Below are 57671 nucleotides of genomic sequence, written 5' to 3' on the forward strand. Positions count from 1 at the left end.
ACCACCTTCGCTTACAAGGAGTTCCTCGACCGCCTCGCCATAGGAGACACCTGGGGCTTCCGGCTCACCGCCAACCCCGTCCACGACATCCACAAACCAGGAGACCCTGAAGGGGCCCGCACCAAACGGACGGCACACGTCACCCCACGCCACCAGATCGGCTGGCTCCTCAAACGGCAGGAACAGGCCGGTTTTGAAATCGTGTGCACGCCCCCCGAACGCCAGCTGACCCAGCGGGGCCACGAACACCAAGTCATCGTGCACAATCGGATGCCCCTGCAGTTCCGCAAGAGGGATGCAGCCGGTTCCTCCCGGCACAACGTCCGCTTCACCCGAGTCACCTTCGACGGTCGCCTGCGCATCACCGACGCCGACGCCTTCCGCCGTACTCTCACCCACGGACTCGGCAAAGCCAAGGCATACGGCTGCGGCCTCATGACTCTGGCTCCCGCGCGGGCATCATGAGTACCGTCGGTCAACGCAGCGCCTCCTCGCCACAGGAACTCACCCGAGTCGGCGACCGGATCTCCTTCATCTACCTGGAACGCTGCACGATTCACCGCGAGGACAACGCCATCACAGCCACGGACTCGGACGGAGTTACCCACATCCCCTCCGCCACGATCGGGACCCTGCTCCTTGGCCCCGGCACCCGCGTGACCCACCAAGCCATGTCCGTGCTCGGGGAATGCGGAGCCGGCGTGGTATGGGTCGGCGAACAAGGCGTGCGCTACTACGCAGGCGGCCGGGCCCTCACCCGTTCATCTCGCCTCGTCGAAGCGCAGGCCACAGCCTGGGCAAACCGCCGCACCCGGCTCGAGGTAGCACGCGCCATGTACCGCCTGCGTTTCCCCGAGGACGACCCCTCGACCCACACCCGCCAGGAACTGCTCAACATGGAGGGGCGCCGGGTCAAGGAGTGCTACCGTCACGAATCCGCCCGTACCAAAGTCCCCTGGCGTCGACGTGAGTACCATCAAGGCAACTTCGCCGCTGGCGACCCTGCCAACCAAGCCGTTACCGCGGCCGCCCAGTGCATGTACGGCATCGCCCACGCCGTAGTGACCGCACTCGGTTGCTCACCAGGGCTCGGCTTCGTGCACTCCGGACACGAACGATCCTTCGTCCTGGACATCGCCGACCTCTACAAAACAGACATCGGCATCCCTGCCGCATTCGACGCAGCAGCTCAAGGCCAAGAAGACGTAGCATCCCGCACCCGTCGAGCGCTCAGAGATCGCATCAACGAAACAGGCCTCCTCAACCGGTGTGTACGAGACATCAAAAGCCTCCTCCTTGCCCCCGACGGCACCCAGGCACCAGACAACACCACAGATCAGGTAACACTCCAATCCGACCGTGACCAACTCGTAGCGAGTGGTCGCAACTACGGCACCCCAGATTCCGGAAACGCCCATGGGAGGAACCGATCTGGTGACAGTTATCGTCCTCGCCAACTGCCCCGTAGGACTACGCGGCTTCCTCACCCGCTGGCTCCTGGAAGTCTCCCCCGGCGTCTTCCTGGGCTCTCCCTCCGCCCGCGTACGGGACATCTTGTGGGAAGAAGTCCGCCAGTACAGAGGCAAAGGCCGGGCCCTACTGGCCTACCAGACCCACAACGAACAAGGCTTCACCTTCGCCACCCACGAGCACGCCTGGCAACCCACCAATCACGAGGGCCTCACCCTCCTGTATCGACCGACAGTTCAGACCTCCGCGCCTAGCAGCCGACCCGCTGACCAGCCACGCCAAGGCTGGAGCAAAGCAGCCAAAAGGCGACGTTTTGGGAATCGGTGACACGAACGGACTGAGTACGGTCCTGCGGCAACGAGACGACCTGCCAGAGAAATGTCCGTTTCCGTGAGAGTAAGTAAAATCCACTCAGTCACGACGTGAAACAGCAGATCACGACGTGTGGTCCCCGCGCCCGCGGGGGTGGTCCCTCAACGACCCGGCCCAGCGCCGTCGGGGTACCGTGGTCCCCGCGCCCGCGGGGGTGGTCCCGACTTCGCGCTATCCGTCTCCGTCACCAACTGGTGGTCCCCGCGCCCGCAGGGGTGGTCCCCAACCCGCGCAGAACGGCACGTGGGGCCGGACGTGGTCCCCACGCCCGCGGGGGTGGTCCCGACCTGATCGACCTCACGATCCGTACGGACGAGTGGTCCCCGCGCCCGCGGGGGTGGTCCCATCCGACCACAGATCCAGCAACGCCAGCGAATGTGGTCCCCGCGCCCGCGGGGGTGGTCCGCCTCACACCGGATGTGAGCGTCGCCGACATGGTGGTCCCCGCGCTAGCGGGGGTAGTCCCACACACAGCCCCACCACCGCGCCGAAACCGTGCTGGTCTCCACACCCGCAGCGATGGGACAGCTCCCAGCGGGCATCCGTCACGCATTCTGTACTGTCGTGGTTACCAGGCCCGTACTGGTGGCCCCTGGGATGCCTCAATTTGAGGGATGACCAAAGGGACGCCCACTCGTGCGGCGGTCCCGGCCTCAAAGTCGTGGGTACGCTTCAGGGCGAGTAGTCCCCGTGAGTGCGGGGGTGGCCCCTGGGATGCTGCAGGCGCCGAGGAGCTGAACAAATGGTCCCCGCGCCCGCGGGGATAGGTGACCCCGTCACCTGCGCTCAGTGTGTGACGCGGTTGCGTCCTCGGAAGTGGTGTACGGGTTCCGCCTGATCCAGGCGTTTGTCTGGGCGTCGGAGTGTATGCCTGCATAGAGAGACGGCCATCGGCTGACCCTGCCGCGACACGACTGCTCCCCGCGCCCGCGGGGATGGTCCCCACATAAAGTCCGCGGGTCTGCTGAACAAGGTCTGCTCCCCGCACCCGCGGGGATGGTCCCACCAACTCGTCCGGCAACAAGTCCGGGAAGCGCTGCTCCCCACACCCGCGGCAGGGCGCCACGCAGAAGGATGGCGATCCTCACCTGCGGAATTTCGTCGGCAGGCTGGTGATCAAGGGCAGTTTCGTACCCGTGTCGTGGGGCGGGGTGGGCCGATGAATGGTAAGGGGTCGACACGCGTCGGTGGCCGGGCGGGGGCTTCTTTCGAGCGGGCGGTCACTCTTCGGGCGGTGACGGGGATCATGGCGGCGGTGGTGGGGCTGACGTTCTTGTTCGGCTTCGGCAATGTGTGGACTCTGGCGCTGCGGTTGGGCGTGCCGCCCTGGGTGGCGCCTCTGGTGGCTCCGGCAGTGGATCTTTCTGTTTTGGGGCTGCTGCTGGGTACGCGGTATCTCGCGCTGCAGGGTGCGGGTCGGGAGCAGCTCCGGCCGGCGCGCCGGCTGTTGGTCTTCTCCAGCCTGATGACCTTGGCTTTGAACGTGACGGACCCCTGCTGGCGGGTCAGAATGGCAAGGCCGCTTTCGATGCGGTCGGGCCGTTGCTGTTGATCGGTTGGGCAGAGGTAGGTCCGGGGCTTTTGCAGGCCATCAATGGTGCCGGGGGGCGGACGTCACGTGAGTCCGAGAGGGTAGATGTCCCGGAGTGTCCCGAAGGTCATGTTGCGGTGATGGCCGAGCAGGAGAGTGCCGATGGCGACCAGCGGTATGGCCAGGTCCTGGCGGAAGATGGTCAACTCGGGGCTGATGGGGACGGTCTTCTGGAGCGTGCGGTGGCAGAAGATGCGTGGCATTGGCAGACGTATCAGCGGCCAATCTCAGCTGAGACGCTACGGAAGCGACTACACGTTGGGGCGGCCAGGTCCCGGATGTTGGTGTCCATGGTGCGCTCGGCAAGGATCGGTAACGTGACGATGGAGGCGTCGTCTGCCCAAAGTGATTCTTCAACTCCGCAGCTGGGTCACCAAGCTGCCAGTGTGGGCGAGGAGGGGTCGAGGTAGAAGGGCCCCTGTGGTGCCCTGCGGCGGGGCCTCCGTAGGTGTTGCGGCGGCGTTGCTACTTCGTGTCGTTTCACGCCAAGGCGGGGGAGCGACTCATGTTCTTGCGAAATGATTTGGACGGTGTCGAAGCCGAAGAATTTGCGGGGTGGATCTCGAAATACATATGCCCGGAATGCCGGGCTTCGTGAGGGACCTGCTGCCAGATAGACATGCAGGTCACGGAGTCTGCTCCCCGCGCCCGCGGGGATGGTCCCCCTCCGGCTTTGTCCCAGAGGTTGAAGAAGAGCTGCTCCCCGCACCCGCGGGGATGGTCCCTCGGCGCCCAGCTCGCCGCGTGAGGGCAGCCGCTGCTCCCCGCACCTGCGGGGATGGTCCCGACCGTGCATGGGTGGCCGGTGGCGTACTGGCCTGCTCCCTGCACCCGTGGGGATGGTCCCAAGCCCCGACCACCTTCCGGGTTAGGGGGATGCTGCTCCCCGCGCCCGCGGGGATGGTCCCCCGCCGGGCCGATGTTCAAGATCAGCGTGGTCTGCTCCCCGCACCTGCGGGGATGGTCCCATCCACGACCACACAGCGATGATCAAGGCCGCCTGCTCCCCGCACTCGCGGGGATGGTCCCATCCACGACCACACAGCGATGATCAAGGCCGCCTGCTCCCCGCACTCGCGGGGATGGTCCCATGGAGAACACGGCCATGACCGGCACGAATCCCTGCTCCCCGCACCCGCGAGGATGGTCCCCTTCGTGAACGACAACAGTAGGCCAGCACACCTGCTCCCCGCACCCGCAGGGATGGTCCCAACCGATGGCCGCCCCTGGACGGCGGCCACAGCTGCTCCCCGCATCCGTGGGGATGGTCCCGCAGGCTTGATGCCGTTCGCCCACAGCCATGTGCTGCTCCCCGTACCCGCGGGGATGGTCCCGTCCCGGCGGTGCGCAGCCCGCCCCACAGCATCTGCTCCCCGGGCTTGCGGGGATGATCCCGGTCCGCCGTAGTACAGCGGGTCGGAGGTGTCCTGCTCCCCCGCATCTGCGGGGATGGTCCCACGTCAGAGTCTGGCTGGTCGACAAGGAAGGCATGCTCCCCGCATCCGTGGGGATGGTCCCGCCGTGAGGAGGACGCCCGACTTGGCGTCGGTCTGCTCCCCGCACCCGCTGGGATGGTCCCTCCGTTCGCGTGGCCGACGCCATCGTCCGCAACTGCTCCCCGCACCTGAGGGGATGGTCCCGGCGCGGCAGGCGTCCGGTCCGGTCCGAACAGCTGCTCCCCGCGCCCGCGGGGATAGTCCCGAGTACGTCGAGTACACCCCGAAGAAGGCAACTGCTCCCCGCACCCGCGGGGATGGTCCAAGACCACCAAGGACTTTGCGGGCGGGCTGGACTGCTACCGCACCCCCGGGGGGGCCAAGTGATCGCTCTGGAGAAGGTGGCCGCGTCGGCCTGCTTCCCGGGTCTGGGGTGGTGTCGAAAGGGGAGGCACATGGCCTTGAAGGCTTGCTGCTCCCCGCGTCTGCGGGGTCGTCCCGGGCCCGCCTCTGTCGGATTGGATCCCGTTGGCGCGGGCTCCATATAGCGCACGACGGATGCGGCGCCTGGGAATTACTCCGCTGGTCGCAGGGCCAGCCGCCTCTCAGGTTGGCGCCAGCCTGCGGGTAAGCGTTGTACCGAGGGCGGGCGCGGGCCTCACCCGAGCTCACCCCCGGTGGTCCCCGCGCTCGCGGGGCCAACCCGCTGTGAAGACGTAGGAACGGAACATCCCCGACCCGCGATGGTGCGCTGGCGAGTAAGACTGGGGCAGGTGGATTCTGGCATTCATCATGCGGAGCCGTGGGCTGGTGTGCAAGGCTGACGCCACGTGCAAGACGAAGGAAATTGGGAGGGGAGCCCAATTTTGTTCAGTTTGCTGGATGAGCCGTGGCTGTCTGCGAGGACTGTCGGCACAATTGCAGGGGGAGGGGTGCAGGGCGGGCTTGGTCCGGTCGAGAAGGCTGGCGTTCGGCGTCTCCTTCTGAGCGCAGATCAGTTCCAGGACATCGTGGTCGACCTGCCCACGCAGAAGCCCGCGATCTTCCGCCAGTTGCTGTTGCCGATCGTCGTTGACGCTCTCGGTCCGCCTGCGGATGCCGCCGAGTGGTTGGATATGTTCCGTGCGGGGGCCTTCTCGCCTCAGCAGCGTGCAGCCTTGACCGCTTACCTGGATAAACACCGCCAGTCCTTCGATCTGCTCGATGCCGTCGATCCCTTCGCTCAGGTGGCGGGGTTGCACACGGCGAAGGGTGAGACCAAGGGATCAAGCCTGCTGGTCGCCACAGCCGCTACGGGTAATAACGTGCCGTTGTTCTCCTCCCGCACTGAGGGCGATCCGCTGCCGCTCACCCCGGCGCAGGCAGCCCGCTGGCTGGTCCATACGCACTGCTGGGACACGGCCGCCATCAAAACAGGTGTCGTCGGTGACCCGCAGGTCAAGACAGGCAAGACGACCGGTAACCCAGTCGGGCCCCTGGGGCAGCTGGGCGTCGTCATGCCGGTGGGGCGCACCATCTTTGAAACTCTCCTGTTGAACATCCCCTTCGGTCAGGCTCCGCTTTCGGATGACCTGCCGCAATGGCGGCGGCGCGCCGTCGAGGGCAGGGTCGAGGACACGCTGTCGTGTGCCACGCCTGCTTGGCAGATCCGCCCGTCCCGTGGGCTGCTGGATGTGTGGACGTGGCAGGCACGGCGTATCCGGCTTGTCCCTGAGGAAACTCAGGCGGGAGTGCGGGTCCAGCGAGTCATTGTCGCAGCTGGTGACCGGCTCGATACCGCGCCCGATCACGAACCGCACACCTCGTGGATTGTCGAGAGCGCAAAAGCCCGGAAGAAGCAGGCTGGAAAGCCTGGGGCGGCATCCGCTGTACGCCCTCGTCGGCATCAGCCAGGCAGGGCGGCCTGGCGTGGTCTGGAGGCCCTGCTGGCCGTCAGCTATGTCAGCGAACAGCGAGAGGCGACGGACACTCAGGCTGGTTTCCATACCAGCGTCCTGCTTGATCAGCTCAGTGTGGTGCGGGAAGGATTGCCTCTGGGGTATCCGCTGCGGCTGGAGCTGACCGGCATGGTCTACGGCATTCAATCATCGGTTATTGAAGATGTGTTCTTCGATGAGATCCCGCTGCCACTGGCCGCGTTAAACCCGGACGGCATCATCTTCGGCTGTGTGCTGGAGGCTGTGGCGCAGGCAGAGAAGCTTGCCGGTGCGGTGAACAATCTCTCCTCCGACCTGCGGCGGGCCGCTGGCAGTGAGCCGATCCCCTGGGACAAGGGACAGCGCCCGGGTGAGACCCTGCTGCACGCTCTCGATCCGTTGGTGCGCCGCCTGCTGGTCGGGCTGCGTGAGGTCGGTGAGGATTTCGACCGGTCCGAGCAAGGGCTCGAGGCGTGGGAGGAGAAAGCCGGGCGGGAGACATGGAAGGTAGCCGAGCAGGTCTTCTCCGCCACGGCTCCCAGTCTCTTCAGCGGCCGGATCGTGGCCAAAGACGGCAAGGAGCGCGCGTATCGGCTCAGCACTGCCGAGCGCGGATTCCGAGACCGGATGGACGCGATCCTCACCCGCCGGGCTGCTCGACGTAAGGCGGCCTGAGCGCTGGCTGCGGCAGATCGGCGTAGGACACCACCACCATCGAGATCTCCGTAGGAAGGGTGCACGCTGTGCCCACCACCCCTGACCCCACCAGCACCTCGACGACCTCCATTACCCGCTATTGGGCCCAGTACGTCCGAACCGACGGAACCTGGCGCATGGATCCCAGGAGCAAGGCACCAATGGAGCCCCCTGGGGAAGACCTGGCCGCCTTGCGGTCGGGGCTAGGCCACACCGCGGCTACCGTCCCCGCGCTCTGGCCCTTCTACACCAGTCCTACCGACGGACAGGTCACCCCGGAACTCGAGGCCGAGCACGCGGCACTGTCGCTCTACGGCCTCCATCAGCAAAGCCAGCGTCGCCCCATGCACAAGCCCAGAGCGAGTGTGGGGGAGGCCCTGCGCGCCTTGCGCCGCAGCGACCGCTTCAGCGAGGAGGCCGTTGACCGCCGGGTCGCGGCCGCGGTGAACGCCACTTCCGTGCCCACCCTGGTGTACCGGCTGCGCGGACTGGTCACACAACTGCGTACCATCGGTCAGCCATTGGACTACGACCGACTGCTGCGTGACATCAAGGACTGGCATTACCCCGAATCGCGCCGGCGTGTCCGCCGCAGCTGGGGACTCGCGTACCACACATGGGGCTCGCGGCCTGACACGGAAGCTCCCGTGAACGCCTCCTAGAGCTCACCGGCAGACCTCTGGGTGCTCGCCTGCTCACGCCGACGTCACACCGCCACCATCCTGGGCGACCTCGCCGTGATCGAAGCGTGCAAAGGCCGCACCCGCTGCACTTCACCGACCGCTTCACCGGAGGACCTCATGGCACTTCCCCTGCCTCGTACGTACGTCGATGTCCATATCCTGCAGACCGTGCCCCCGGCCAACCTCAACCGCGACGACCAGGGCAATCCCAAAGAGGCGTACTACGGCGGCGTCCGCCGATCCCGGGTCTCCTCCCAAGCGTGGAAGCGTGCCACCCGCGTCCACTTCACCGAGCGGGTACCCGAGCAGGACCTGGCCACCCGCACCCGGCGTATCAACGGGGCCCTCGCCGACAAGATTGCCGATCGGACCGGCCTGGACACCGAGGCATCGGCCCGCCTGGCGGGCGCACTGCTGGCACCGCTGAAGATCAGTGCCGGCAAGAAGGAGGGCGACACCGCCTATCTGTTCTTCTACGGCCATCGCCAGCTCGACGACGTGGCCGCGCTCATCCACGACCGGGCTGCCGAACTCGCCGCCCTCGACGACACGGAGCTGGCCGCCGAGATCAAGCAGCTGCCGGTCCAGGAAAAATTCAGCACCAGCCACCCCATGGACGTCGCCTTGTTCGGCCGCATGGTCGCCGACATCCCGGCCTTGAACGTCGACGCGGCCACACAGGTGGCTCATGCGCTGTCCACCCATGCTGTCGAGCTGGAATTCGACTACTTCACAGCGGTCGACGACGAGACGAAGAAGGGGGAGGAGACCGGTGCGGGCATGATCGGGACCATCGGCTTCAACTCAGCCACCCTCTACCGCTACGCGTCAGTCGGCTTGCACCAGCTCTCGCGCAACCTCACGGATCAGGAGGCGGCCGTTACCGCGGTCGAGGAGTTCGTCACTTCCTTCGCCCGCTCCATGCCCACCGGCTACGGCAATTCCTTCGCCCACCGGACTCTGCCCAGCCTGGTCGCGGTCGTGGTGCGCGACGACCAGCCGGTGAATCTCGTCTCCGCCTTCGAAGAGCCGGTCGCGACCTCCTCCGGTATCGCAGCGGCCTCCGCCCGCCGCCTCGCACGCGAGTACGCAACGGCCACCCGGGCCTGGGGAGACGCGCCGGCTTTCACTTCCCTGTGCCACACCTTCACCGACAGCGGACAGACCACGGAGCTGCTCTCGGACACCTTCGGTGAGGCCGTCACCTTCCCCCAGCTCCTGGCCGGTCTGCGCACCTACCTCACCGACGCCGTCAAGCAGGCCGCCTGATGACACCACCTTCCACCAGCTCACAAGGAGTGCAAAGCAATAGCCAGGCGGTGTTGCTGCTCCGGCTGGCCGGGCCGCTCCAGGCGTGGGGCTCACGCAGTGCCTTCAATCGGCGTGAGACTAACGCAGAACCCACTAAATCCGGCGTAATTGGTCTGTTGGCAGCGGCAGCCGGACGTGCCCGCGAGGAACCTCTCGACGAGTTGCTTCCACTGCGCCTGGGCATCCGCGTCGACCAGCCCGGGACGCTGCTGCGTGATTACCACACTGTCAGCGACTACCGGGGCCGGGCGCTGCCCCAGGCCGGCGTCTCGGCCAAGGGCCTCCAGAGGCCGACCTCACCGCCCAAACATACCCATGTGACAACCCGCTACTACCTCCAGGACGCGGTCTTCCTGGCCGCCGTCGGTGGTTCTCGCGAGCTGATGAAGACGCTGGACCACGCCGTCCGTGCCCCCGCGTTCCCACTCGCACTCGGGCGCCGCTCCTGCCCGCCCACCCAGCCGGTATCCCTCGGGCTCCGTGAGGGAAGCCTCGAGGATGTGCTGGGGGACGAGCCGTGGCAGGCATCTCGGCGAGCCCGCGAACAGTACGCCGCTCAGTGCGGTCGCGAGCGTGACCTCGACCGTCCCCTGTATCCAGCGCGCATTGACCGCTCGGTCACCATCGAGGACCCCGAGGGCGACGATGTCCTCCATGACTCCCCAGTGTCCTTCGACCCCTACGCCCGCAGCTTCACCAGCCGGCGCGTGCGCCACGGCTGGCTTAGCATCCCCACCGGCTTTCCACAGCCCGACACCAACGTCACCGACGGCCAGGACGAGGCCGCCGGACATGACCCCTTCGCCCTGCTGGGCTGGTGACCGCCATGACCTACCTCTCCCGGATCCGTATCAATCCACTCCGCGCCGAGAGCCGCGTACTGCTGGCCAATCCCCGCGCGATGCACGCCGCCGTCGTGGGCGGCATCCCCGGAAGCCCGGACAGAGAGCGCCTTCTGTGGCGACTTGACGCTGACAATCCCCACCGGCCATACCTGTTCGTCCTCACCCGGTCCAAGCCCGACTGGACCCACATCGTTGAGAAGGCCGGATGGCCCGACGCCGAGGGGGAACACGCAGCCGTCCGCGACTACACCGCCCTCCTCGACCAGATCGCCACAGGACGGGAGTTCGCGTTCCGTCTGACCGCCAACCCGGTGCAGAACACTCAGAATCCGACTAGGCCCACGTCTGCCCAGGCAGCTCGCATTGCTGACGACTCAGAGGGTAAGCGCAGGCGGGGCTTCAGGATGGCCCATCGCACCGCAGCCGCACAGCTCGACTGGTTTCTCACCCGCGCTGAACGGTGGGGTTTCGAGATTCCCGTATCCCGCACCGATGCTCCTGCCCCCGGTCTGGCCCAAGCGACGGCCGACAGCGACTCCGGGGTTGAGAAGAGGGCCTGGGATCCGAACCCGGCGCGTGAGGTACGTATCACTGCCCACCGTCGCCACTCATTCACGAAGAACGGCAAAGGCCCCCGTGTCACCTTCCACAGCGTCACCTTCGAAGGCCGCCTGCGTGTCACCAACCCTGCCGCGTTCACCACCCGGCTCCTGGAAGGAATCGGCCCAGCCAAGGCCTATGGCTGCGGTCTACTCACCCTCGCCCCACTCCGAGGTCAGAAGGGCTGATGAGCTGACAATGGGGGAAAGGGTGGCCTTCAGGTGCTTCTTTGTAACGCCACGTTAAATACGCCGCGTTCCCTTCCACCGCCCCTCAGGCAACGGGGCCGTCGTCCATGAGCCCGAGAACGGTGTCGAAGCGTAGCCGCCGTCCGGAAAGGACAGAGGTTCCATCGGCCTCGAGAACCAAAGCGCGGCTACGGCCCAGCCAAGGGTGCTTGTCCCAGCCAGGCGGGACATGGAGGGCTTCGGCCACCCCGCGGCGGCAACTCGCGGGGAGTCTCACCGTGCCTGCGAGAACGTCGTTGACCCATTCTTCATCCGGGAGGGCGCCGCCCTCCGCCAGAACATTTCCTGAAAAAGTCCGGTATCTCCTGCCATCCCGCCTCAGGAGGACGGCCTCCACGCCCGGATCCCCGTCCCGTACCAAGGCGGTCAGGCCGCTGTCGCCACTGCTGGGAGGAACGGTCAGGTAATGGAGACCGGCCAGCGTCGGCCCTTCTTTGTCACCGCGTCTTGTCAGAAGGTGATGTGAGGCATTCTGTGCTCGTTTACGCTGTTCATCTTCCCAATGCCATCGGGCTGACTGTGCTGCGTCCCGCCACGGTGGCGGAGTCACATCCTCGCTGCCGTATCCGGCCGCCACGAGCGCGGGAATGTCCTTCGGGACGCTCCACGCGCCCTGTCGTCCGGCAGCCCTGAACACCAAAGCCGCCGTGCGCAGCAGCAGATGGCGGTCGTAGAGGGATTCGGTACACGCAAGGAACCGTGGGATGCCACGGCCCCCCGCAGGCGGGTCGATGTCGTCTGCACCAGGGGTGGTGCCCCCGGAGGCGTATCCCGTGACGATCACGCGTGGCGAGGCAAGCCGAGCAGGGCGGAGCAGTTTGTCACCGCGGTGCAGACGGCCGATTCTCTGCAGCAGCAGGTCGATCGGGGCCATGTCTGTGATCAGAAGGTCCACGTCGACATCAAATGCCTGTTCAGCCACCTGGGTGGCGACCACGACGAATCGAGTGGGCCGCTCCCGTCCCGGGCCATCTTGTTGCGGGGCTAGCTGGTGCAGGCAGTGCGCCGTGCGATCGGCGCGTATTCCGAGGGGGAGCTGCTCGTGCAGCAGTACCACTTCGTCACCGAAGCGCTCACGCAACGCGGTGCAGAGTGTCTGGGCCCGCGCCACGCTGTTGCGGATGACCAGGGCGCATCCGCCGTGTGTCAGTTCCTCCTCGAGCCGATCGGCGACAGCAGAGTCGGCGGCGTCCTGTGCCATCCGACGCAGAGCAGGATCGGCATGTGGTTGCGGGACCGGCTCCGGCATGAGTTCGACCGTGAGGGGTAGGTCCGCACGTCGGCTCACACAGGATGGTGCGGTGGAACGGTGTCCGGTGCCTTCCGGCGCTCTCCAGGCCGCAGTGATGGAAGGGTAGCCCCAAGGGTGGCTGAGATCGTCAGCCGTGTACTCCTCACGTCCTGCGGCCCCCGCGAGATAGGCGTCCACCAGAGCCTGACGCTGCGCGGCCGGCAGCGTCGCGGACAGCAGTACCACAGGTACGCCTGCCTGGCCGAACCAGCGCAAGCCCTCCAGCAGGAACTGCGAAGAGTAGACGTCGGTGGCGTGGACCTCGTCGAGCACGACGACTTTGCCCATCAGCCCTGCCATACGGAGCATCACGAACTTGGTGCGGGTCGTGGCGTACAGCAGCTGGTCAAGAGGCGCGACGACGAAGGGGCACAGAAGCCCGCGCCCGTACCCGAAGAACCACTCGGCAGGTACCTGCGATCCCGATGGTTCAGCGTGTGCCTGCCCACTGCCTCCGGGTACGCACCGACCGCCCTCCGCGGGCTCTCCGCATTCGCCGACTGCGCCGAGCCGAGCCTCGGGTGGTTCGCTCAGCAGCGCGCTCCAGTCCTTGTTGAGGATACGTTTTCCGTGCAGCAGGGAGACGCGCGCGGCCAAGTTCGAGTCAATGCGGCTCACCCACTGTCTGACCTGCCCGAACATGGGATCATGAGTCGCCCATTCCGGCATACCGACAAACACGCCGTCCGCGCCGAATTTCGCAGCCAGAACTTCCGCCGCCATCAGCCCGGCCCAGGTCTTGCCGTCTCCCATAGGAGCCTCGACGATCAATAGCCCCGGAGCCTCCATCTGCCGTGCCGTCTCCACGGCCAGCACCTGCGATGGACGCGGCTCGCACCCGAACCGCCGCACGAAAGCGTCGGATTCGGGCTCGGGCAATTCCCCCCAGCCACCCCGCAGGCCGATCTTGGCCCATGCTTTGCTGGCACGATCCCGCGCGCGGGCGAAGCTCACCTCACCCAGAGAGTCGACACCGGGGAACTGCTTGGAACCGCTGGCGATCCAGTCCGCCATCACGACAAACCCGCTCAGGTGCAACTGGGCAGCCCGCGTCGGCACCAGCACAGGCGCGAGGGCCGCAAACGAGCCCAGCTCCAGCTCCTCGGTCAGGCGCTGAACGAGGGCCCGCTGCACTGTCGCCCAGCGCCCGTCGCCCTCCAGCTGGCCACGCGCTCTGGGGTCCGGCCTCAGGGCACTCGCGACGGGAAAGAAGCCATGATGGCCTGCCACAATCGGCCATACCCAAGCGATCTGCTCGTCCGGCCATTCAGCATCCCTGAGCAGCCATTGCAGCAGGTGTCCTCCGGCACGCCCGTGATGCCAATCGAACCGCTGGGCGGTCGGCTCATGCCAACGCAGCCCAGCCGCCCGTACCGCCGCAGCCTCGGCCTGCCACCTCCTCTGGAAGGCTGGAGTGGCCTTCCCGCAGTCGTGCACTCCGCAGAGCCACACGAACAACCCCCGCCCCCTGCCCGTACCTCCGGCGATCTCGTCAAGCAGTCGCCGGGTGGACGGAGCCAAAAACCGCTCCCACATGACGTCGGCGACGGCCGCGGTGTCCAGCATGTGCGACAGCAGCAGATTCATTGTCCCGTCGGCATGGCTGGGCGTCTTTCCCACCAAGACACCCAGCGCCGCGAGGACGTCCAGCCCGTCCTGCGGCGTCGAACCGTTGGCCATGTTCCCCCTCTGCGCCGCGCAGTTCCTCTGGCGATACCACATGGGCAATTACCTGCGGGGTGACATCATGCCGCTGTGAGAGGCGACGCCACCCCGCCGAACAGGGCGATCAGCATGAGTTTCAGCCACGACCTGATGACGGATTGGATCCCCGACGCTCTCGGCGCCGCCGCCGTCACCCAGGCGCTGGCCGATGGAACCCTGTCTGCGCCGCCTCAGCTCGACATCGGGTGGCTTCGGGTCCCACTCGCCCGGCGCACGGAAGACATACCCGTCGTGGACTCGACCGCACGCGCCCACATGCACCTCCTGGTCGAACGATCCTTACACCACCACCGACCACACCCTGAGGTACTCAGCTACCGCTCAACAGACTGGGACTACCGCCGCGCCTACCGCGCGAGACGGGACCGAATGCACGCGCTCGGACGCCAGACGGAGCTACCGCTCGTACTGAAACTCGACATCCACCGATTCGGGGAGTCGCTCCCTCTGCACGTGCTGCTCGATGCGCCCTGGATGACCGACACGCTCGCCCAGCAGCTGACGGAACTGCACCACAAGACCGGCCGCTCGCTCTTTCCCGGGCATCGCTGGGCCAATCGGCTCGGCACAGCAGCCTTACACCCGATCGACGCGCGACTCACCGCGATGGCGCCGGATCGGTGGATCCGCTGGGGCGACGACTGGCATGTCTTCGTTCACGACACCGCCGAAGCTGAGCATGTCCGTGCCGCAGTAAAAGCCGGACTCGAAGCCCTCGGGCTTCGCCTGTCAGCGGAGAAGAGCACCACCGAACCGGTGGCCACCGTATTCGCCGGGCCAGCACGCGATGTCGCAGGGAACCCACCAGAGGTGTGGCGCCGCGGCATACAAAACAACGACGCGCGCGCCCTCAGATACGCCCTGCCCCGCATAGACCCCGAAGCGGAGGTGTCCCGGCGCATCCCCGGAATCGTGCGCGCGCAGCCGACACTGCTGCCGCGTGCCGTCTACTACCTCGACCGCGCCGTGAACACACCGGCAGGCCATGAGGCCGTGCGGGAACTGTTGGAAGCAGCCCATCCGGATCTGTTTTCGGTCGCCCGACTGCTCGCTCTCGCCGGTCGGCACCAAGAAGTAGCCTCGTATGTCCCCGACAGATTGCTGGCCCTGGCCGCCGACTGCGGGATCGCCGCACTGCAGGAACTGGCAGCGCGCGTCGCCGTCTGTACCGGACGCCGGGATGTGTTGCCTGAACCATCTCAACGCCTGCACCAGTGGATCGCCCAGGGAGCGCATGTCCGGCATCATCCGCCCTCTGTGGCTACCCTCCTGTGACGCTGGCGCTCTACCGAGCCGGGTGCGGACACATAACCAAGGAGGCACCGAGTGGACGGTCGACCCGCACGATGGGATGGGGCGGGCAAAGACGCGCTTCCCACAAGTGACCGCCAACTGATCCAATCCGTAGCAGCGGTCCTCTCGAGTATCGATCAACTACTGCCACCGGATGTCTGGCATCTCAAGGGGTCCGCGGCGATCCTGGGCTGGATAGGCCCCACGGCACGCCTGCCGAACGATGTGGACCTGGCCATGTCGGCGAGCGCAGGGGAGTTGCTGTTGTCCACCTCCGAACTGCCGCCCGGCCCGAAGGGGGAGCGACTTCAGCTACTGCGCTCGGAGCCTGTCGTGTTCAGCTCACCTGACAAAGCCACGGTGTACCGCGCGTTGGTGAAGATACAGTCGGGGGAGGACCACGAGCAGGTGCTGCTCAACGTCCTGCTGGTACCGGACTCCGAAGTCGCCGACGACACACGAACCGCACTGCTGGACTTTCCTGCCTGGCCTTCCCCGGTCACGGTGCCGACGGCGACCCTCAGCCGGTGCCTGGCCCAGAAGCTGTTGCGCTACACACGACAGCGTGGCGGTGGCAAAATCAACACGCGCTGGACCGACCTCATCGACTTCCTGCTGGCTGCCGAAAGCCCAAGCGCTCCCCAGCTGCTCCTTGATGCCGTACGCAGTGATGTCGCGCTGGAGTTCACGGCCATGGGGCGCCAATGGCCGACACACCTCCCGCCACCGCCGACGGAATGGCTGGATTTCTGGGACACGGCAACCTTCCGCTATGGGCTGGCATTCGGCCGCCTGCCCGAGGCGGTAGACCAGCTGGCCCACTTCTGGAGTCCAGTACTGCAGACACCAGTGGCCGCGTACGGTCCAGTAACCGCCCAGGCAGCGGAGGACGCGCCGCAGCTGTGGTCATGTACCAGATGGCAGTGGGCAACCCCATGACCTGCCCGTTACGTGTCCGCCGCACTCTTGTCGTGCCCGGAGTCGAAGATCAGGGCAAGCCGAGCATGTGCACTGGACGGCAGATGCATATGCCACCAGCCACGCCACCGCAGGGCATGCGCCAGATGGTGGAAGCCCGGCGTTCCGGGCCCCGCTTTCCAAAGACCGGAGAGGAATTCAACGACCGAGTCGGCAGCATCGATACTGAGCGGTTCACCGAACACATGCAGGACGCGCTCTCGGTGCACTGTGCCTTTGAGGGTCTTGGTCACATGCAGGCTGAAGTGTGCGTGGCGGCGGGCAGTGCCGAGTCCTGCTTCGCCCAGCCGCGCCAGACCGGCTCCACTGTGCATCTGGCCGGCGGTCCAATCGTTAGCTGTGGTCACTGCCGTCCTCAGCAGCGCCGCATCCGAGACGATGCCGGACAGACCATCGCCCAGAGTCGCGAAGAGCGTGCCTCCGGCAGCGGCCGCGTCGCTCATCGTCCGAAGGTGTCCCAGCAGCAACGACTCCCGGTGAACGCGTAGCTGGTAGGCCCGGCGCAGCACATCCGCCAGCGGCAGGGATCCGTTCAGCCACATCGTGGCCAGGGGAAGCATCTGATGCGCGTTGCCTTCCGTAAGACGCGCGCCCCACCGCCGTCGGCAGGGGGTGCCCCATTCGATGTCGTGGACATCGCTCACCACGTAGATACCCCATTGCGGGGGTGCCGCTGAGAAGGCTTCCCAGGCGTCTGCCGACTGCAGTCCAGGAAAACGTGGATCTTCTTCCGGCCCAGCCCCTAAGCCCGTCTCCCGGCTGCCCAGTGGACGGACGAGTACACCTGCCAGCAGCGAGGCACCCTGCCTTACGGAGAGGAGCCTCGGGACTTGCCCCAGCACGTCGTCGGCTCGGAACGGTTGCAGGTCCGGCCAATCCCGGCGCATCCGCGCGGCCATCGATATGCCGTAACAGGCACGCAGTAACCTCTCGCGCCGCGCATCACTGTCCCCGGCAAGCGATATGTGGTCCAATGCCCAGCCGTGCCGGACACCACCACCCGCAGGCCCGGATCCCAGCAAATCCTCGAAGACGCCTACCGGAGGGGAATGCTTCCCAGCCCGGACCAGGACCAGATCCTTGCCGTAATACGAAGGATTCCACTCGGCGCCGAAGTTTCGACCGATGGTGTTCAAGCTGTGACGCACCCGCTCAAGGCCCGCCTCGTGGTCCCCGCTGTCCTCCACACTGGCTCGCAAGGCGCTCGTGACAACAACCACAGTCGCCTGCCGGCGATCAGCCTGGGCGAAGTGGGCCAGCACATCGCCGGTGTCCACACACCCGGACGGGTACCCGGGAGCATGCCGCGGTGGCCACGAGAACGCAGGCATCATCTCCGCCTCCGCCGTCTGCGGCGGAAAAGGTCCACAAACAGCCTGCGCAGCCCCGGGAAGAACGTCACAAGGACCACCGTGGCCACCATAGTGACGGATAAGGTCCGCCACAGCAGCGACGCTCCCGCTTGGGGCAGTCCTTGCCAGACAGCAAGTCCCGTGGTCAGCGGCAACCCTACGGCCGCGAGAAGTCCCAGGATGGCGTTGGTCGTCTCCGTCTCTGCGGATTGCACCTGGCGGGACAGCTCGCCTAGGTCGTTGATCAGGCTCTGCAGTGACTGCTGCAAGCCAGCACTCTGTTGCCAAGCACGCATCATGGCGTCAACGGTGCCTTGCCGACCGAAGTCAGCTGTCCAGTAGCTGCGGCGGAAGACAAGCAGATCCCTCTCCAGCTGCGCCACTTTCCGCCGCCGGGGTTCGTGCTCCCCGATCCGCGCCACTTCGTGGCCGAATGCGTCCAACACGATCTGCTGCAATCGGGCCAGAGCCAAGGCATCCGCATACAGCGTCGTCAGGTGATAGCTCGTGCCGTCGTAGTAGTTGAGCGGAACGTCGCGACCCGGGTCCCGCTCGGTGCCCACCAGCGTCAGCCCACGGACTCCCAGCACACCACGCACCTTGGTAGGAAGTGGCAGGCGCATACCCTGGAGCTGCTCAAGAGCCTCAGGACCCGGTGGATAAAGCGTCGCGTGGTGCATGTGCCACAGCCACTGGTCGATGGAGTTCCAACCCTGCTGCAAACGCCCCGGATGCAGCCGCAGATGACCGCTGCGAGGAGTGACGAGTGTGCAGTGCACCGCCTCACGCTCAGTGACTGCGATCCGGCATCCCGGCGGTAATTGTTGTGCCACCCAAGCACGATGGACACCCTGCCCATGATGCTCATCGACATCGGCGCACTCCTGTAGCGTTTTCGGGAGTCGCGCGGGCGCATCTGGAGGCAGAGCGCCGTGTAGCAGTGCCACGCCGTTCGCCTCCGCCGGTGAATCCATCTCCTTCAAAGCGCCGAGTGTCGCATCGTTGAGGCGAACCAACTCAACCGCCGATAGCTGGAATCGGGCGGGTGACTCTGCCGTATCGGGCAATTCCCGATGCCAGCGCACCTGCGGACCCCACAGGAGTGGGCCGAGACGGCGCTGCGTATACGCCGCACGGCGGGAGGCGCTGGACACCACCTCGTCAGGTCGGCCAACACGCCAGCGCCTTTCCAACGGCCCCGGACGGAAGGGAGCAGCCGGAGGCTCTGAGATGTGGACAGCCACGATCAGGACCGTATCTCTGCGGATCAGCGCGAGCGGATCGTCACCCCCAGCCAAGCTTGGATGACGCACCCGGCTCATGCGAAGCAGTCCAACGCATCGCGAAGATAGCCAAGCCGCTCAGCCTGACTCACATGCCGCCACCGCTGCCGTTCCTCGGGAACGTCGCCTTGTGTCAGGACCCGCGCGTACCGTTTCAACGGTGCACCCCTGGCGACAAGGGTCATCGTCCCGGGCACTGCCCTCGCCTGATGAAACGTGAACGCTGACATTCCATAGCGCTCTCCAGCCGTCACCACTCTCGTGGGCCGAACCGCCACGTCCACCCGACCCTCATTGCGCGCGTCGAAACGGAAACCTCCCTCGTGGGGTTGGTAACGGACCACCCGATGGATCGAAGACTGCGGCGCCGCTGCCGCCTGCCCGTCGTCCGCCTGTGCGACGTCCAGCACGGTGTTGTATAAGGCTCCCCGCAACACGGTGGACGAGAAGTCCCAACGATGATCGTGAGCCTGTGTGTCCTCAATTCCCGTTAACCAGACATGCAGAAACAACCGTCCCTCACTGTGAGTAACCACCCCCAAGGGCAGCTTCACAAACCCGTTCGGGTGCGCCACAGCCTGCCTCATCACAGGAGCCCGGAACGTGGCGTCATAGGAGTCGTTCAGTGCGGCTAGGAGCGCGGCCCGGGCCATCTGACGGTAGACGATCGCCTTGTCAGCTTCGCGGTGATGGGGTGCCAATTCTGTTCGAGAAAAGCAGATCCGGTTTGGCCGCACAGCGCTCCTCATCTCACAGAAATCACTACCGACATCACCTGCTGCGTGGCAAGGTTACTGAGATTCCACGCGTGATGTCGCCCGCGGCATCCGCTTGAACTGCGACGATCGTCGGCCATGGCGCGACATCACACAAAGACCATCAGTAGCTGCGCCCCAAGCGAGAACAGTCACTCGCCCGCTTCGTCCGAGTAGATAGTGTATGGCCGTTGGGCGGCGAACAGGTCTGCGGCAGTGATTATGCCCCTACGGCGGAGTGGCGGCACGAGCGATCCGTATCCTTCCGGCGTCGGCAGTTGTCGATCAAGGAAGTGCCCTTGTCGTGGGGCCATACATTCTGTCGAATGCCGTAGGAGGGGGCAGAGCCGCCGATCCGGACACGGATCGTGTCGTTCTACACAGCGACGGCGGACGCCCGGTGTCCGCCGGGCGCAACTACGCCGAAGATGAAGGCTCGGACATCGAAGAAGCGCTCTGGTGGCCGTCATCGTCCTGACCAATTGTCCGCCAAGTCTTCGCGGCTTCCTCACCCGCTTGCTGGCGAACCGCACTCATCATGGGGGACTGGAATTGCTCCCCGCGCCCGCGGGGGTGGTCCCAGGTGGCCGAACGCGCCGCGCACCGTCTGGAGCTGCTCCCCGCACACGGGGATGGTCCCGACTCGCCGAGCTCGACGGCCAGGACGTACTGCTGCTCCCCGCACCCGCGGGGGTGTTCCGCCGGTGTGGTGGAGAAGGGGACGGACACCGGGGTCCTCCCCACCGACGCGGGAGTGTTCCGCTCAGGACCACCATCGAGTACCGGGAACAGCCGTGCTTCCCGCCAACGTGGGGGTTCCGATCACGGCATGGGAGACAGGGCGTGTCGTCGCATGCTCCCGGTCGACGTGGGGTGTTCCGGGAACCTCGTGCTCGCGGCCCATGATGGCGTAGTCCTCCCCACCGACGTGGGGGTGTTTCCGGTGCTCGTCATCGACGCCGACCCTAAGTCCGGGTCCCTCCCCGCCGATGTGGGAGTGTTTTCCGACCGGTCCGAGGGGCGCAGCCTGGGCGCCCCTGTCTCCCCGCCGACGTGAGGGTGTTCCGGAGGCCGACGTGGGGTGTTCCACGCTTCTTTCACGGGCACCACCGGCAACTACCGTGCTCCCCGCCGACGCGGGGGTGTTCCGCTCGCGCCGGTCACCTTCGCGAGCGTCTTCTCGTGCTCCCCACCGATGTGGGGTGCTCCGCTGCCATCCGGATGGCCCGAGCGGAGAAGACCGTCCTCCCCGCCGACGTCCCCGGGGGTGCGGATCGTCCTCCCCGCCGGCGCGGGGATGGTCCCCCTCTCTACGGAGCGGCAACGGTCATCACCTTCTGATCCCCGCACCCGCGGGGATGGTCCCGAGACGCTGCTGTGTCCCGGTCAGGTGGAGGCGCTGCTCCCCGCACCTGCGGGGATGGTCCAGCGGCCAGCGGCCGGGTACGGTGGCGGGCCTGCTGTTCCCCGCACCCGTGGGGATGGTCCCTCGGTGACGCCGCGGCCGGCGAGCATGTCGTCCTGCTCCCCGCACCCGCGGGGATGGCCCCTGCGCCCCGGACAACCTGCGGGCGATGTGCCACTGCTCCCCGCACCCGCGGGGATGGTCCCGGCACCGGCTCCGCGTCGATCGGCACGACGTACTGCTCCCCGCGCCCGCGGGGATGGTCCCACCGGGACGAGCGCCGGGGCGATGGCACCGATCTGCTCCTCGCACCGGCGGGGATGGTCCCCTCCTCGCGACCCGGGTCATGGCCGCCATCCGCTGCTCCCCGCACCCGCGGGGATGGTCCCGAAGCCGGCGCAAGGCGGTTCGGGGTTCTGTACTGCTCCCCGCACCCGCAGGGGTGGTCCCTACTCAGAGCTGAGGGCGGAGACAGCAGTCTCCTGCTCCCCGCACCCGCGGGGATGGTCCCCCGACCGATGGGTGTCCGGCCTTCCAGTTGGACTGCTCCCCGCACCACCAGCGGGGATGGTCCCGGCAAGGTTGTCGAGCGCGGGGACGAACAGGGCTGCTCCCTGCGCCCGCGGGGATGGTCCCTCGGTGTGTGCGGGGGGGTGCGGGCGCTACGAACTGCTCCCTCGCCCGCGAGGATGGTCCCGATGGCCAGCCAGGTCGATGCCAGTCTCCTCTCTGCTCCCCGCGCCTGCGGGGATGGTCCCCGCCCTTCCTGGCCGCGCGGAGAGGGGACCTTCTGCTCCCCGCGCCCGCGGGGATGGTCCCGTGAGCACGCTCAGCACCGCGGCGTTGATCGCCTGCTCCCCACACTCGCGGGGATGGTCCCCAGAAAATGACGGGGTCCCGCGCGATGAGCGATTGGTCCCCGCACCCGCAGGGATGGCCCCGAAGGCCGCGAAGGCGCCGCCTTCTACTTCAACTGCTCCCTGCACCCGCGGAGATGGTCCCTGCGAGTTCACGTACAACACCTTGTGCCGGTACTGCTCCCCGCAGCTGCGGGGATGGTCCCGACCAGAACAGCGGCAGCTTCTTGGCGTCGATCTGCTCCCCGCATCCGCGGAGCTGGTCTCCGGTCGTGAGCGTCAGCAGCGGCCTGACGGGCCTGCTCCCCGCACCCGCGGGGATGGCCCCGCCATCAAGCCCGCGTTCAACGCGATCGCGGCCTGCTCCCCGCGCCCGCGGGGATGGTCCCACCAACACGCTCCCGGTGACCGCCAGCTACGACTGCTCCGCGCACCCGCGGGGATGGTCCCTCCACGGTGTGGCGCAGCGGGACCTCCAGCGCCTGCTCCCCGTACCCGCGGGGATGGTCTCAGCCGCGTGCCGGGGGAGTGGGTCGCCCGCATCTGCTCCCCGCACCCGCGGGGATGGTCCCTGGAGCAGGCGCGCAAGAAGGCGACCACCGCCCTGCTCCCCGTACCCGCGGGGATGGTCCCATCTGCCGGATCGCAGACCTGCCCGACCTCTACTGCTCTCCGCACCCGCGGGGATGGTCCCGACCCGGCGGGGCAGAGCGGGGGCAACACCGGCTGCTCCCCGCACCCGCGGGGATGGTCCCGGCGGGATCTGACGCTCGACCGGTGGCGGAAACTGCTCCCCGTACCCGCGGGGATGGTCCCCGTCGAGAAGGTCCAGGAGATGTTCGGCAACGCTGCTCCCCGCACCCGCGGGGATGGTCCCTGCATCCCGGTCGTGCTGAAGGTGGCGCCCAACTGCTCCCCGCACCCGCGGGGATGGTCCCGGGCCCGTCTACATTGGAACATGGCTGGCTACTGCTCCCCGCGCCCGCAGGGATGGTCCCACCAAGGCGCAGGGCGAAAAGGTCGTCCAGGCCTGCTCCCCGCACCCGCGGGGATGGTCCCGCGGCCCTGGGTGATGTCCACTGCGTCGTCGCCTGCTCCCCGCATCCGCGGGGATGGTCCCTGGTGGCGATGCTCGCCTCGGTCGGCCCCGGCCTGCTCCCCGCACCCGCGGGGATGGTCCCGTTCCGTGGGCGTGTACGGAACTTTGTGTAAGTCGCCCTGGGGGTGACCTGCTCGCGAACGGCGAGGTAGAGCACCTTCAACGCGGCCTGCTCGGAGGGGAAGTGTCCACGGTTGCGGGTGGCTTTCCGCAGCCGTGCGTTGATCGACTCGATAGCCCGCATGAGCGTGCTCACCCTCCGGCTCGACGGCCCCTTGCAGGCATGGGGGGCCTCAGCCCGATTCGCCCGGCGTACCACCGAGTCTGCCCCCACCAAGAGCGGCATCATCGGCATGCTCGCCGCCGCCCGCGGCCTGGACCGCGGCGACGACACCGAACTGGCCCGCCTCGCCGCGCTCCGCTTCGCCGTCCGCATCGACCAGCCCGGCGCCCGAGTGCGCGATTACCAGACCGCGCGGCACCAGATCACAAAGGTCTCCATGCCCGTCTCGGAACGCTACTACCTGGCCGACGCCGTGTTCGTCGCAGCAGTCGAAGGCGAGGACGAACTCGTCGACCTCCTCGACGCCGCACTGCGTGCTCCCATCCACGCTCCCTTCCTCGGTCGGCGCTCCTGCCCGCCGGCACGCCCCGTGCGGCTCGGCGTGCACCACGAGACAGACCTCACCCAGGCCTTGCGGGACGAGCCGTGGCAGGCAGCCCCCTGGTACCGCAAAAGGCACGACCGGCAGGCCACCGTCCCACTGACAGTGCAGCGCGAGGTCCGCCCCGGTGAGAACGGCGGGGACTTCCTGCGCGACCAACCCCTCAGCTACGCGGCCGAGTTCCGCCGCCATGCCCTGCGCCCTGTGGTCACCGAGACCGTGGAAGTACCCCACCCCGACGTCCAGGCCGCCGCGATGGCCACGATGCGCGTGCCCGAGCACGACCCTCTCGCCGCACTGGAGGAGAGCAACTGATGTACCTGTCCCGCTTCCGGTTCAACACCGCGCGACCAGGGGCCCGGCGTCTGCTCTCCTCCCCGCAATCGCTGCACGCGGCGGTAATGTCCTCGTTCCCCCACCTGCTGCCCACCGGCACCGGCACCGGTAGCGGCGCAGCCGACGGGTCGCGGGTGCTGTGGAGGCTGGACCGCAACGCGGCCGCCGAGGTCCTGCTGTATGTCGTCAGCCCTGACCGGCCCGACATGACCCACCTCGTGGAGCAGGCCGGCTGGCCGGCGGCAGCCACCGCGCAAGCCCCCGGCTGGCAGAGCCGCCCCTATACCCCGTTCCTCGACCGGTTGACGGAGGGGAGCGTGTGGGCGTTCCGCCTCACCGCCAACCCCGTCCACCAGATTCGCCGGAAGGAAGGCGAGCCGACCAAGCGGACCGCGCACCTGACCCCGATCCACCAGATGGACTGGCTGCTGAACCCACAACGCCAAGAACGCGGTGGATTCCTCATCTGCGAGAAGCCCGCGGACAAAGGCCTCCTGCCCGGCGGCACTACCCACCACAACAGGCCGTACCACGGCGACCGGTATGAATTGATGGTCCGCGACCAGCGCAACCTGTCCTTCCCGAAACAGGGTCCGGACAATACCTCCACCCGGCACCGGGTCACCCTGGTCACTGTCACCTATGACGGCCAGCTCACCGTCACTGACCCCGACCGGCTCAGCGCCACCCTTACCCAGGGGCTCGGCAAGGCCAAGGCATACGGCTGCGGCCTGATGACCCTCGTACCCCTTCCCCACGACGGCAAGGTGAGCCGGTGACCACCGTCGGCCGACGCCCCGCGCTCACCCCCAGGCACCTGACCCGCACCGGCGAACGCCTCTCCTTCGTCTACCTGGAACGGTGCCTCGTCCACCGCGACGCCAACGCCATCACAGCCGAAGACGCGGACGGCACGACCCACATCCCCTCCGCCACCATCGGCACACTCCTCCTCGGCCCCGGCACCCGCATCATCCACCAGGCGATGAGCGTCCTCGGCGAGACAGGAGCAGCCGTCGCCTGGGTCGGCGAGCACGGCGTGCGCTACTACGCCGCTGGCCGCGCCCTGACCCGCTCCGCCGCCCTCGCCGAAGCCCAGGCCGCCAAGTGGGCCAACCCCCGCACCCGACTCGCGGTCGCACGCGCCATGTACCGGCTGCGCTTCCCCGACGAGGACCCCGCCGGCCTCACCCGGCAGGAACTCCTCGGCCGCGAGGGACGCCGGGTCAAGGACTGCTACCGCGAGCACGCCGCCCGCACCGGTGTCCCCTGGCGCGGACGCCGATACACCCCCGGCGACTTCACCAGCGGGGATGCCGTCAACCAGGCCGTCACGGCAGCCGCACAGTGCATGTACGGCATCGCCCACGCCGTCGTAGCTTCCCTCGCCTGCATCCCGGCACTGGGCTTCGTCCACTCCGGACACGAACTGTCCTTCGTCCTCGACATCGCCGACCTGTACAAGACCGAGATCGGCATCCCCGTCGCCTTCGACGTCGCCGCAGAAGACGACCAGGACGTCGGCGCCCGCACGCGCCGCGCACTGCGGGACCGAATCAACCAGATGTCCCTGCTGGACCGCTGCGTCGACGACATCAAAGCCCTGCTTCTGCCGAATGCCACGGCAGGGAGTACGGCCGTCGATCCCGCCACGGACCGCGTCGTCCTCCACAGCGACGGCGGCCGTCAGGTGCACGCGGGCCGCAACTACGCCGAAAGCGACGGCCCGGACAGCGACGAGGTGTTCTGGTGACGGTCATCGTTCTGACCAACTGCCCGCCCGGCCTTCGCGGCTTCCTCACCCGCTGGCTCCTGGAAATCTAGGCCGGGGTCTTCATCGGCAACCCCTCGGCCCGCGTCCGTGACGCCCTCTGGGATGAGGTTCGCCAATACGCGGGCCAAGGTCGTTCCCTGCTCGCCCACACCACCAACAACGAGCAAGGTTTCACCTTCCGCACCCACGAACACGCTTGGCACCCCATCGATCACGAGGGCCTGACCCTCATCCGACGCCACCACCCCAAAGCACAGCAGACCACCGGCGTACCGAAACCAGGCTGGAGCAAGGCATCCAAGCGCCGCCGCTTCGGTAGGCGAGCCCAATAATGAGCCAAATCGCCGAATTGTCGGAATCGGTAAAAGTATGGGAAACGGGCCTCTGTGCACGCTGAACCCGCAGGCCACGCAGTCTGCTCCCCGCACCTGCGGGGATGGTCCCGCGCAGCGGGAGGCCGAGAACGCCCGGCGCACCTGCTCCCCGCACCCGCGGGGATGGTCCCGGGCGGCCGTCGTGCCGCAGACCGATCGCGATCTGCTCCCCGCACCCGCGGGGATGGTCCCGTGGGGAGGACGTCCTGGCGGTGCTGCTGCCGCTGCTCCCCGCACCCGCGGGGATGGTCCCCGCGAAACCGCGCCGCTCTCGCCGTCGCAGGACTGCTCCCCGCACCCGCGGGGATGGTCCCTGGCCTCGGTTCAGTCCCTGGTGGAGACGAAGCTGCTCCCCGCACCCGCGGGGATGGTCCCGGCAACGACCCGGACAACATTGCCAACCGGACCTGCTCCCCGCACCCGCGGGGATGGTCCCGAGGCGATCACGCAGGCCAACGAGGCAATGAACTGCTTCCCGCACCCGCGGGGATGGTCCCGACGCCGAACGCCTTGCCCCCGTCAAGACCGGCTGCTCCCCGCACCCGCGGGGATGGTCCCGAGGCCGGGGACCTGGTCTTCCCGGAGGCTGACTGCTCCCCGCACCCGCGGGGATGGTCCCACAGAGGGGAGTTGCGGGGCGCATCGGAAGGGCTGCTCCCCGCACCCGCGGGGATGGTCCCGGCCCTCACCACGGCCAGCGCGATGTTGTCGGCTGCTCCCCGCACCCGCAGGGATGGTCCCGGCACCAAGCCGAAGACGTAGCCGGTGCCGGCCTGCTCCCCGCACCCGCGGGGATGGTCCCGATGGGCGATAACCGTGCGGCGAATGTCAGTACTGCTCCCCGCACCCGCGGGGGTGGTCCCACCACGGTCATGGAGATCAAGGCCAAGTGCCGCTGCTCCCCGCACCCGCGGGGATGGTCCCCGCTCCCCGGTCGGGGTCAGGATGATGAGCTGCTGCTCCCCGCACCCGCGGGGATGGTCCCCAAGATCGCATCACGGCCGCGCTCCAGCTCGGCTGCTCCCCGCACCCGCGAGGATGGTCCCTGCCCGACGACGAACCGCGCGAGAACTGGCTCCTGCTCCCCGCACCCGCGGGGATGGTCCCTACGCAATCCGCGAGGAGTGCAGGACCGCCTGCTGCTCCCCGCACCCGCGGGGATGGTCCCCGCAGCTGACCAGCCGCCTCACGCCGCGTCCGCTGCTCCCCGCACCCGCGGGGATGGTCCCGGCAAGGTCGTCATCCACAACGGCGAGCCCGTCTGCTCCCCGCACCCGCGGGGATGGTCCCTCGGGCACGAACGCTTTGCGCTCGGCATCTTCCTGCTCCCCGCACCCGCGGGGATGGTCCCACGGCGCCCCCTGCACCACGCAGGACGAATCCCTGCTCCCCGCACCCGCGGGGATGGTCCCACCTGGACATGGGGCGGTCCCCGGCGGTTTGCCTGCTCCCCGCACCCGCGGGGATCGTCCCAGCAGGCGCTGCATGTCACGATGACGCAACCGCTGCTCCCCGCACCCGCGGGGATGGTCCCTCCGCCACGACGAACTCGGGCGCATAGCCTGCCTCTCCCCGCACCCGCGGGGATGGTCCCTCACGCCCGCCCAGCAGGAAGCGCTGGGGTCGCTGCTCCCCGCACCCGCGGGGATGGTCCCAAGGCGCAACAGGCGGCTGATGCCGTCTGCCCCTGCTCCCCGCACCCGCGGGGATGGTCCCAGGCCGCCGCGGGGGCGGCAGGGGCCCGGTACCTGCTCCCCGCACCCGCGGGGATGGTCCCAGGCCGCCGCGGGGGCGGCAGGGGCCCGGTACCTGCTCCCCGCACCCGCGGGGATGGTCCCGCACGGCGCTCGGCTGGCGGTTCTTCAACGGCCTGCTCCCCGCACCCGCGGGGATGGTCCCCCCATGGATCACCTGGGTCAGGTCCGGCTCGCACTGCTCCCCGCACCCGCGGGGATGGTCCCCCGAAGGAAGCCCTGCGCAAGGGCAGCATGGCCTGCTCCCCGCACCCGCGGGGATGGTCCCGGGGTGGTGATCATGCCCTCGGGCATGCGGATCTGCTCCCCGCACCCGCGGGGATGGTCCCCACCGCAGGTCAGCTGGCGTAGCAGCTATGCCCTGCTCCCCGCACCCGCGGGGATGGTCCCACCTCGACGGACATCGTGCCGGTGGGCAAGGGCTGCTCCCCGCACCCGCGGGGATGGTCCCGGGAGGAACCATCAATGGCCACCATCAAGATCCTGCTCCCCGCACCCGCGGGGATGGTCCCGCTACGTATGGCGTGTCAGTGGGTGTCAGGCGCTGCTCCCCGCACCCGCGGGGATGGTCCCGCCGTGATCAGCGCGGGCAACCCGGCCACATGCTGCTCCCCGCACCCGCGGGGATGGTCCCTCGGCCTGACGCTTCGCCTCGGCCGGCCGAGCCTGCTCCCCGCACCCGCGGGGATGGTCCCTTGCGCATGTAGGAGACGGCGCCGAGGGCCGGCTGCTCCCCGCACCCGCGGGGATGGTCCCGAGTGCGACGGATCGTGCAGCCGGTGGGCCGACTGCTCCCCGCACCCGCGGGGATGGTCCCGCCGCGCCCATCAGCGCGAGCACGTGCTCCTCCTGCTCCCCGCACCCGCGGGGATGGTCCCCAAGATCGCATCACGGCCGCGCTCCAGCTCGGCTGCTCCCCGCACCCGCGGGGATGGTCCCTGGAGGCCCAGGCCCGCGGCTACGAGGACCTGCTGCTCCCGGCCCCTGCGGGGATGGTCCTGCCTCGGGGGACCAGTTCTTGAACCTGGCGCGCTGCGGGGTGGCCCCTGGCGGCCGCGAGCGAGGCGTCGTCCGGAAGGAGTTCCCTACACCTACAGGGGATGGCTCCCGCTACGAGGCGCGGTGGCTGGAGACGGCCAACTGCTCCTCGCACTCGCGGTGATGAGTGCTACCGTCCGGCAGAAAGTAAGTAGTGGTGACGATGAGCCTGTCGGCCGATCAGAAGGAGAGCGTATCCGTCGTTCGGTGACTGGAATACGGATGCTTTGGGAACGGGCTTGGCTATGACTTCGCAACTCGCAGAGTGGGCCTGGAAGGCGGCGAAGACGGAACTGGCGTCAACTTTGCCGCGGCGCTGGGCGCACTCGCTGGGTGTGGCCGCAAGGGCCGTGGAACTGGCTCCCTTGCTTGGTGATTCGGCAGGGCTGCTGCGCGCGGCGGCAGTTCTGCATGACATTGGGTATTCACCGGGGCTCGTGGCGACCGGGTTTCATCCGCTTGACGGTGCCCGGTTCCTCCGTGACGTGCATGGTGCTGATGAGCGGCTGGTGCGGTTGGTGGCGAATCACTCGTTTGCGTTGCTGGAGGCCGAAGAGCGTGGCTTGAGGGAAACACTGGAGGAGGAGTTCCCGCTGCTTGACGAGCCGCTGCTCGTGGACGCTCTTGTGTGGTGTGACATGACGACGACGCCGGACGGGGAGCAGACGACTGCTGAGCGGCGAGTTACGAAAATTGTGGGCCGCTACGGAGCTGGCAGTGTCGTGGGCAGGTTTATTCGTCGGGCGTCGCCGGAAATCTTTGCGACCGTGGAGCGGGTGGAGGCGGCCTTGGCGGCTCAGCCGAGGTGGGGGTAGGTGCCGGCGAGGTAATCGCCGATCTGTTGGCGCATGCTGGCGTGGATGTCGTACTGGTCGAGGTCGGTGGGCTTGACGAAGCGGACACCGTCGGCCTCGTCGTTGATGGTCGGCTTGCCGCCGACTGGGCGCCCGATGTAGGTGTTCTCGTACTGCTGCCGGATCTCGCCGTCGGTGTAGGCAACGATGTGGTGGGGGTTGGTATAGACCCCCAGGAAGCCGGTGATCTCGGCGATGATGCCGGTCTCCTCCCGGCATTCGCGGATCGCGCACTGCGCGGCGGTCTCGCCGATGTCCTGGGCACCGCCGGGCAGGGCCCACTGGCCGGTATCGCGGCGGCGCTGGAGAAGGATCGCGCCGCTGTCATCGACGACGAGCAGGTTGCTGGCGGGGATGAGGGTGTTGGCCTTGGGAGCATTGGGGTCGTTGTAGTACTCAATCCTGCCCATGTGCGGCGGTCTCCTCCTGGTCGGGATTCCAGGGCCGTGCGCCGGCCCACACTGCGTCGAAGCTTTGAGCGTAGTTGTCGAACCAGCCGTTGGACTGCGCCTTCTTGAGGTGGAATAAGGGGTTGGCGCTCGCGGGCTGGCCCCAGATGTGTGGGTTGACCAGCAGGTTGTCGTCGTAGCGGAAGAGGGAGTTGTAGAGGGTGGTGTCGTGGAGCCGCACCTCACACCCAGCCTCCGGCAGCAATGCGCGGTAGTAGGTGAGAGAGGCGCGGATCTTGGCGGCGAGGGTGTTGCCGATCCCTTCTTCGCGGCCTCGGATGGCGGCCGCGTGCCCTCGAGGGTCGCCGAAACACAGGCGCACTCGGACACCGGCAGCTGCGCGTTCGGTGAGCATCTTGGCGACATATGGATTGGACTGGGCAAAGAAGGTGCCTGAGAAGACGAGGACGTCGATCTGCTCCTGCGTTCCTTGCAGCAGGGAGAGCCACACGTCCCGCGGAACGCTGGCCCGGTTCTGATAAGTGCCTACGAGCTCGATGCCTACCCCGGCACCGGATTGGCCGGTGCGGGACTTCGCTACCGGCCAGAGGAATGTCTCCTCCACGCGTAGGTGCTGAGCGGCACGGAAACGGTGCCGCGGGTGAGGTACGCGCCCGCTGAGCCAGCGGCTGACGGTTTTGGCGTCTACCTCGCAGACTTCGGCCAGCGATTCGGGCGAAACATCGCGCTGGGCGAGTACGGAGTGAAGTCGCTCGTTCACACAGGCTATACAAGCCCAGGTGGCCAGGAGCGGGCAAGCTCGGTATGGGGCCACTTCGATGGGCCTGAACCACAACCGGCGTCTTTACGCTGGCGATATGCGGCTCATCGTCCTGTGGGACATCGACCACACGCTCATCGACAACGCAGGGGTGAGCAAGGAGACCTACGCCGGCGCCTTCACGGCGCTGTCGGGATTCCCGCCGGCCGAGGCGGCGCGCACCGAAGGGCGTACGGATCGTCTGATCATGCGTGACATGTTCTGCCGGCACCGACTGCCCGTCCCGGACTGGACTGCCATAGAGGCTGCCCTCGCTCATGCCGGGGAGGAGCGCTTCGACGACCTTCGCGCACGGGGGACGGCGTTGCCCGGTGTGCGCGATGTCCTGAAGGCCGTCTCGGCGCGGGAGGGCTGGATCTCCTCCGTTCTGACCGGCAACATCGCGGCCAACGCCCGTATGAAGCTGTCAGCTTTCGAACTCGACCCACTTCTGGGCCTGTCCGTAGGCGCCTATGGGGAGGATGCCGTACAGCGCGCTGACCTTGTAGCTGTCGCCCGAGGCCGTGTCCACCAACTCCGCGGTGTGCGGGGGGAGGTGCCTGTGGTGTTGGTTGGTGATACGCCGCGGGACGTCGAGGCAGCTCTCTCGACAGGCTCAGGGATCATCGCAGTCGCCTCCGGTATCCACAGCGAGGAAGAGCTGACGGCTGCCGAAGCACCCGTGGTCCTTCCGGACCTGTCGGACACGGCTGGTCTCCTTGAGATCCTGGCGAGCTTCGCCCGATGGTGAAAACGTCCCCGGACGTCTTGGGGCGTCCGCGTATGCGGTAACGAGGTCCTGGTCGGCTGCGCCACGATCGGGTCTCCAACCAGCCCAGGGGGCCCATCGTGATCGGCGAAGTCACCGGCATCCGCAGGATCCGCATGCTGTACCTGCAACTGCTGTACCGCTGCAACTTCCAGTGTCTGCACTGTTTCCACGGCGAGAGGCTCAAGCACGCCGACGCCTTTACCGCTGACGAGGCGGTTAACCTCATCCGGCTGATGCGCAACCAGTACGGCACCGAGGCTGTCACGTTGCTTGGCGGCGAGCCGTTCCTCCATAAGGATCTCGCCCAGGTCGTCCACTACGCCAAGGAGGAAATGGGCCTGCAAGTCGAGATCTGCACGAACGGCTACCGGATCGAGCGCCGGCTTACCGAGATCGCGCAGTACCTTGACCTGCTGCGGTTTTCGCTGGAGGGCATCGGCGCGACCAACGACCACATCCGCAAGGCCGGCAGCTACCGGAGCGCGTTGAGCGCACTCAAACTCGCCCGGGAGCTCGGAGTCAGGACGGGGGCGACGATGACGGTCACCTCCCGGAACATCGACGAAGTGCTGCCTCTGGCCCGCACCTTGCAGGAGCTCGGTGCGTATCAGATGAAGCTGCACTGCCTGCGGCCCGTGGGCAACGCTGCTGCACACCCTGAGCTCTTGGTCACCGATACAACTCGGTACACCCGCCTACGCGAGCAGCTCCAGGCGGCCGGGCTGTCCATCGAGGTGATCATTGACGAGGATCTGTCGGAGGAGGGCGCCCCGGAGGTCTGTGGGCCGAGGGGTGTGCTTCAAGAGATTGAGCGGATCGAGTCCGACCCGCGCGGCGCGCTCACGATGTCCTGCAAGGCCGTGGGCAAGGATTCACACGCTTTCTGGTACGAAAAGGGCGCTAACCGTGTCGTCCACCGTCCTTCGGCTTGCGACGAGCTCACCCTCCCGGTGCCGGACGTGGTGTATGCCCGTGCCTGACCTGCCACTGTTTGAGAGCCTCGAAGGTCTACGTGGTACAGGAAAGTCGACCGTCGCACCGCTGCTGGCGGCAGCCCGGGGCGCCGTCCATGTCCCAACCGTGCCGCTCTGTTACCAGTCGCTGCGGCGGCGGGTCGACATGCAGGGAAGCGTCGAGGCGCGCATGTGTTTCTACCTCTCCGCGCTGTTCACAGCCGCCGATGAGATCCAGAACTATCTGGCAGATGGCGTCCCGGTCGTCGTGGAGAGCTACTTCGCCCGCTGCTTGGCCACTCACCGCGCCTTCGGAACCCGGCTTGGCGTTACCCTGCCGCGCTGCCTGCCGCAACCCATCACATACCAGTTGGTTTGTAGTGAGGGCGAACGCCAGCGTCGCCTCGCTCAACGGTCCAAGTCTCTCTCCCGTTGGGATGAGCTCGGCGAGAAGGTCGCAGACGCGATTACCGATGCCTATGCCCAGTTCCCGATGCAACAGGTGGACACCACGGGCCTCAGACCTGACCAGGTCGTACAAACCATTTTCGCCACTGCGAACGAAGGAGCCAGCTGTGGAGACCCGGAGCCTATGGGAACACACCCTCACGTTCTTCCCTCAATTCCTTGCCGCGTTGAAGGATCGCGCCTCCGCTGACGCCACGGTCGCAGTCGTCGGCGCGAGTGATGGCAAGTTCGTACTCCCCCTCGCCGCCGCTGGCTACCGTGTCGTAGCCATCGAACGCGATCCAGTCGCCCTCTATGGAGGCGAGGTCATACTTCCGGGTGATACCCACGCTCATGCGGTGGGGCTGATCGACCGACTGAAACTCGAAGGGTTCAACGACCGGGTACAGGTCGTGGAGGAGGACTTCCTTCAGGCCGAACTCTTGGGGTCGCAGTGCGATGCCGTGTGGACGAGTTGCTCATGGCATTACAGTGCAAATCACAACCGCCCACTCCTCGATTTTGTAGCCCGCATGCAGTCCCTTGTCCGTGTCGGCGGCCTGTTCGGCGCAGAATTCATGATGCCTGTCGAACAACGCCATTACCTCATAGAGCACTACACATCACCCGAGGCGCTCAGCAGCCACTTCGCCACCAACTGGCAAGTTCTGCTCACCCTGCGCACGGACGAGTTCACCGAGCAAGCCCATGTCGGCCAACTCCATGCCCACACACACCGCATGGGCCTTGTCCTGGCAGCACGCACCGCTGAGTAGCCGAAACCGAGACCGAAGAAGAGGATTATGAACCACGAGTACGAGGCCAAGTTCTTGTCCGTCGACGTCACCGACCTCCAGTCCAAGCTGACGACCCTGGGCGCCACCCGCGCGTTCCCCCGGACTCTCCTCACCCGCAAGATCTTCGAGAACGATGCTCTCGACAATGGTCAGTGGGTCCGCCTCCGTGATGAAGGCACCCGCTCGACCCTCACCCTCAAGCAGGTCACCGACTCCACAACGATCGACGGTACTACCGAGATCGAGACGGAGGTCACCGATCTGTATGCCATGGCCGATATTCTGCGTCACATCGGTCTGCGTGAAGTCCGTTACCAGGAGAACTACCGTGAGGAGTGGCGTCTGGGTGAAGTCGTCTTCGACTTCGACACCTGGCCCGACCTTCCCACCTTCGTCGAGATCGAAGGCCCCGACGAGGCATCGGTCCGCCAGGCAGCCGCCTTGCTCGATCTCGATTACACCGAAGCCCGGTTCGGAAGCGTCGATGAGATCTACAAGAGTGAGGCCGGCCGCGACATCCTGGTCGAGCCGACCCTCCTTTTCCCTGATGCTGAGAAGCCGTAGGCGCGGTCTATAGCAGGCAAAACTGCTGACCCTCCCAGTACGTCCGAGGGCCTAGCTACCAGAACCGTTTCGCCCTGAGCAACCCAGTATTGCCGTTCCGGGCGGTGCACTCGCGTGGCCCGCCCTGGTCACGGAATGCTCGGGTCTTGCCCGACGACACGGACTGACCAGGGCTCGGTCACCGAGAACCACACACACGTTGAGTGGATCTTGCAGCAGCCTACGCATGCTGAGGACTCACCTGATCACGTACTGGCGAGGTGGAGATGGCTGGCAAGACGGAGCGCCGGTGCTCGGTGTGCCGTGCGAAGCTCAGCCGGTTCAACGCGGGAACGCAGTGCGGGCCCTGTCAGAGCGGCATGACGCCCAGGGTTGCGCCTGAGTTCTGGGCGGACCCGGTCGTCGAATCCGCGATCAGCGCCTGGGACCTCGGCGTGGTCGTGCAACTCTTTCGGAAGCACACTGGACTGTCACAGACGGCAGTGGCCCGGCTGGTCAACATCGATCAGGCCGAAGTGAGCCGACTGGAGCGTGGTCGAAAGAAAATCCGCGACCGGCGCCAATTTGCTCAATGGAGCGAGGCCCTGGGAATACCAGGGGAATTGGTGAGCCCGCTGCCCGCCGCGGACCAGCCGCCCTTACCGAATATGGGCGGTCCTGGTGGCCATCTGATGCTTCAGGACGGAGTGTGCCAGATGCTCATGCCCGCCGGCCGAAACCTTTCCCTGACGGTGATCCCCGCCCTCGCAGAACCTGCCGCGTCCTTTCATGACAACACCTTGTGGCTCGCGCCGAACAGGGACACCGAGGCATGGAGCCGGATGCCGCTCAGAGCTCTGCTCGCCGCACACCGCACCGTCGAGGGGAGACGGCAGTTTTTCGTCATGGACGCACGGGAAGCAGCTCGCGGCTCAGCGAAGGCGCCTTCTTTGGCCATTCCGTCCGCATACGAACTCGACGAGCTGACCTATGGAATCCTGTGGGCCGTCGCGGGCTATGACTCCGCTGTCCTCAGCGACGACACAGAGCTCCAGGAAACACTGCTTCTCCCACCGCAGCGCGTGCTCGGGGGAGACGGCGGGCCTGTTGCTCCGGGCAGCCTGACCGACGGGTCTCAGATGCTCCTCGGGTCGCATGCATGCGCCGAATTCATCCTCAACCAGAGAGACGAACTGGCTGGCGAACCAGTTTTCTGGACCCGCGAACAACGTGGGGAGGAAGCGGCCACGTGGCTGATCTTCAAGCACAAGCACCGTTATCTCCAGGAGACGGCTCCCCGCAGGGCCCACAACGGAGTCGCGCGCGCCTTCTGCATCCCCCGCCAGGAGGTCGCCGTGTCGCCCACCCACGAGCGCGTGTTGCTGTTCCTTGCGATCGCGCTGATGGAGTCCTACAGCGTGACGACCTGGCTGACCGATGAACTCGACCTCCAGCAGACAGAGGGCTTCGCACTCGTACCTGGTCACAGGGCAGCCATCGCGACCTGGGTACGCACGGGCTCCCATCCGCAGACTGCGCTGACGGCGGGGGCCCATACATTACGCACGTTCGCGGACGTTATCGGTCATGCCCAGGCCCACGCGATCAACGCCGGGGCAAGCCCGGGGCAACGTCTGGCAGCGACCGCGGACTACCTCGACCTGGACCGCGCATGGTTAGCACGCCGCTGCGCACAGCTCGCGGCGGAGGGCGTCACGGCTCTTGCCCGGCCCCGCAGCCGTCACCTCAGTCTTGACGCTTTGAACGTCGCCTGCACGTACGTGGCCACCGAGTTGCGGTCCGAAGCCGAGTCCGGTGCCCTCCACGAGGTGACCCGTTTAGCCTGCACGGGACGATCTCTGCGCGTAAGGCCCACTCGGACCGAACCGACATGGCAGATGGGGACGATGGTGGACGCGGTAAAGACAGTGGCGGTCTACTCCTTGGGCGGGACCATCGCCATGACCACGGATCCGGCCACCGGCGGTGTCGTACCGGCCCTTTCCGCCTTCGACCTCCTTGCCGCCATCCCCGGCCTGAGGGATCACGGCATCGACCTGCACGTGCACGACTTCCGGCGGTTGCCCGGTGCCTCACTCACCTTCGACGATCTAACAGACCTTGGCGCGGCCATCGACAAGACCCTGTCCGGAGGCGACGTCGACGGGATCGTGATCACGCAAGGGACTGACACCATCGAGGAAACCGCGTTCTTCCTCGACATCCATCATGGTCACGAGCAGCCGGTCATCGTCACTGGCGCCATGCGCAGTCCCATCATGGCCGGGCCCGACGGACCCGCCAACCTGTACGCGGCCGTCCTTGCTGCTGCCGACCCGCAGCTGCGCGGCGCTGGCGTGCTGGTCGTCCTGAACGACGAGATCCATACGGCACACCATGTCCGTAAGTCCCACACCACCAGTCCCGCCGCCTTCACGTCGCCCGGCGCAGGCCCCGTCGGCCGGGTCGTCGAGAACCGCGTACGGCTGGCTGCCCCGCTGCCCCGCCGATCCGATCCCCTGGTACTGCCGAGTCATGACGCGCGCGTAGGCCTGTACACGGTCAGCCTCGGCGACGACGGCACGCTCCTCGATGCGTGGGGCGGCCGATGCGATGGACTCGTCGTCGCCGCTTTCGGCGTTGGGCACGTCCCTCAGCGACTCGTTGAGAGCCTCGAACGGCTCGCCGCGCGAATCCCCGTGGTTCTCGCCTCGCGCATCGGCAACGGCCCCGTCCTGACCGGAACGTACGGCTTCCCCGGCTCGGAGAAGGACCTGATCAATCGGGGGCTCATCCCCGCCGACCACCTCAGCCCCTACCAGGCACGCCTTCTGCTCCAGGCGCTGCTCGCCCAAGACGCGGACCGCGAGACGATCACCAAGAAGTTCACCGTCTTCGAGCGCTGACCCACATACGTCAGCTCCGCCCGAGAGAGAGGATCCGTATGCGCGCCCACGAACTGACCACCGGCCGGACGTTTGGTGTCACCTTCGACCACGGCGAGGACTTCTTCGATGCGCTCTCGGCGTTCTGCCGTGACCACGAGGTTCGGCAAGGCTACATTCCCTCATTCATCGGGGCGTTTACCGAAGCCGAAATTGTCGGCGCCTGCGAGAAACTCGAAGACCCGGACGCTCCGGTCTGGGCCAAGACCCATGTCACCAACGTCGAGGCATTTGGCGCTGGGACGATCGCCCACGATCTGGATACGGGAAGCATCCTGCCGCACATCCATGTTTCCGCTGGGCTGAAGGCGCAATCGGCCGACGGCCGCACCAGCCACCTCCTGAGCGCCAAGGTCCAGTTTCTCAGCGAGCTTCTCATCATCGAAGTCGTCTCCCCGAACATGACTCGGCCGCGGAACCACGCTCTGTACGACGTACCGCTGCTTACCTTCGGCGCGCCGGAGTAGGACCCTCGTGGGCGAACGCGGGATGACGGTGCAGTGGCGGAGCCCACCACCCCCTAGATCTTGGACGGGGCCAGCCCGTTCCCATCGCGATGGTGATCTGCTTGCAGGTCATCGGCGGCTGTCCGTGGTGGCAGGCATCGGCCAGCATCGACAGGATTTTGGTAGCCGGCCGCCAGTGTGCCCGGGCGGCGGTCTCCACCGCGGGACGATCATTCCGGGCCTGGCTGGCTCCACAGCCGACGTCGCCGCGGTGTTCTCGACTGGCGACGCCACAGCAACCGGCACAGCCTGCCGCTCGGACTCGGCATCGTGCCGTCCGGCCAGGACCCGGCCCACCTAATGCTGGGCGATGACCAACTCTTGCCAAGTCCGTCTCGTGCCTCGTTCAATTCAGCCAGCAGACGGTCGGCCTGCTCGCGCAGCACCCCCACCTGCTGCCGGGCAGCGTGTTCCTCGGCTTCCAGTAACCCCATCACCGACGGCATCAGCCGCCCCTCCACGATGGCGACGACACGACGCATCATCCCTGCCGCATCACCACGGAGTTCATACCTGACCTGCGGAAACCAACCGATCAGGCTCGAAGGAACAGTGGGTGAAGGAGCACCGGATTCATCTCGTCGATCGCTGCAAGCTTGGCGAGTGGGTTGCTAGCTCCTGCCTCTTGTGGGAGCTGCCGGACCGCATCCCGCCCCCAGGTCGCGACCTGCTCCCCGCACCCGCGGGGATGGTCCCACGTGGACACTTGGGAACGAGAGGGTAGCGATCTGCTCCCCGCACCCGCGGGGATGGTCCCGGCTCGGTGGCCATCAGGACGGCCTTCCCTGCCTGCTCCCCGCACCCGCGGGGATGGTCCCAGCGACGACATGCTCTGCTCGGGGAAGCGGGCCTGCTCCCCGCACCCGCGGGGATGGTCCGATCAGATGACGTAGCGACTGAGAGGCGGGAGACTGCTCCCCGCACCCGCGGGGATGGTCCCGTCCAGCTCCAGCGCATGCTCGACCCCGAGGTGCTGCTCCCCGCACCCGCGGGGATGGTCCCTCGGTGGAGGCTGCGGCCACGGTGTCCGTGGCCTGCTCCCCGCACCCGCGGGGATGTCCCGGCCGGGAAGGTGACCCGGCCCCGGGCGGCTCCTGCTCCCCGCACCCGCGAGGATGGTCCCTCGGGGTCCTTCGTGATCAGGCTGTGGATCTGCTGCTCCCCGCACCCGCGGGGATGGTCCCTCATCGGCGTAATCAGTCGGGGGCGCCCAGGTCTGTTCCCCGCACCCGCGGGGATGGTCCCGTCTACCGGCCGCTGAAAGCGATGGTGAAGAACTGCTCCCCGCACCTGCTGGGATGGTCCCGACTACTACCGGGCGGGCATCAACGCCACCGCCTGCTCCCCGCGCCCGCGGGGATGGTCCCGGTACGTACTGCGACATCCACGGCTGCGACCTCTGCTCCCCGCGCCCGCGGGGATGGTCCCGCCATGTCGGATGAGGAACTGGCGGAGCAGGCCTGCTCCCCGCACCCGCGGGGATGGTCCCTTCTCCGGGATCGGCTCCAGGCGGAACTTCGGCTGCTCCCCGCACCCGCGGGGATGGTCCCACCCTGACGACCGGTTCACTCTCTGTCGATATCTGCTCCCCGCACCTGCGGGGATGGTCCCGCCTGTGCAGCATCGGACGTCTTGAGGTCGGCCTGCTCCCCGCACCCGCGGGGATGGTCCCTGTGGTGGGCGAGCGCGGGCGGCACGCAGGATCTGCTCCCTGCACCCGCGGGGATGGTCCCCACTGGCTCAAGGAACAGGGCCTCGAGCCCGACTGCTCCCCGCACCCGCGGAGATGGTCCCGATCTACCGGACGATCCTCGACGTCCACGCCACTGCTCCCCGCACCCGCGGGGATGGTCCCATCCACGACCACAGCTGGATCGTCGACCACGACTGCTCCCCGCCCCGCGGGGGGATGGTCCCCAGCTGCACAACGTGGGCCTGTACCTCGGTGCCTGCTCCCCGCGTCCGCGGGGATGGTCCCGGCTCGCTTCCACCACCGTGGCGAGACTTGTCCTGCTCCCCGCACCCGCGGGGATGGTCCCGGTCGCCCAACCGCTCTGTCCCGAACAGTCGAGTGGGGCAGTGGGTGCGAGGAGAATCTGTTGGCCAGCGTGACGCTGCGGGAGCGCTATGAATCCAGCCACTGGACAAGTGCCCTGTCGCCAAACACTGCGGATGGGGCCGTCGAAGTACCCGATTCGAGCTATGCAGAGGGGCGGGATGCCAGCTGCTGAAGGGAGGACTGGCCGGATGATTTTGGCTATCAACGTCGCAGTTCTGCTTGCGGTGATCAACGTTATGCGACTGTGTCGACGCACACTGGCTCGGAGCCAGGTCGCTGATGCGACAGATGGCATCAGCCGCTGGTGCAAGATGGCCCGTGGTCACCGGCTCTCCCTGAACTGTTAGCGTGCCACGAGATCAACTTAGGGGCAGGGGCGGACCTGGACGGATGTCAAGCGGCCACTTTGGCCGTTGAGTCAGGGGCATCATGGCCTAGCGATCGTGGAGTAACGCGCCCCTCTCGGACACCCTCCGGCCGTGCTCAAGGCTGTCTTCGATGACGGTCGACAGAGGCAGCCTCCCGAGATACCGAAGGGGGATCACCATTGATGACTGAGACACGTGCAGGACTGGGTAAGGACACGGATGAGTTGGAGGGCGACCCGCGCACTCCGATGACGGCGGTTGCATCTTGCCTCGACGTGGCAGGCGGGCAAGGTGGCTGGTGCGAGGACGCTCTCGCTGGGATTCCGCTTCCTGACTCGCCGGAGTTGTCGCCGGCTTTGGACCGGCTGCACGCAGTCAACAGTCGGCAGTGGGACGCCGAGGATCGGGTGCGACAAGCTGGCGACGGGGAGATTCCGGCCATCAAGCGGGAGATCGACGCTCTCAACGGCAATCGCCATGCACTCATCGAGCAGGTCGATCGAATCTTGGATGCGGCGTGGAGCGCGAATGAGGGCGTGCCTCCCCTCACGGAGTCGATCGGCTCAGCGCTTGACCGACTCTCGGTGCAGACGCTTCGGATCAGGCACATCGAGCGACTCGTCGGGCGGGATGCTGGTACGGCAGAGCGAGTGGCGATTCTGCGTCACCAGTACGACGATCTAGTGTGGTCTATCGCGGTCGCTTGCGAGGATCTTGTGTCCGGCCGTCGACGCACGCCCCGGCCTGAGCGCATGAAGCTCTACGGGAAGTCAGCACGATGAGCGCGGTCACGTTGCTCCTCCGAAGCGCCAGGTTCGATCTGCGATGACGGTTGACTCCTTCGGGGACGGAGATGAGTTTGAGCGCTGGCGCAGCGGCCTGTTCCTACGTCCCGACGGGACCAATGCCGATGTGCTTGTCGGGCTCCTCCGCCGCGCCCTCGATGAGACGCTGAGCCATCAGGGCGAGGGGCCCGTGTATCCGCGCACCGGCAAGGAGGGTAGGCGCTCCCCCGTGGGTGACGGACGGCTACCGGAAAGCCCTGTCACAGCGGAGACGGCGCTCAGCCAATTGCGCTGGTGGCTCGCTGGGTCGGTCAAAGTTCATCACCAGATGTTCGCCAAGAACATCGTTCCGCCACCGTCGTTCGTCAACCTCGCAGCGTTGTGCGCGGTGTCGTTGTTCATGCCTAACGGCGTCACTGGAGAGGACGCCGCGGAGACCCTTTCCGCTGAGTTGTCCTCCGCCCAGGCGTTGGCACGGTTGGCGGGGTACGAGCCGGAGCGGGCAGGCGGCCTGTTCACGTTCGGCGGCACTGCGACCAACCTGTATGCCATCAACGTCGGCATTTCCAAGGCACAGCCCGACCACGCCGAGCGTGGGATCGAGCCTGGGATGGCCGTCGTCGGGTCCTGGCCAGCGCACTACTCGCAGAAATCCGCGTGTGCGTGGCTGGGGATCGGCACTCGAAACTACATATCCGCTGCGTCGCTACCCGACCAGACCACGGACCTGGAGTCGATGGAAGCGGCCTGCCGCGACGTACTGGCACGCGGCCACCGGCTTGCATGCATCATCGGTGCGGGCGGGACGACTTCCAACATGGCTGTCGACGACTTCGGTGAGATCGCTACGATGCGGGATCGGCTGGCCGCCGAATATGGGTTGGAATACACACCCCATGTGCACGCAGATACAGTCATCGGGTGGGCATACCTCTGCTTCATCGATTATGACTTGCATAAGAATCCCCTCGGCTTCAGCCCACCGGTGGTAGCCAAGCTGTCACGCCTTGTGGAGCGTCTGAAAACGGTGCAGCATGCCGACTCGTTCGGAACGGACTTCCACAAGACCGGCTTCGCGCCCTATACGTCGAGCATGATCGTCATGCGAGATGGTCGGGACTTCTCGCGGCTGCGCCGCGACGGCGGAGCCATGACCCCGTTGTTCCATGACAAGGATGCCTACAACCCCGGGACCTTCACGTTGGAGACGTCCAGGTCGGCAGCGAACATGGTGGCGACCTGGGTTGGCTTGCAGACTCTCGGCAAGCAGGGGATGCGGCAACTGCTCGGCCACGCGCTTGAAACGGCAGAAGCGCTCCGGCGCCACATCAATGCCTTGGCAGGTCGCGACGCGACAGCTATCAACAGACATTCGTACGGGCCGGACGTGTTCGTGCGCTGTTACCCGCCGGACGACCCCGCCGCTACCGAGGAGGACTTCGACGACACCAGCTCCGTCCGCCGGATAAACCAATATATCTCTGACCTATTCGCGTGGCTATCGACTCAACGGGTGCCGGACGCTGAACAAATCGCAGTGAGCAAGTCCTCCGCAGCCTTCTATACACCGGCTGGCGAGCCGGTCGTCGCTCTCCGGGTGTACTCCCTCAACCCGTACTTCTCCGATGCTCACGCCAGAGAGCTGGTCATACGCCTGCTGAGGGGCAAGCGACAGTTCGATGCTACATACATGCATGCAGATGCGTGCGAGGAGGCTCAATGAAGCGACCGCCGCTGTGTGGCCGAGAAGAGCTACCGACGCGCTTCGCAGCCGCCGACCTTCCTGTCCGTGACTGTGTCGAGTTGGCCGCCGGCCTGGCCTCCTATGCCCGGACACATGGACTAGCCCGAGTCGAGGTGAGCGGGCCGCCGGCAATGCGTGAGCTCATCGAGGAGTTCGGCTTTGGCGAGGTGCGATTTGTCGAATTCCACCGGCAGCCCGCGGTGGACATTGCGGCAGTCCCCCGGACTTGGCGCTGCGGCCAACGAGGGCTGCGCTGCCTGAGCGACCAGCTCGTCGACGCAGCAAAAATCGCGTCGCGGGTGGACACACCGCCGTCAACACTCGCCGGGGGAACCGTGATGCGATTTGCCCGGCATAACCGCCTCGGCGACGCACTGGGCATCGTGACCGGCCTCGAGCACTACTGCCGCGACAACGCCGTGGCATCAGTTGCCGTATCCGGTTCGCCCATCCTTGCCGAGGTAGTGGAGGTGTTCGCGTGCAAGCGGGTGAGCTATGCCCCTTCGCCCAGCGAGTCGATCAACGGCGACGCGATCTTCGCCCGATCGTCATGGAGCATCCCCTGGCTTGACCGGTTCAACCACGCCGTCACCGACGCCTTTGGAGGGCGAGCCCGCCACCGAGTGCCGCCGCTGCCTCTCCGCCGGGCACCGACGCCTCGTGGCGAAGAGAATGTGGTGTATTACCAGCTCGATGCGCGTTCCGGCACTGCGCCATCGCGACACTCAGCTCGGCGGCTCCTGAACCAGGTCTCGGCGCACGGTGAAGTGCGGGTCCTCGGCGGCCCCGACACCCAGACCTACCTCGGCGAGGACCTGATCTACGTCCGGGCCGACCTTCCCGAAATGGTTGCCCGTCTGCTGTCATGCCGTCTCTTCGTGGGGTGCGACAGCGGCCTGGGCCATCTCGCGGGGTGCCTTGGTGTGCCTGGTCTGATCGTCAGTACCGACGACTTCGAGACGACCTGGTCATTCTTTCGAGGCTACGCCAGCCTCAATGTCATCCCGCTCGCGGCAGCAGAGGTGCTTCTGCCATGAAGCCGCCGACAGAGCAGGCAGTCCGGCGGGCGGCCAGCCGATGCCTGAACCAAGAGGCCGTGACCGCGAACCGAATCCCGATGGGCCGCAGTCACTTCGTGTTCACGGTGCAGCTGGTGTCCGGTGAGCGCGTGATTGCGCGGATCGCGCGTCACGACCGCGCTGAGTGCTTCGCCAGCTTCGCGTATTGGCGGCGCCAGCTGGCAAGGGTGGGAGTGCCCGTTCCCCGCGTGCTGCACATGGACCTGAGCGGGACAGCGCTGCCCTGGCCGATCATGTTCCTTGAGCAAGCCCCAGGAACCGATCTCTGCAACGTCTACGTGGGCCTTACGGCTGCCGAGAAGCGAAGCATTGCCGACGACCTGCTCGATATCCAACACCGCACGCGCGGCCTCCCGCCCGGTCCTGGGTACGGCGGTATCGCCAGTTACGGTGACCTTCGGTGCCACCCGCGCTGGTCGGACGTGCTGTGGGAGTACTTCACCGGTGCCGTCGATCAGCTTGCGCCCCCGCAGCGGGAGGCCCCGGCCATTGGACAAATTCGCAGAACCATCCACGAGCTACATCCCGAATTCGATGGCATCGCCCCGTTGCCCTACTTGATCGACGCCACCCACCAGAACGTGTTGGTGGAAGACGGGAGAGTCACGGCGATCGTCGACCTGGATGAGGTCGGATTCGGTGACTCTCTGTACCCGCTTGGTGTCGCTCGTGCTGGACTTCTGGCTCGTGGACCAGAGGCCGACTGTATTGAGCAGGTTGCAGTGCCGCTGTGCGTCGGTCCGAATCAGCGGCGTGTATTCGACCTGTACTCAGCGGTCGCATGCCTCAAAATGCTCGCCCCCAGTCCCCTCAGCGTCGCTGGCCCGCCCTCTGCCGGCAGCCAGATCGCCGTCCGGCTTCGGAGCTTGCTCGATGCCTTTGCCGGTGCCGCGGCCCACAAGGAGTAACGTCATGGCCGGTATCGTCTTTGTGAGTATCGACGACTTCACCCGCGAGGGCTTTACCAATGGTCTGTTCTTGCAGGTGCGCGAACTACTAAAGCGCGTCATAACCCGAGGGCACCCGGCCAGCCTCGCCTGTATCGCGCAGAGCAGGAACCCCGGAGTCGGACGCAGAACTCGAACCATCCAGGGTTGCACTGTCCACGAAACCTTCATCGATGCTCCGGGGGTAGCCAGTGCGTACCGGCGGGCTCTTCAAGATATTTTGAACGACCTGGACCCCGACGTGATCCTGCTCAACTCGTGTGCGGTTCGGCTCAATGAAGCGCATCACGCGGTGCTGGACGAGAGCCTTGCGAGCGGTCGGCAGGTAGCCGTGCTCGTGACCGACCAGCTCTACCCCACAAGCAGTGACCACCCTGAAGATGAGGTGCGGAGCTACTACAGCCTGATGCGGCAGACCAGCGTGCACGCGGTCAGCGAGACCATCGCCGACGCCTTCCATGGCGAAACCGGTGTGCCAGCGCAGGTTCTCCCTAATCTCCTACCCGAGCGACGAGTCGGCCCGGCATCTTCGGGGGCAGAGAGTCGATCCCTGACATTGATCAATCACCACCCGATCAAGGGTCGACGTGTCTGGGACGCGCTCATTCGGCAGCGCCCCAGCGATGCCTACCTGGCCGTGGAAACCTGGCCCGATGTCCCGGCGTATGTGCCGCCCTCACCGAGGGTCGAAGTGGCCGCATTCACCCCGGATCCCACCACGATCTACAACCGCACCAGGATTCTGCTGGTGCCGTCGCTGGGCCCGGAAGGTCTCGCACGAGTCACGCTTGAAGCAATGGAGTCAGGAGTGCCTGTCATAGCTCACCGGATAGGCAGCCTGCCCGAACTCGGGAACGCCGCGATGTTTATCGCCCCGCCACCGATCGCCGGCTACGAGCTCGATGGCGATGTGCTGTACCCCATGGTTTCCCAGAATGACGTCGAGCGGGCCGCGCAAGATCTCGGGCAGGCGATCGACGCTCTTGATCATGATCCGGCACTCCGGGCCCGATTCGTGACCAACGGCAGAGCACTCGTGCGTGACTACCGTGATCACAGCGAGGCTGTTTCCGGCCGGCTGCTCGACGCATGGTTCGGGACTGTGTGACTCAGGACACTCAGATGTGGGGTGATCTTGGCTTTTCCGCCGTACGCGATGCCGCTGACCAGCACAAACGCGGAAGCTCCGGCTGGACGACTAGACTGGCCGCCGCACTGTACGCGCGACTCAAGGAGACACGGGACCGTGACGGCCATCGTCGACGAGCTCACGTGGCGCGGGCTGATCGCCCATGCCACTGACGAGGACGCATTGCGCAAGGCTCTCGCGGACGGCCCTGTCACGTTCTATTGCGGCTTCGACCCGACCGCGGCCAGCCTGCACGTCGGCCACCTGGTGCAGGTGCTCACCCTCCGCCGACTCCAGCAGGCCGGGCACCGACCGCTGGCGCTTGTGGGCGGCGCGACCGGCCACATCGGCGATCCTCGGCCGACGGCCGAGCGCACCCTGAACGACCCGGAGACGATCGCCGAGTGGGTGACCCGGCTGCGGGCGCAGATCGAGCCGTACCTCTCCTTTGAGGGCGACAACGCGGCGACCATGGTCAACAACCTGGACTGGACCGGGGGCATGACCGTGATCGAGTTCCTGCGGGATATCGGCAAGCACTTCCGGGTGAACAAGATGCTCACTAAGGACTCGGTCGCCCAGCGCCTGGCCTCCGATCAGGGCATCAGCTTTACGGAGTTCAGTTACCAGTTGCTTCAGGGGATGGACTTCCTGGAGCTGTACCGGCGGTATGGCTGCACCCTCCAGACGGGGGGAAGCGACCAGTGGGGCAACCTCACAGCCGGTCTGGACCTGATTCACCGCCTGGAGCCGCACGCCGAGGTGCACGCGCTGGCCACGCCACTGATGACGAAGGCGGACGGCACCAAGTTCGGCAAGACCGAGACGGGCACGCTTTGGCTCGACCCGGAGATGACCACGCCGTACGCGTTCTACCAGTTCTGGCTGAACACGGACGACCGGGATATCTCGCGCTACATGCGCATCCTCTCCTTCAAGTCCCGCGAGGAGCTGGAGGAGCTGGAGAAGGTGACTGAGGAGCGGCCGCAAGCCCGTACCGCGCAGCGTGCCCTTGCCGAGGAGCTGACCACGTTGGTGCACGGTGCCGACGAGTGCGCCGCTGTGATTGCTGCGTCAAAGGCGCTGTTCGGGCAGGGCGAGCTCACCGAACTCGACGAGGCAACGCTGGCCGCCGCGATCTCCGAGCTCCCGAACGCCAAGGTGAGCGAGCTCGGTCAGGTCACCGACATGTTCGCTGAGGTCGGCCTGGCGCCGAGTAAGTCGGCCGCCCGCCGTACCGTGAAGGAGGGTGGCGCCTACGTGAACAACGTCAAGGTGACTGCCGAGGATGCCGTGGTCGCGGCCGACGAGCTCCTTCACGGACGCTGGCTGGTACTGCGCAGGGGCAAGAAGAATCTGGCGGCCATCGAGGTCACCGGAGCCTGAAGCAGACCGGGAGACGGCAGCTCAGCCGTGAGCCGGGGGAGTGTCTCCGGCTCACGGAGCCAAGTCATGGGAGCAAGGCGCTGCTGAAGTTCAGTGGATAGTGGTGGCCAGCAGCTTGGGCAGGTCGCGCATCTCGTCGAACAGCGTGGTGCCTGGTCCTTCCAGCCGCGAGGCCGGCGTGAGGCCGCCGCAGTAGCCGAAAGTCCGCATACCGGCGGCACGGGCTGCCTGAACCCCGTACGCACTGTCCTCGATCACCACGCACCGCCCGGGTTCTACACCCATGGATCGCGCAGCGTGCAGGAAGAGGTCGGGGGCAGGCTTACCTCGGGCGACATCGGCTGCGCTGAAGATGCGCCCCTCGAAGTGGTCTCTCAGACCGGCGATCTCCAGGTTTCTCCTGAGGCTCGCGTGACCAGTGTTCGATGCAACGCAAACGGGCATCGCAAGGCTGTTCAGGGCTTCTACGACGCCATCGACAGCGGTCAAGTCAGCTTCGAGGGCCGCCTGGTAGAGATGCTCGTATTGCCGCAGCCAGTTCGTCTCCAGGCGGCGTCCAAGCCGTTCCTCCACGGCAGCCGTGTAGACCTCGGTGGAGGAGCCGACGAACTTCTCGATGATCTCCTCCTCGGTGAACGCGCACCCCAGGTCAGCCGTGATCATCGCGTCTACTTTGACGCATATCCGCTCGCTGTCCACCAGTACGCCATCACAATCGAAGATCGCCAGATCGACAGGACTCCGCGTCATGAGCGGCAGTGTAGACCTGCGGTGACCAACCCCCGTGCCGCGTATGGTCGTCGTCGGGTTCGCCGCTTCTGCAATGTCTGCCATTGGCAGCGCTCGACGGACTGGCTGGTAGCGGGCGGTATCGCGCACGTGGTCCACGCGTCCGGCAAAGCCGCCGTGATGGTCACCGGCCGCCACAGTAGCTTCGTCGCTGGCTGGGGTCGGGGGGTACTTCATTGCGCTGGGGTGGGGACGGTGGAGGCGTGGCTGCCGAAGGCGAGGGTGGCCAGCGTCAGGGTGCGCAATTGGCTGGAGGCGGCGGTCCAGGCTGTCCACTGGTGCGCGAAGGGTTCTTCCGCGACGGGAAGACTGGCGTCGGGGGCCGCGCGGTGGGCGAGTGTGCGCAAGGTGAGGTCGTGGCGGGGATAGAGGGCGAAATCGCCCAGGTAGTCGGCTGCTGCTACGGCGGCGGTCCAACTGTCGACTTTGTGAATGTCGCTCAGTGCGGTGACCAGAGCGTGGCCCTGGAGTTGTCTCCACGCGGTGGCATGGAGCAGGTAGGCATGGGCGGCCGATCGTAGGCTTGCCTGGAGGGTGGCGATTTTGGCCCTGTGGAAGGCGTGGTCGGGCAGGCCGAGCATCCTCTTCGGGGTAGGGGTGAGGTGGAGGGCTCCGTATGGGCTCTCGAAGACAGGCCCATAGAGGGTGCACCAACGGTGGTAGAGCCTGCGACTGGCGCCGGGAGGGAGCTGTCGCTGTCGCAGTATCGCGACGCACAGGGCGTCCCATAGCGAGGGGTTCGAGATGCGCACGATTGTTCCTAAGGGGGCCAGCGCATCGGCGAGCTGGTGTGGCACGGCCGGGGGAAGCTGGTGGTGATGGGTGTACGTGAGGTCGGGGAGGCTTCCGTCGCCGGCCATGGGCATGAAGTCAAGGGCTTGCCCGTCCCAGGAGGCTAGCCAAGTGCCGCCCTGTTCGTTGGACAGCAGCCGGTAGCAGCGGGACTCGGTGTCGGTCCAGCCGGGGTGGTCGGTGCACAAGCTCGCGTGAGCCAAGGCGTTTCCTGTCTGATGGTGATGGCGGGATACAGAGATGTGTGGAGCGGTGGCTTGTGTGTCGAGGGACCCGAGCTGAGATGGGGCGTGGCAAACCCCCGGACGGTGTGGGTGCTTGAGAGGGGTCGGTCAGGCCGCGAGTGCCAGCTGCCAGGTGCGGTTGAGGATCTGGATGAATTCCTGGGTGTTCACCGTGGCCACCAGGACGTCGTGGTCGGACCAGTCCACGTCGATGACCTTGACGTCTGTGATTGCTGGGAGGAGGGGCTTGCTGGCGTAGATGCGGTCGACGCGCTGTCGGCCTCCCTGCCGGTCCACGCCGCAGGTGGGGGCCAGGGCCTGGCGGTGGGCGGCGCCGTTGGTGTGGACGACATGCCGGGCGATGTCTTCCAGGCCCGCGGTCCGCAGGATCTGGTCGGGATAACTGTCCGCGATACGGCGTCCATGGGCGTCCAGCACGCTGCGGTGGGCTATGTGCTGCTCGTCATCGATCTCGTTCCAGTCCGGCAGCTGGACGTGATCCAGACCTGGTTCGGGATAGGAGTTCCAGTCTCCGCCGCCGATCATGTACACCGGTGTCTTCCGCCGGTCGCGATCGTAGGCGCGTGAGGCGCCCGGGACTGTGGCGGCTTTGTCGTTGAGCGTGGTCCACCGCTCCGCTTCCAGCCGGCGCCTGGCCGGGGAGCTGTAGTTGGCGTGTACGGAGGAGGCGATGAACGGCACTGCGCAGTCGTCGATCTTCAGCGAGAGAGTGGTGGGCGGTTGGTTCCATACCGTCTTGTCGCGCCATTCGCCGACGCAGCGGAACCGCGACTGGTCAACGAATATGCCGGTGAGCTGCTTGGTCTTCCCCTTCTTGGGGCCGATCCAGCCGCGCAGGCCGAGGGCGTCTTCGTCCTCGTAGAGGAGCTTGCCGTTGTTGGCGAGGGCTTTGTCGCATTCCTGGCGCAGCAGGATGCCGGGGCCGATGTCCGTGATGGTGGTGTGCATGGCCCGGCGGCGACCGGGGTCTCCCACGCCGTTGCCCTCGAAGTTGGAGCTGACGATATGGAAGGTGTCGCTGCCACTATCCTCGGCGGCTCTCGTTACGGGCATGACCAGTGGTTCTCCTGAAGAGGATGACGGGGCAGGTCAGATGAGTCCCTTGCGTAGCGCGAAGGCCACGGCGTGGGATCGGTTGCGCAGGTGGTGCCGGGTGATGAAGGCGTGCAGCACGTTCTTGATCGTGCGTTCTGAAAAGCTCAGATTGAGGGCGATCTCCGGGGTGTCGTAGCCCTCGGCGACCAGCCGCAGGACATCGATTTCTCTCTCGGCCACATGCCCGATCCCCAGACCTTGCTTCATTCCGTGGAGTTGGCCGAGCAAGTGGAGCAGGCGTGTCTGGAGGTCCGGCGGGAGGTGGCCGTCTCCTGTAGCCACGGTCTGGATCATGCGGACGAGCCGATCGCTGTCGACGCTCGCGCGCCACATGATCCCGGCGGCACCGCATTCGGCGGCCAGCGACAGTTGATGGTCCTGGAGACGGGAGACCAACAGGACGAGCCGCGATGAGCCGCTGTGCTGCGCGGTGCGGAGCAGTTGGTACCCGGCCGGATCGGAGATGTCCGCTGCCACCACGGTCACGGCTGGATCGTCGGCACCGTCGTACAGGCGTATCTCCGGCCGCGGGCGCAGCAGAGCGATCACCCCGGCTTCGGAGAGGGGGTCATCGGCGCACACCTGGACAGTGATGCGGTCGGTCATCCTTGGGGATCCATCGACGTAGCCGGACGGGTGGATTGAGGCGGTTCGGTGTCGTTTAAGGCAGGGCAGAGCAGAAGAGCTGTGCGACGCGGACAGGCCGGAGGTCCTGGACACGCCAGTAGGCGGCCTGGCAGGCCGCGCGATAGGAAGCAGGGTCGGCGAGCAGTCCGTCGGTGAGGAACAGCAACGCGTTCGGCCCGTGCATGACGTCGGCGAGCAGCCGGCGGGGACCGTGCTGGAGAGGCAGGAGCAGGTCGGACAGGATGCCGGTGTTGTAGGCGATGACCGGTGTGCCCTGGCTGAGGGCTTCCAGAGCGGTCATGCTGCTGGCGGGTCGGCGGCACGGGATGATCACTGCGGCAGCCTCGGCCAGCCAGCCGGGTACTTCTGCCCAGCCGGGCACCGGGGCGAGTGTGATATTCGGTGCCCGGTCGGCGAGTATCTGGCACTGCTGCCGTAAGGCTCGCCCACCGCGTAGGTCGTCGGGCCCGGGCGGAGCGAGGGCGACCTCCACATGGCGATGCCATGCTCTGGCGGCTGCGATCAGTTCGAGGACACCCACATCCTGGCCGACCGGGGCCAGTACTCGCACTGGGGCTTCAGCCTTCCGTGCAACCGTGGCTGGGATGCCTGGATTGTGGAGCGGGGCGTTGGGGACGACGTGCCATGTACGGGTGGGCCAGGCTGCGGTGGTGGCCTGCCGCAGGACGGCGTCGCAGGAGGTGATGACGGTGTCGGCATACGCCAGAGCCGGTGGCATGTCCTGCTCGTGCGGGAGCGCGGGCACCACAAGCACACGCTGGACGCCGTAAGGAAGATCAATTGGCAGGCGACCCAGACCCCACAAAACACCTACGGACACGACGGTGTCGACTCGGCGTCGGACGATCAGGTCGCTCAGGGACCGCTGGACTTTTGCCTCAGTGGTGATGAGGGCCTCACGCAGTGCCTGTGAAGTGCAGGGCAGGGCGAGGGGCAGGTCGAACTGCTCGACGGGGACGCCGGGCAGTCCGGTGCCGTCATGCTGTTCGGTGGCCGTGGCGATGGCCACCTGGTGCCCGGCCGCCGCCAGTGCGGCGGCAAGTGAAGAGATGGATCGATCTGTTCCAGTTACTGCGTCTATGCGCCAGGATGCACGGACGAGGAGGATGGAGCGTCGCTGCGTGTGGTGCTGTGTGGTCATGGCAGGGCCCTTTGGGGAGTCCAGGACTGAGTGAGAAGCGAGTTGGTAAGGCGGCGGATACCGGGTGCGCCAGATCATGGGTGAAGGGCCGATGCGGCCACAGTGGGCAGTGCCGCCGGGCGTCAGCGCCCCGGCAGTGTCAGCGTCACTGGGTCTTACTCACCGACATCTCTTACGGTGGAGGCTCTCGCCCCGTCTCCGTATGCCGGATGCCTGCGAGCAGCAGCGGGCCGCCACTCTCTGCCCCTGGTCTATGGGCGAGGGACTTCCTCTCCGCGGGTACGTTCGCGATGCGGGCTGAAGTTGCGTGGGTGGGCAGGGTTGAGGAACCACTTGCGGGCCGAGACGAGCCACCAGGTGCCGCAGAAGGCCATGACGATGCCCACTGCGATCGGCGCGTAGTTGAAGGTGTCCGCGGTGACCGGTGAGCTCTGCGGCAGCATGAACAGCACCGTGATCACCAGGACCCAGGCGACGGCGATCGTGCCCACGATGGTCGACCAGGAGCCGAGGTGCCAGGGCCCCCGCTCGAACCGGCTCCCCTGCCGCAGCCGCAGGAAGGTCGGGATGACGTAGGCGAGGTAGAGGCCGATGGTGGCGATGGAGGTGACCGCGGCGTAGGCGGTGTTGTTCCACAGGTAGGGCAGGCCGAGGGCGAAGGCGCCGCCGGTGGCGAGCCAGACGGCATTGGTGGGAGTCCGGCTGGCCGGGTTGAGTCTGTGCCACGTCTTGGAGAAGGGCAGCGCTCCGTCGCGGGAGAAGGCGTAGATCATCCGGGAGTTCGCAGTGACGGATGCCATGCCGCAGAAGAGTTGGGCGACGATGACGATGAGCAGCATCCACTTGCCGGCTGCCGAGCCGAGGGCGTCCATGAGGATCTGCGCCGGGGGCACTCCCGTGTCCGATTCGAGGGCACCGGTGTAGGACTGGATGGCGTAGGTGAAGCCGAAGAGGAGGACGAATCCGGCCGCGAGGGAGACGAGGATCGAGCGGACGATGCCCTTGGGCCCGGCGATGGAGGCGTCGATGGTCTCCTCAGTCATGTGGGCAGAGGCGTCGTAGCCGGTGAAGGTGTACTGCGCCATCAGCAGTCCGACGAGCACCACGTAGCCGCTGGAGCTGAAGCCGGTGTTGTTGACGAACTCGCCGAAGACGAACCGGGTCGACTGGTGGTGGTCAGGGATGAGCACCAGGGCGCCGCAGATAACAGCAACGCCGAGGATGTGCCACCAGATGGAGGCTTCGTTGAGGAGGGCGACAATGCGCACACCGAAGGTGTTCAGGACGCCGTGGAGGGCCAGGATGATCCCGAACAGCGAGATGGTGTGGCCCGGCGTGGCGGCGTAGCCGAATTGGAGATCGAGTAAGGCATTGAGGAAGTTGGCGGCACCGAAGTCGATGCCAGCAGTGACCGCGATCTGGCCGAGAGTGTTGAACCAGCCGGTGAACCACGCCCACGCTGCTGCGGAGCGCTTGGGGGCCATGCGGTGCGCCCAGAAGTACAGACCGGCGCTGGTGGGGTAGGAGGAGCAGACCTCGGCCATCGACAGGCCGACGAAGAGCGTCATCAGGCCGACGAACAGCCAGCCCCACATGATCACTGCGGGTCCGCCGGTGTTCATGCCGTAGCCGTAGAGCGTCATGCAGCCGGACAGGATGGAGATGATCGTGAAGCTGACGCCGAAGTTGGCGCGGCCGGACATCGAGCGGGACAGCGTCTGCTGGTAGCCGAGCTGCTTGAGGCGTTCCTCGTCGGAGACACGGGAGACATCAAGAGGCACAGGTATTCCGCCCTTCTTGCGTCGGTCGGGTGGTTGTGGGTGCTCAGCGGTGTCGGCGCCGCGGTGGGCTGTAGGCCCAGGCGCGGTGCCGCAGGAACAGTTCGCGGGCCTGACCGCAGTAGGACCAGGGAACGTGCGTGGCGTACGGGCCGATGGCGTCGAACACCTCCAGGGCCTCGATGTGGCGGTTCGCGAACGACAGGGCGTGGGCGAGGTAGTTGGCGTCATCGGCGAAACACGCGTGCGGGCTCGGTGCGCGATAGCGCCACCAGCGCTCCAGCACGCCGTCGATGTGCGGACAGTCGATCCAGGGGTGGATCGTCAGGCCGTAGGACCTCTGGTCCTGCTCCTGGCGGGCCCGGTGTGTTTCCGCCAGGACGACGAGTGGCAAGACCGCCAGGGGCAACCCATTGGGGGCAGTGGATGCCTGCTCCTCGGCCCACCAGGCCGCCTCTCCCGGTGCGCCGTGATAGCGAGGGAACAGGTAGGTGACCACCTCATGATGGGCTTCGCGGTTCCAGGGGTCGCGCTGCTTGATCTCCTCCCACACGAGGCTGAGTACCTTCCGGTCGGGAGCGTGGGTGCGCAGCAGCGCGAGCATGACCACCAGCGGTGCCACATCCTGCGGCCACACCTTCAGGGCGGCGCGGCAGGTGGACCAGGCATCCTCCATCAGCGCCCGGCCGGCACTGCGTCCGGCGATCATCGCGCGCAGGGCGTGCACGTTCGCGAGGAGAGCGAGGGCGTGATGTGAGCGTGGCTCGGCCTTCGCCCAGGTGTCGGCGAACCTGAGCCGCACCCCCACCTCGGCGAGGACCTGGAGACGGAAGATCCGGCGGTCCCAGTCCGCGCCCGTCGCGGCCAGCAGATCCCGGGCGCCTTCCCATCGCCCCATCGCCGCGTCGTCCACCACGGACCGCAACGCTCCGTCGTCACGAGCCGGATGCGGATTGAGAGGCGCGCTCTGTGTCTGTCCACGTCGTGCCATCACTCGGCCCGCCAGATCATCCGCGGTTCGCCGTGCCAGAAGCCAAAGGACGTGTACAGGACCTCGCGCTCGGGGTAGGTCAGTGAGAGCTGACGTATCCGTACCAGCTCTCTGGCCTCGGCAACCATCGCCCGCCGCGTGGGCACCATCACAGCGAATCCTCCCCCTTATGGGCGTGGGTTATGGCCGCTAGGCGATAGCGCAAAGAAACCGCAGATGCGGCGGCCACAATGAAGGCCGAGTACCAGAAGAGAGAGAGGAAGGCCATCAGAACCTCGAACGCAACGGATAGGGAGAGGATTGAGAAGGCCGTCGGGACGCTGCGGGGCTTCGGGACGGGGGAGCCGAAGACCCTAATTCGCAGATCGCCCCGACGGCCGGTCCAGATACTTGCGCAGTGGCGTCATGCTGAGCAAGCGAGGAGCGGTGGATATCGGGTGTTAGGTGAGTCCTCAGAGGATTTCTTGGGCGGCTTCACGGTCCGGCTGCCGAGATTCAGAGGAAGGTTTCACAGATGCTTCTGCGGGTCTGGAAGTTGTTCCTGCCTAGGGTTGGTCATTTGAGGTAGGTCCCGTGGCCCATTCGTGGTGACCTTTTGGCCGATCCCGCCGTACAGCCATACACGCTTGAGTTCCTCGTCGTCGACCGCGTCGTCGGGATTCCAAAGTGGAACCTGCACTAGCCCAGGCTCGATCAGAGTGAACCCCGAGAACAGGGCCTCGATCTCTTGATGCGAACGCATCGTGACGCCAGCGGTGGCCTGGTACTCGTCATACACGGCCGCACCGAGAGCAGCCTTGTCACGTTGAAGGTCACCAGTGACATGCGACAGGGCCAGGAAACTTCTGGGAGGCAATCCATTTCTGAGGGTGGCGATAATGTTGGCGATGTCCTCCTCGTCCGCAATGAAATGCGCGATCGCGGACAGCACGAGCGCGATGGGTTGCCCCCAGTCAAAGATCTCCTGTGACTGCGCCATGCGGAGGATTCCTTGCGGGTCCCGCAGATCACCCAAAGCATAGTCGACCTGATTAGGCTTGGTACCCACAAGTAGCGCTTGCGCGTAGGTGAGCACGATCGGATCGTTGTCGATGTAGAGGACCCGAGCATCACTGGCTACTGATTGTGCTACCTGGTGGAGATTGGGTTCGGTGGGGAGACCGGTTCCCAGATCGAGAAACTGACGGACCCCCATATCTGCCAGATGGCACACCGCCCGTCTCATCCACGCGCGGTTGGCTCGCGCGCTATCGATGGCCTCCGGTACTCGCCGGACCACTTCCTCGGCTGCAATTCGGTCGACGTGGTAATGGTTCTTCCCGCCGAGAAAGTAGTCGTACATCCGTGCCGGGTGCGGCCTATCGGTGCGCACATCCGCAGCGGCCCAGCCGACCTCCCCGCAAACCCGGCTCCCCCAATGGCCTGCTACTGCGGACGGCCAGTCAGGTTCCTGCGTGCTCGAACCCACAACGGACGGTACTCTCCTGGTTCGGGGCTCGTCAGGACAGCTAGTCATGAGAAGTGGCTCCATGTTGCTCAGCGGCATGGGATGCACGGTGAAGTCGGCGGGTCGGGCCAGCCGAGGTACCCGGCTGTGACCGGCGCAGCGCTCACCCGTAAGGAGTGAGCGGTCGCCAGTCACGAGGCCCAACTCAACGATGAGGCTGAAGTCGCCCATTGCGTATGAGCGTTTATGACAGAGTCGGTTAAGGTCAGTAGCAGCCACGCAAGGACGAGGCAGGGATGGACATGCGCGGGGCCAGCTCCCGGAGCTGCTCGGGGTGCGGCACAGACCTCAGTCGCTACAACCCATCTGGGCTGTGCGCCAGTTGTAGGCGGTCTTCGCCCAAGCTGTCTGCGAACTTCTGGGCCAGTGATGCCATGCGCGAAGCCCTGGGCCGCTGGGACGTCGGTGCTCTGGTCCTCGCCTATCGGAGACATACGGGCGTTTCCCAATCTGCTGTCGCTGCCCTTGTCAGCATCGACCAGTCAGAGGTAAGCCGTCTGGAGCGGGGCCGTAAGACAGTCCGTGACCGGCGGCAGGTGATGACCTGGACGCGGGCTCTGGGTGTACCTGACGCCATGGTTCCGGATCTCCCGATTGGCGAGGCAATCAGGGGCCCGGAATCGGTAATCGTCTCCCTGGCGGGGCCACATGCATATGCGATTAACGCGCCGGTCCCTTCAGTCAATCTAGAGGATCTAGACCTCCTTGTCATAGAATTACAGCAGCAGGACAACCAATTTGGAGGAGATGCGCTCATCGCCGCGGCTGAGCGCCGGCTACATGAAATTGTGACAGTGCTGTCAGCCGGCGGTACAGTGCATGAGAAGCCTCTCCAAAATGCCGTAGCCCAACTGGCGCAGATGGTGGGATGGTTATCGCTGGATGCCGGTCGGCCGGCCGAATCCCGTAGGAATCTCACCACGGCTCTGTACGCTGCCCACATAAGCGAGGACCCTGGTCTCGCCAGCAGCGTTCTTGGGTATATGAGTCTGACAGCTCTCTACCATGGGAGCCC

Annotated in this window: 44 protein-coding genes, 2 pseudogenes and 3 CRISPR repeat arrays (2 of these 49 only partly in view); of the genes and pseudogenes, 30 read left to right on the forward strand and 16 right to left on the reverse strand. The window is 66.4% G+C overall.

Annotation, left to right across the window (positions count from 1 at the left end):
• The 4 genes and pseudogenes from cas6e (LIV37_RS34655) to LIV37_RS34670 all read left to right on the forward strand — a co-directional run.
• Positions 1-465 carry the 3' portion of a type I-E CRISPR-associated protein Cas6/Cse3/CasE gene (cas6e, locus tag LIV37_RS34655; protein ID WP_020871739.1) on the forward strand. The gene continues 261 nt to the left of window position 1, outside the view, so the window shows 465 of its 726 coding nt (coding positions 262-726); its start codon lies beyond the left edge, outside the window; the stop codon is at positions 463-465.
• Positions 462-1394: pseudogene (gene cas1e, locus LIV37_RS34660) on the forward strand (type I-E CRISPR-associated endonuclease Cas1e); the annotation flags it as partial. The gene cas6e (LIV37_RS34655) and the pseudogene cas1e (LIV37_RS34660), both read left to right, overlap by 4 nt.
• Before the next feature lie 40 nt (positions 1395-1434).
• Entirely contained in the window at positions 1435-1797 is a 363-nt protein-coding gene (gene cas2e / locus LIV37_RS34665; protein ID WP_121824169.1) for a type I-E CRISPR-associated endoribonuclease Cas2e, read from the forward strand.
• A 117-nt stretch (positions 1798-1914) separates the two neighbouring features.
• A CRISPR array of direct repeats spans positions 1915-2307; the repeat unit is 28 nt; unit sequence GTGGTCCCCGCGCCCGCGGGGGTGGTCC.
• Positions 2308-3076: 769 nt separating this feature from the next.
• Entirely contained in the window at positions 3077-3394 is a 318-nt protein-coding gene (locus LIV37_RS34670; protein WP_202979594.1) for a hypothetical protein, read from the forward strand.
• Between the two features lie 62 nt (positions 3395-3456).
• Here the strand turns inward: LIV37_RS34670 and LIV37_RS34675 are convergent, their stop codons facing one another.
• Entirely contained in the window at positions 3457-3636 is a 180-nt protein-coding gene (locus LIV37_RS34675; protein WP_020871741.1) for a hypothetical protein, read from the reverse strand.
• 2099 nt (positions 3637-5735) lie between these two features.
• Between LIV37_RS34675 and casA the strand changes: the two genes are divergently transcribed.
• From casA to cas6e (LIV37_RS34700), 5 genes are all read left to right on the forward strand, one after another.
• Positions 5736-7460, forward strand: a complete 1725-nt coding sequence (casA, locus tag LIV37_RS34680) for a type I-E CRISPR-associated protein Cse1/CasA (protein ID WP_243146110.1) — start codon at positions 5736-5738, stop codon at positions 7458-7460.
• Positions 7461-7642: 182 nt separating this feature from the next.
• On the forward strand, positions 7643-8143 hold the full coding sequence (gene casB / locus LIV37_RS34685) for a type I-E CRISPR-associated protein Cse2/CasB (RefSeq protein WP_020871743.1): 501 nt from the start codon (positions 7643-7645) through the stop codon (positions 8141-8143).
• Between the two features lie 138 nt (positions 8144-8281).
• A complete protein-coding gene (cas7e, locus tag LIV37_RS34690) occupies positions 8282-9433 on the forward strand; it encodes a type I-E CRISPR-associated protein Cas7/Cse4/CasC (RefSeq protein WP_020871744.1) in 1152 nt (383 codons plus the stop codon).
• Positions 9433-10296: a type I-E CRISPR-associated protein Cas5/CasD gene (gene cas5e / locus LIV37_RS34695; protein WP_121824164.1), complete on the forward strand. Its 864-nt coding sequence runs from the start codon at positions 9433-9435 to the stop codon at positions 10294-10296. Before cas7e ends, cas5e (LIV37_RS34695) begins: the two co-directional genes overlap by 1 nt.
• Before the next feature lie 5 nt (positions 10297-10301).
• Entirely contained in the window at positions 10302-11108 is an 807-nt protein-coding gene (cas6e, locus tag LIV37_RS34700) for a type I-E CRISPR-associated protein Cas6/Cse3/CasE (protein ID WP_167525837.1), read from the forward strand.
• Positions 11109-11193: 85 nt separating this feature from the next.
• Here cas6e (LIV37_RS34700) and LIV37_RS34705 read toward each other — a convergent pair whose 3' ends face one another.
• Complete coding sequence (locus LIV37_RS34705) at positions 11194-14139, reverse strand: CRISPR-associated helicase/endonuclease Cas3 (protein ID WP_020871747.1); 2946 nt, start codon at positions 14137-14139, stop codon at positions 11194-11196.
• A 75-nt stretch (positions 14140-14214) separates the two neighbouring features.
• Between LIV37_RS34705 and LIV37_RS34710 the strand changes: the two genes are divergently transcribed.
• Positions 14215-15459 carry a reverse transcriptase family protein gene (locus LIV37_RS34710; RefSeq protein WP_254807130.1) on the forward strand — a complete coding sequence of 415 codons (1245 nt, stop codon included), beginning with the start codon at positions 14215-14217 and terminating at the stop codon, positions 15457-15459.
• 51 nt (positions 15460-15510) lie between these two features.
• Positions 15511-16416, forward strand: coding sequence for a nucleotidyl transferase AbiEii/AbiGii toxin family protein (locus tag LIV37_RS34715; RefSeq protein ID WP_121824162.1), 906 nt, complete (start codon positions 15511-15513; stop codon positions 16414-16416).
• A gap of 8 nt (positions 16417-16424) precedes the next feature.
• Here LIV37_RS34715 and LIV37_RS34720 read toward each other — a convergent pair whose 3' ends face one another.
• The 3 genes from LIV37_RS34720 to LIV37_RS34730 are packed head-to-tail and all read right to left on the reverse strand — an operon-like array spanning position 16425 to position 19827.
• Positions 16425-17732, reverse strand: coding sequence for a hypothetical protein (locus LIV37_RS34720; RefSeq protein ID WP_243146109.1), 1308 nt, complete (start codon positions 17730-17732; stop codon positions 16425-16427).
• A 53-nt stretch (positions 17733-17785) separates the two neighbouring features.
• The gene (locus tag LIV37_RS34725) at positions 17786-19129 is read right to left on the reverse strand and encodes a hypothetical protein (RefSeq protein WP_121824160.1); all 1344 of its coding nucleotides are present in this window, start codon (positions 19127-19129) and stop codon (positions 17786-17788) included.
• A complete protein-coding gene (locus LIV37_RS34730) occupies positions 19126-19827 on the reverse strand; it encodes a hypothetical protein (protein WP_148717780.1) in 702 nt (233 codons plus the stop codon). The genes LIV37_RS34725 and LIV37_RS34730 overlap by 4 nt, the downstream gene beginning before the upstream one ends.
• Before the next feature lie 3621 nt (positions 19828-23448).
• On the opposite strand from LIV37_RS34730, the gene cas5e (LIV37_RS34735) reads away from it, so the two are divergent.
• From cas5e (LIV37_RS34735) to LIV37_RS34755, 5 genes and pseudogenes are all read left to right on the forward strand, one after another.
• A complete protein-coding gene (cas5e, locus tag LIV37_RS34735; RefSeq protein WP_020871755.1) occupies positions 23449-24186 on the forward strand; it encodes a type I-E CRISPR-associated protein Cas5/CasD in 738 nt (245 codons plus the stop codon).
• Positions 24186-24986: a type I-E CRISPR-associated protein Cas6/Cse3/CasE gene (gene cas6e, locus LIV37_RS34740; protein ID WP_020871756.1), complete on the forward strand. Its 801-nt coding sequence runs from the start codon at positions 24186-24188 to the stop codon at positions 24984-24986. Before cas5e (LIV37_RS34735) ends, cas6e (LIV37_RS34740) begins: the two co-directional genes overlap by 1 nt.
• Positions 24983-25960: a type I-E CRISPR-associated endonuclease Cas1e gene (cas1e, locus tag LIV37_RS34745; RefSeq protein ID WP_020871757.1), complete on the forward strand. Its 978-nt coding sequence runs from the start codon at positions 24983-24985 to the stop codon at positions 25958-25960. Before cas6e (LIV37_RS34740) ends, cas1e (LIV37_RS34745) begins: the two co-directional genes overlap by 4 nt.
• Positions 25957-26313 (forward strand): annotated as a pseudogene (cas2e, locus tag LIV37_RS34750) (type I-E CRISPR-associated endoribonuclease Cas2e). The gene cas1e (LIV37_RS34745) and the pseudogene cas2e (LIV37_RS34750) overlap by 4 nt, the downstream one beginning before the upstream one ends.
• A gap of 83 nt (positions 26314-26396) precedes the next feature.
• A CRISPR array of direct repeats spans positions 26397-29109; the repeat unit is 29 nt; unit sequence CTGCTCCCCGCACCCGCGGGGATGGTCCC.
• 283 nt (positions 29110-29392) lie between these two features.
• Entirely contained in the window at positions 29393-29962 is a 570-nt protein-coding gene (locus LIV37_RS34755) for an HD domain-containing protein (RefSeq protein WP_121824158.1), read from the forward strand.
• Here the strand turns inward: LIV37_RS34755 and LIV37_RS34760 are convergent.
• Complete coding sequence (locus tag LIV37_RS34760; RefSeq protein ID WP_121824157.1) at positions 29944-30411, reverse strand: NUDIX hydrolase; 468 nt, start codon at positions 30409-30411, stop codon at positions 29944-29946. The genes LIV37_RS34755 and LIV37_RS34760 overlap by 19 nt on opposite strands.
• Positions 30398-31171, reverse strand: coding sequence for a helix-turn-helix domain-containing protein (locus tag LIV37_RS34765; RefSeq protein ID WP_121824156.1), 774 nt, complete (start codon positions 31169-31171; stop codon positions 30398-30400). Before LIV37_RS34765 ends, LIV37_RS34760 begins: the two co-directional genes overlap by 14 nt.
• Positions 31172-31268: 97 nt before the next feature.
• Here LIV37_RS34765 and LIV37_RS34770 point away from each other — a divergent pair, with 97 nt between their 5' ends.
• From LIV37_RS34770 to tyrS, 13 genes are all read left to right on the forward strand, one after another.
• A complete protein-coding gene (locus tag LIV37_RS34770) occupies positions 31269-31961 on the forward strand; it encodes an HAD family hydrolase (protein WP_121825087.1) in 693 nt (230 codons plus the stop codon).
• A gap of 98 nt (positions 31962-32059) precedes the next feature.
• Entirely contained in the window at positions 32060-32962 is a 903-nt protein-coding gene (locus tag LIV37_RS34775; RefSeq protein WP_121824155.1) for a radical SAM protein, read from the forward strand.
• Positions 32955-33593: a P-loop nucleotide/nucleoside kinase family protein gene (locus LIV37_RS34780; protein WP_243146108.1), complete on the forward strand. Its 639-nt coding sequence runs from the start codon at positions 32955-32957 to the stop codon at positions 33591-33593. The genes LIV37_RS34775 and LIV37_RS34780 overlap by 8 nt, the downstream gene beginning before the upstream one ends.
• The gene (locus tag LIV37_RS34785; protein WP_020871758.1) at positions 33511-34158 is read left to right on the forward strand and encodes a class I SAM-dependent methyltransferase; all 648 of its coding nucleotides are present in this window, start codon (positions 33511-33513) and stop codon (positions 34156-34158) included. Before LIV37_RS34780 ends, LIV37_RS34785 begins: the two co-directional genes overlap by 83 nt.
• A 27-nt stretch (positions 34159-34185) precedes the next feature.
• Positions 34186-34743, forward strand: a complete 558-nt coding sequence (locus tag LIV37_RS34790; RefSeq protein WP_020871759.1) for a class IV adenylate cyclase — start codon at positions 34186-34188, stop codon at positions 34741-34743.
• 266 nt (positions 34744-35009) lie between these two features.
• Positions 35010-37628, forward strand: a complete 2619-nt coding sequence (locus tag LIV37_RS52165) for an asparaginase domain-containing protein (RefSeq protein ID WP_148717779.1) — start codon at positions 35010-35012, stop codon at positions 37626-37628.
• 38 nt (positions 37629-37666) lie between these two features.
• Positions 37667-38134 carry a PPC domain-containing DNA-binding protein gene (locus tag LIV37_RS34805; protein WP_020871761.1) on the forward strand — a complete coding sequence of 156 codons (468 nt, stop codon included), beginning with the start codon at positions 37667-37669 and terminating at the stop codon, positions 38132-38134.
• A 706-nt stretch (positions 38135-38840) separates the two neighbouring features.
• Positions 38841-40028: a CRISPR direct-repeat array (repeat unit 29 nt; unit sequence CTGCTCCCCGCACCCGCGGGGATGGTCCC).
• A 754-nt stretch (positions 40029-40782) separates the two neighbouring features.
• Entirely contained in the window at positions 40783-41382 is a 600-nt protein-coding gene (locus tag LIV37_RS34810) for a DUF4254 domain-containing protein (RefSeq protein ID WP_121824154.1), read from the forward strand.
• Positions 41383-41425: 43 nt separating this feature from the next.
• The gene (locus LIV37_RS34815; RefSeq protein ID WP_020871764.1) at positions 41426-43108 is read left to right on the forward strand and encodes a pyridoxal phosphate-dependent decarboxylase family protein; all 1683 of its coding nucleotides are present in this window, start codon (positions 41426-41428) and stop codon (positions 43106-43108) included.
• 152 nt (positions 43109-43260) lie between these two features.
• Positions 43261-44166 (forward strand): glycosyltransferase family 9 protein, encoded by a 906-nt coding sequence (locus LIV37_RS34820; RefSeq protein WP_020871765.1) that lies wholly within the window; start codon positions 43261-43263, stop codon positions 44164-44166.
• Positions 44163-45116: a phosphotransferase family protein gene (locus LIV37_RS34825; RefSeq protein WP_158634872.1), complete on the forward strand. Its 954-nt coding sequence runs from the start codon at positions 44163-44165 to the stop codon at positions 45114-45116. The genes LIV37_RS34820 and LIV37_RS34825 overlap by 4 nt, the downstream gene beginning before the upstream one ends.
• Before the next feature lie 4 nt (positions 45117-45120).
• Positions 45121-46263: a glycosyltransferase gene (locus tag LIV37_RS34830; RefSeq protein ID WP_020871767.1), complete on the forward strand. Its 1143-nt coding sequence runs from the start codon at positions 45121-45123 to the stop codon at positions 46261-46263.
• Between the two features lie 138 nt (positions 46264-46401).
• Entirely contained in the window at positions 46402-47670 is a 1269-nt protein-coding gene (tyrS, locus tag LIV37_RS34835; RefSeq protein ID WP_020871768.1) for a tyrosine--tRNA ligase, read from the forward strand.
• 90 nt (positions 47671-47760) lie between these two features.
• Here tyrS and LIV37_RS34840 read toward each other — a convergent pair whose 3' ends face one another.
• From LIV37_RS34840 to LIV37_RS34880, 9 genes are all read right to left on the reverse strand, one after another.
• Positions 47761-48420: an HAD family hydrolase gene (locus tag LIV37_RS34840; RefSeq protein WP_020871769.1), complete on the reverse strand. Its 660-nt coding sequence runs from the start codon at positions 48418-48420 to the stop codon at positions 47761-47763.
• A 212-nt stretch (positions 48421-48632) separates the two neighbouring features.
• Complete coding sequence (locus tag LIV37_RS34845; protein ID WP_148717778.1) at positions 48633-49040, reverse strand: hypothetical protein; 408 nt, start codon at positions 49038-49040, stop codon at positions 48633-48635.
• Between the two features lie 543 nt (positions 49041-49583).
• Entirely contained in the window at positions 49584-50549 is a 966-nt protein-coding gene (locus LIV37_RS34850) for a hypothetical protein (protein WP_020871771.1), read from the reverse strand.
• Positions 50550-50585: 36 nt separating this feature from the next.
• A complete protein-coding gene (locus LIV37_RS34855; protein ID WP_020871772.1) occupies positions 50586-51197 on the reverse strand; it encodes a helix-turn-helix transcriptional regulator in 612 nt (203 codons plus the stop codon).
• 55 nt (positions 51198-51252) lie between these two features.
• Positions 51253-52380 (reverse strand): glycosyltransferase, encoded by a 1128-nt coding sequence (locus tag LIV37_RS34860; RefSeq protein WP_158634871.1) that lies wholly within the window; start codon positions 52378-52380, stop codon positions 51253-51255.
• 251 nt (positions 52381-52631) lie between these two features.
• Positions 52632-54161, reverse strand: a complete 1530-nt coding sequence (locus LIV37_RS34865) for an amino acid permease (RefSeq protein ID WP_020871775.1) — start codon at positions 54159-54161, stop codon at positions 52632-52634.
• A 43-nt stretch (positions 54162-54204) separates the two neighbouring features.
• Entirely contained in the window at positions 54205-55074 is an 870-nt protein-coding gene (locus tag LIV37_RS34870; RefSeq protein ID WP_020871776.1) for a hypothetical protein, read from the reverse strand.
• Positions 55075-55148: 74 nt separating this feature from the next.
• Positions 55149-55298: a hypothetical protein gene (locus LIV37_RS34875; RefSeq protein WP_020871777.1), complete on the reverse strand. Its 150-nt coding sequence runs from the start codon at positions 55296-55298 to the stop codon at positions 55149-55151.
• 359 nt (positions 55299-55657) lie between these two features.
• A complete protein-coding gene (locus tag LIV37_RS34880) occupies positions 55658-56827 on the reverse strand; it encodes an SAM-dependent methyltransferase (protein WP_309471181.1) in 1170 nt (389 codons plus the stop codon).
• Positions 56828-57030: 203 nt separating this feature from the next.
• On the opposite strand from LIV37_RS34880, the gene LIV37_RS34885 reads away from it, so the two are divergent.
• A protein-coding gene (locus LIV37_RS34885; protein WP_158634870.1) for a helix-turn-helix domain-containing protein crosses the window boundary here: on the forward strand, positions 57031-57671 show its 5' portion. 559 nt of this gene lie beyond the right edge of the window; only the first 641 of its 1200 coding nucleotides appear in the window; the start codon lies at positions 57031-57033; its stop codon lies beyond the right edge, outside the window.

Origin of the sequence: Streptomyces rapamycinicus NRRL 5491 (genome assembly GCF_024298965.1) — a bacterium.
GTDB lineage: Bacteria > Actinomycetota > Actinomycetes > Streptomycetales > Streptomycetaceae > Streptomyces > Streptomyces rapamycinicus.

Coding starts and splice junctions, on each gene's coding strand:
- cas7e (WP_020871744.1), top strand. CDS start 8,282: ATGGCACTTCCCCTGCCTCGTACGTACGTCGATGTCCATATCCTGCAG.
- LIV37_RS34725 (WP_121824160.1), bottom strand. CDS start 19,129: ATGAGCCGGGTGCGTCATCCAAGCTTGGCTGGGGGTGACGATCCGCTC.
- LIV37_RS34825 (WP_158634872.1), top strand. CDS start 44,163: ATGAAGCCGCCGACAGAGCAGGCAGTCCGGCGGGCGGCCAGCCGATGC.
- LIV37_RS52165 (WP_148717779.1), top strand. CDS start 35,010: ATGGCTGGCAAGACGGAGCGCCGGTGCTCGGTGTGCCGTGCGAAGCTC.
- cas5e (WP_121824164.1), top strand. CDS start 9,433: ATGACACCACCTTCCACCAGCTCACAAGGAGTGCAAAGCAATAGCCAG.
- LIV37_RS34855 (WP_020871772.1), bottom strand. CDS start 51,197: ATGACCGACCGCATCACTGTCCAGGTGTGCGCCGATGACCCCCTCTCC.
- LIV37_RS34810 (WP_121824154.1), top strand. CDS start 40,783: ATGACTGAGACACGTGCAGGACTGGGTAAGGACACGGATGAGTTGGAG.
- cas6e (WP_020871756.1), top strand. CDS start 24,186: ATGTACCTGTCCCGCTTCCGGTTCAACACCGCGCGACCAGGGGCCCGG.
- LIV37_RS34675 (WP_020871741.1), bottom strand. CDS start 3,636: ATGCCACGCATCTTCTGCCACCGCACGCTCCAGAAGACCGTCCCCATC.
- LIV37_RS34845 (WP_148717778.1), bottom strand. CDS start 49,040: ATGCTCGGCCTGCCCGACCACGCCTTCCACAGGGCCAAAATCGCCACC.
- cas5e (WP_020871755.1), top strand. CDS start 23,449: ATGAGCGTGCTCACCCTCCGGCTCGACGGCCCCTTGCAGGCATGGGGG.
- LIV37_RS34880 (WP_309471181.1), bottom strand. CDS start 56,827: ATGGGCGACTTCAGCCTCATCGTTGAGTTGGGCCTCGTGACTGGCGAC.
- LIV37_RS34830 (WP_020871767.1), top strand. CDS start 45,121: ATGGCCGGTATCGTCTTTGTGAGTATCGACGACTTCACCCGCGAGGGC.
- LIV37_RS34805 (WP_020871761.1), top strand. CDS start 37,667: ATGCGCGCCCACGAACTGACCACCGGCCGGACGTTTGGTGTCACCTTC.
- LIV37_RS34820 (WP_020871765.1), top strand. CDS start 43,261: ATGCGTGAGCTCATCGAGGAGTTCGGCTTTGGCGAGGTGCGATTTGTC.
- LIV37_RS34705 (WP_020871747.1), bottom strand. CDS start 14,139: ATGGCCAACGGTTCGACGCCGCAGGACGGGCTGGACGTCCTCGCGGCG.
- LIV37_RS34770 (WP_121825087.1), top strand. CDS start 31,269: ATGCGGCTCATCGTCCTGTGGGACATCGACCACACGCTCATCGACAAC.
- LIV37_RS34755 (WP_121824158.1), top strand. CDS start 29,393: ATGACTTCGCAACTCGCAGAGTGGGCCTGGAAGGCGGCGAAGACGGAA.
- LIV37_RS34840 (WP_020871769.1), bottom strand. CDS start 48,420: ATGACGCGGAGTCCTGTCGATCTGGCGATCTTCGATTGTGATGGCGTA.
- LIV37_RS34790 (WP_020871759.1), top strand. CDS start 34,186: ATGAACCACGAGTACGAGGCCAAGTTCTTGTCCGTCGACGTCACCGAC.
- cas6e (WP_167525837.1), top strand. CDS start 10,302: ATGACCTACCTCTCCCGGATCCGTATCAATCCACTCCGCGCCGAGAGC.
- LIV37_RS34860 (WP_158634871.1), bottom strand. CDS start 52,380: ATGACCACACAGCACCACACGCAGCGACGCTCCATCCTCCTCGTCCGT.
- LIV37_RS34815 (WP_020871764.1), top strand. CDS start 41,426: ATGACGGTTGACTCCTTCGGGGACGGAGATGAGTTTGAGCGCTGGCGC.
- casB (WP_020871743.1), top strand. CDS start 7,643: ATGGAGCCCCCTGGGGAAGACCTGGCCGCCTTGCGGTCGGGGCTAGGC.
- LIV37_RS34760 (WP_121824157.1), bottom strand. CDS start 30,411: ATGGGCAGGATTGAGTACTACAACGACCCCAATGCTCCCAAGGCCAAC.
- LIV37_RS34850 (WP_020871771.1), bottom strand. CDS start 50,549: ATGCCCGTAACGAGAGCCGCCGAGGATAGTGGCAGCGACACCTTCCAT.
- LIV37_RS34875 (WP_020871777.1), bottom strand. CDS start 55,298: ATGGTGCCCACGCGGCGGGCGATGGTTGCCGAGGCCAGAGAGCTGGTA.